We start from the raw sequence: 57671 nt of genomic DNA, 5'->3' as shown, positions 1-57671 counted from the left end.
AATTATGGGAGTTGATGAAGAGTGCTGACTCTCACGCAAACTCTGTATTCGTTTATTTTGTCCAGCATTTCCCTGTTATGGAATACGTTTATACCCGGCTCAGCGATGGGCAAAAAGAGCAATTCTGGAAGTTGACGAATACTGCGTTTATCACTGTATTAAAAATCGCATTAACGCATGGCAATCCGGACAATTTAAAATTTCTGCTTGAAAATGCCCCTCATGATAAACTGGTACAAGCAGTAACAGACAGTATTTTTGATTTTAATCATCAGAACATTACTGCCGTACAAATGGTTATACCCTATTTAAGCGGCGAAGAACTTTTTACCTTATTGTCAAAAGAGAATGATGAAAAACGCAGTGCTCTTCAGGCTTTACTTCACTGCTTTCAAGGGTTAGATACTACAAGTGAAATTGATCGAGTCATAGCGCTTTTATCAAAAAAATTAAAACAGGAAGATTTCATCAAGCTGCTTATTACTCGAAGAGCCCCCTCATCCGAAAGAACTGCCCTTCAAATGATCGTTTCACTCGGCAGCAACTCCCTGCTGAAATTAATTGATCAGCTATCGCCCGAAGCCTTAGGCAAGTTGTTTGTAGAACATGATGAAGGAGCCAGTGTTGTCAATAGTTTGCTTTTATCAAATGAACCTGGTAATGAACTTATCCAAGCTATTTTTAACAAACTGCTCCTGTCTCGAGAGAAAAAACTTTTGTTTTTGCTCAAGTGCATTAAAGACGATATGCTTCTGCTAACTACTTCCCCTTCCTTATGGAAACTCATAGTACAACTATTTACTGAATTATTTCCTGATGAAGAAGAGGAACAGTCCAGGATTTTTTTTACTGAGGTGAGCGGCGCCCCCTTTTTTCAGACTTTAGCCAGTAGTTGTCCCAATGAATTTTGCTCCATGTTTTCCAGAATTTCGCCTGAACTTCAACTCAAAGTTGTTCAGCACAAACAAATCAGTGGTTCTACTTTATTACAGCGCGTGCACGATCAGATTGTCGTTAAGGAAGTACTGGAATCATTTCAACCTGCGCAACGTTTAAGTATTTTAGTGCAGGAAAACGATGCGGGAGTTACAGTGATAGAGCATTTGGCTCACGACAACACCCTTTTTACTGCAGCACTGGATACACTCTCTCAAGATCAAACAGAAAACTTAATGTCCAGCCAGGATTTAGCTGCACGAATACTCGCTGCCGCCGCTATGGATAAAGCCAGTTTCGCAAAGGCACTGACCATCATTCCATCGCCCATTCCTCCCCATGTGCTTCAACAGGCATTGGATAAAAAGATGCTGCTTAAATCCACCATGCATGAGGGTGAACTGGATGAGGTATTAAAAATTATTCCTGAGGAGGAACAAGAAGACAGGATAAAATGGGCGGATAAAGATCATGAACTGATCCGCAGTTGTATTGGCAATCACAAAATACAGGCACTGGAAAAAATTTTAAATGGTTACAGTGAACCTGAAATTTACACTATTTACAAAAACAAATTATATGATGATGTTCCATTATATCTGCACATTGAGAGTAATATTGCACGCTTCAAAGAAGGACATGTAATAGAGATTTCTGAGGGAATAAGGGACTATGAAAAAATCCGCGAACTCTTTTTAAATCGCCTGACTGAAGAGCATCGTCATGAATTGAAATTTTTACCCATTGACAGGGAAGGCAATACCATTCTACACAAGACAGCACCCACTCCAAAGCAACTAAGGGAAGTCGTTAAAGAAATACCAGCAACAGAATTATTTAATATGATGCTGGTTAAAAACAAGGAGGGGAAAACTGCATTGTCGGAGGCTTATCAAAATCATCGTAGCCTGGGGGTTATCCTTGAAGCCTTACCCGATGAAGAAAAACTTAAATTTTTACAAACTCACGTATTTTCCGGAGAAATGACCCAGGCAGATGAAACATCAGGCTCTGTTGTCAGTTATATCACGTCGTTTCCTTACCAGTATAAGGACGAGACATCATTTGTCTCTGAATACCTCAACGTGTATAAAAGTATACACAAGTATTTAAACAGACAACCGTCTGGCACTCTGTTTGAAGATAAATTGCCCGGAGAAATGTTCCATATACTGTTCACTTCGACAACCTTTGATGAAGTGAAAACACAATTGTTCGATACAGCAGAGAAAAATCCCGAGCATATTATGATAAAAGCTCTCATGCGACACAGAGGAGATCTGGAACAGTTAAGAGTGCAATGGGGGAACTCGAACGGAACTAAGTTAACGTGAGTTAAATAGGTCAGCCCCTATCAGGGAACGGCCGTAGCATGGTTGTGGCACGGTCCGTAGCGCTGTCTCGAAGCCTTGGCATGGTGCTAAGGCTTCGTGACGAGGCTATCGCCTCTTTTTGGAGCACGTCTCTTGTATCATTAAAATACAGAGTATCAAACCACGAAGCTATCACCAACCAGCACATTTGATAACTATACCATTTGCAACACTGCCGATAAAATTATCTGAATAGTCTTTAGGCGTCCTTGAACATCCATTTTTCTTAAATTTTTTACAAACCTCTGGTCGAAAAGGGCTAGGATAGCAATTAACCTCTAAGGCCTTTTTCCAGCAATCTGTGAGAATTTTTCCGCACTCTTTAGTTTTTTCCGAGCTTTGCGCTGCCATAGCAGATCCACTGGCAAGAAATACGCTTAAGGCAAAAATACTTACATAGCGAAACATAATACCTCCTCAACTTAATACAAAGTTAGTCCTAATTAATAAGTCTTTCTGACCTATTAATTTAGTACTTGAAATATTACTACTGAAGTCACTCCTGCAATTACATCCTGGTGAAGGTACTAAGTAATCGCTCTATCTAGTTATAGGTTAAGATTAAATAAAAATCAAATAGATTAAATTATTGACTACCGGATTTAACAGTCGAATTAATTCACAAAGTACGCTCGAGAAGCTGGGTATATATAGGCACCATGCCGCTTTCAGGAGATCCTTCGCGCCAAAAGACGCGCTCAGGACGACATGGATAGATGTAGAAGAGTCAGTTGCTTGTATCCAGAGATCTAAGTTCGGATTGAGATTCCTGGATCCCGCAGACAAGTCGAGGGACGAACGTATTTCTTACGTTAGCGGTGATACTTCCATTTATTTTTCATACATATTGAAATTAATCAATATTAATTGTATAATATAATTCCACTTTTTTAAAGCAAAGGAAAGATACATTATGTTATTTAAAATTGATTTGTCTAGTAAAGGTTTGAATATTCTTGCTATAGCACACGATAGACATGGAAACAGAGGTGAAACATGGGATGAGGAATTATTACGAAAACTTGCAACAGTCCCCCATGAAGCTACAGGTATTGATTTAAGTGGCAATCAACTCACAGATATAGAAGATTGGCGTCCTTTTTTTCAATTATTTTCTTCGAATGTTAATTTTCTGGATGTCTCAAACAATTTACATTTAGCTCAACAGCCAATGTTTAGAAACAGATTTAACCAGCACATTACAAATTTATTTAATTACCTTCCCCCAAATGTTACTTCTGTATCATTAGCAGGAAATAGTCTTAATCTTTTCAGTGAAACGCAATTAAAAAATATGTTTTCAGCTATTCCCCCTCACCTTCGTACACTGGATTTAAGTAATAATGATTTACGCGCACTTCCTTTAAATACTCTTGTAGAAGTACTTGCAACGATACCCGCGACCGTAGAAAAAATTATCTTAAAAAGGAATAAACTTTTTTCATTTAATTTACAACAAAATGACCATCTACTGACCCAACTTCAATTACAGGTCCATGATAGCAGTAGAAGATTAGATCTTGGAAGTAATGGTGAGTCTGAGGCCCAAAGGGTAATTGGACCAATGCTGCTTCTCATGCAGCAAGGGTATCAAGATAGGACTGTTCCTTCTGAAATAATAGCTAAAATCCTGGAAAATTTATTAGCTTCCCCCAGCAGAGCGAACCAATTTGTTAAGGCACATATAGCACGGGTGGAACAACGCAGACCATGTTTTTTCCTTCCTTGCCAAGAAGACAATATGTCACCAATACCAGGCTCAGAGGATAGTGATAAGGCAAGTGAAGTGCAAGATAACGATCAGATCCAATCCCGGCAGCAAGCAGCCGCACCAAGACTCTGAGGTTTTATAAAACTGTAACCTTGATCACTGCATCAAGGTTACAAGTGTAACTATTTAAGTTTAGCAGTCGAATTAATCCGCAAAGTACGTTCAAGAAGCTGGGTATATATAGGCTTATTACGCGCTAATTGCACTACAGTAGTTGATGTAATACAGGTGATCATCAGCGGTAAAATCAATAAATAATTCTGGGTCATTTCCACCACCAGAACCACACCCGTGATTGGCGAACGCACCGTAGCCGCAAAAAACGCCCCCATGCCTGCCACCGCAAACATCCCCGGATGAATGGAAAAATCCATACTCAGCCATTGGAATAAATGGAACACTGCCAAGCCTAATAAAGTTCCCAAAGCCAGCATAGGAGCAAAAATCCCGCCTGGTACGCCAGTTGAATAAGACAACATGGTCGTTACAAAACGAATCACAATTAAAACGCATAAAACAGGCACTGCAGGCGACATGGTCAATGCCTGGTTAATAATCTCATATCCGCCTCCGACGGTAGGAGGATAATAATAAGTGAGAAATCCCACTAACAAGCCAACCAGCACTACATAACACATCTTTTGCCGCGAGGTTAATCTGTCCAACAAATCCAGGGTCTTGATAAGCACATGATTGAACAGCAGCCCTATCAGCCCCACAACAACGCCAAATACTAAAAACAACCATAATGAATGCAGGCTGGGCAGCTCAAATAATTCCATTTTAATGGCAGGGCCTGAGCCAACAATCAGGTTCAGGGTAATGGTCGCCATAACGCAGCAAATCATGACCATTTTAAAATTGGTAAAGGAATAATTAAACTGATTACGCATTTCTTCCATCACGAATAAAACACCCGCCAATGGCGCATTAAACGCAGCGGCAAGACCCGCTGCGGATCCGGCAGCAATTAAGGTATCACTTCTGCGACGTGACATGCGAAACATGTCCCCCAGCATTTCCCCTAAATTCCCGCCCATTTGAATGGTAGGACCTTCCCGTCCCAACACCATTTTGGCTGAAATGGCCAAAACACCAGCAAAAAATTTCACGGGCAACAAACGTTTCCAGAAGATAGGACGGACATGAAGCAAAGTTCCTTCTATTTCAGGCACCCCACTTCCAGAAGCTTCGGGAGCTATATGCCGTACTAAAAGCCAGGCAATCAACACCATAAGCATGGAAACCAGTGCCGAAATGAGTCCAACGGGTAAATCATGAGTTTGAACCCAGGTAAAAAAATTGGCCAGTGACGCATCTAGACCGGCAATGGCTAACTGAAATAAGGACGCGATAAGTCCCGTTAAAAATCCCAGTACAACCGAAACCAGATAAAGAATCAGCGTTTTTTTACCCATGTGCTTTCACCATGTCCATAAGGTTAGTAATGATTTTCATACCCGCCTGATTAGGGAGAGACAAAATCGTTTCAGGATGGAACTGCACTGCATGAATAGGCAATGTCTTATGCGATACCGCCATGACAATACCATCCTCACTCATTGCAGTGACTTCAAGTGCGTCAGGAACTGTTTTTAAACGGGCGTATAAAGAATGATAACGTCCAGCAGTGAAGGATTCATTCAACCCGTTGAATAAATGAGCTGAATTCAGGACCTTGATTTGAGAGGGTTTGCCATGCATGGGATAATGCAAAATATCAAGAATACCGCCAAAATGTTCCACTATTCCCTGCAAACCGAGGCAAACACCGAAAATAGGTATGTCATAAGCATTAATATGATCTATAGTCTCGGAAAGTTTAAAATCAGCGGGCCTTCCAGGTCCTGGCGATAAAACAACCAAATCAAAAGTCTTTTCTTTTAAATAAGCCAATACCTTGTCAAAACGAATGGTCGTTACCTCGGCTCCAGTCTGACGGATGTAATTTGCCAGCGTATGCACGAAGGAATCCTGATGATCAACGAGCAATACTTTTTTACCGGTTCCGGTTAAAGACAAGGCTTCGGTTTTCTCTTTGGCTTTTTGTTCAGAGTTTTGCAGTAAATCCAAAAAAGCAGAAGCCTTTAAACGGGTTTCCTGCTCTTCAGCCTCAGGAACTGAATCATAAAGCAGCGTTGCCCCTACCCTGACCTCAGCAATTCCCCGCTCAATACGTACCGTTCTTAAAACAAGGCCAGTATTTAAATTGCCATCAAAACCAAACCAGCCTACTGCACCACCATACCATTTACGCGGTGATTTTTCGTGTTGCTCTATAAAATTCATCGCCCAGAGTTTAGGGGCGCCAGTAACCGTCACCACCCACATATGGGTTAAAAAAGCATCTACCGCATCAAATTCCTGGCGCAAAATACCTTCTACATGATCTACTGTATGAATCAGGCGTGAATACATTTCTATTTGACGCCTGCCTATCACTCGAACACTTCCCGCCTCACAAACACGTGATTTGTCGTTCCTGTCCACATCAGTACACATGGTCAGTTCTGACTCTTCTTTGGGAGAATCCAGTAAAGCCTGAATATTTAAGGCATCTTCAATGGCATCAGCCCCCCGTTTGATGGTTCCTGATATAGGACAGGTTTCCACCCGTTTCCCCTGAACTCGCACGTACATTTCAGGAGAAGCGCCTACCAGATATTCTTCATTGCCCAAATTAATAAAAAAACCATAAGGAGAAGGATTAACCCGCCGCATTTTGCTGAATAATTCAGAGGGCTTACTGGTGAAATGGGTATAAAAAGTCTGACTGGGCACCACTTCAAACAAATCACCACAGGCAAATCGCTCTTTGGCCTTATTGACTACCGAGGTGTATTCACCCAGTTCATGATCGCAAACCTTTTCTGGCTTTTCAGGCGACTGATAAGGCGCATATTCACCTTCTCTTGCCAAGGACTGAGTTGATTTTCCCTGATATTGAAAATCATAGCGCCTGACAAAAGCTTCTTCTTTCCTGTGATTGACAATATAAATTTCATCGGGCAAATACAGCACCATCTCCCGTTGTGATTCATCGCGTTCTTTATGCTGCGGCAAATCCTCAAACTGATAAATCAGGTCAAAACCAAAAGCGCCGTAAAGGCCTGAATAGGAGTCTTCATCTGATTTAAAAAAGGCAAGCAGCAAACGGATGATGCTGAATACTGAGGGTTGTAAGCTCCGCTCCTCTTCACTAAAAACCTGTTGTGAGGGCTTAATCTTAAGCTCACAGACGGTTTTACTGTTGGACAGTAACTCCAGATTGCCTTGTTCTGCAATTAAAGGTTTTACAAAAGCCAGCAATACTTCACCACGCTGATTCAAGGCTTCAAGTTTAATGACATTCTGTTTACAGACAATGGCCAGAGGAGGATTATAAAAGCCTATATCCCAACAGGTATAACGTCCAGGATATTCAAAACTCGAAGCGAATAAAGCGCCTCGGTGTGAATCAATACGTTCCAGCAAAGATTCTATTCCCTGCTGATAATCAAGTGACTGCTGAGAAAACTCAACGTGAACACCGCCCTGGGTTTTATACTGTTGTAATGTGGATAACACATTCGCCTCTGTTATTGTGAACGAATACCCATTCTACATACTTGGAAATGAATCGGAAATAGTTATAATGATCTACTTTCTGTTTGAGTACTAATATGACTATCTCTTCAAAAGATCTTGAAAAAATAGCGGGCTTGGCTTATTTGACTATTGATGAAGAACACTCTGAGCAATTGACTCAGGAAATCAGTTCCATCATGGATTTTGTTGACCAATTACGTTCAGTGGATACCAAAGGCATAGCCCCACTGTTTCACCCTTTTGCCTTGCATCAGCGTTTAAGGGAAGATGCTGTGACAGAGGCAGATTGTGTGGCAGAACTGGAAGCTATAGCCCCTCTCTTCGAAGACAATTTGTATTTAGTCCCTAAAGTCATAGACTCAGGTAAATAATTATGGAATTCAATTCATTAAAGCATTTATCGCAGGTACTGCAGACAGGTGAACTGTCCAGTGTCGAACTCACCCAACAGTGCATTAACACCATTCACGCCAATAAGGATTTGAATGCCTTCATCAGCCTTGATGAACACCAGGCACTGACTGATGCAAAGCACGCTGATGAACAGTTAAAGCAAGGTAAAGCCAAAGCGCTGACTGGAATCCCCATGGCATTGAAGGATTTATTCTGTACTCAGAACATGCCAACAACCTGTGGTTCCAAAATGCTGGCTAATTTTCAGGCTCCTTATGAAGCGACCATAGTAAGCAAACTGAAAGAACAAGGCGCTATTCTGGTAGGAAAAACCAACATGGATGAATTTGCCATGGGTTCGGCCAATGAAAACAGTTATTTTGGTGCCGTAAAAAATCCCTGGGATAAAGAACGCGTACCCGGAGGTTCTTCAGGAGGCTCGGCAGCCGCAGTTGCTGCGGGATTAGCTCCCTTTGCCATTGGTTCAGACACCGGTGGCTCCATACGCCAGCCTGCGGCATTTTGCGGGATTAGCGGCATCAAACCTACTTATGGTCTGGTATCGCGTTTTGGTATGGTGGCTTATGCATCAAGTCTGGATCAGGCGGGGCCTTTCGCCAACAGTGCTGAAGATTTGGCAATCATCCTGCAAGCTATGGCAGGCTTTGACCCACGCGATTCTACTTCAGTAGATTCTGACTTGCCTGATTATACGGCGGAACTGAATCAACCCTCAGCTCAAACACGAATAGGACTCCCCTCTTGTTTCTTCCAGCCTCAGGTAGATCAGGGGATACAAAAAGCCATTTTAGAAGCAGTAAGCGTATTCAGGGACTTGGGGGCTGAAATTGTTGAAATGGATTTAAAACTCCAGCCTTTATGGGTGCCTTGTTATTATGTAATAGCCTGTGCGGAAGCGTCTTCCAACCTGTCTCGCTATGATGGCTTGCGTTTTGGTCACCGCAGTTCCAAGGCGTCCAGTTTAAACGAGCTGATCATCAATTCGCGCAGTGAGGGTTTTGGTGCAGAGGTACAAAGGCGAATCCTTACTGGAACTCATGTCCTTTCGGCAGGTTATTTTGATGCTTATTATGTACAGGCTCAAAAAATCAGACGCCTGATTCAGCAAGAATTATCCAACAGCCTTGGCAAGGTTGATTTTATTCTCGGCCCCACCACCCCGACAACTGCCTTTAAAATTGGGGAAAAAATCGCTGACCCAATTCAAAATTATCTTGCTGATGTCTTTACTGTAGCCGCGAATCTGGCAGGTCTTCCTGCCCTGTCCATTCCTGCAGGTTTTGACAAGCAACTCCCTGTAGGCATGCAATTGATGGGCAAGCATTTTAGTGAAGGTCGCCTGCTGCAACTGGCGCATCATTATCAACAACATACGAGCTGGCATAAGTCCAGACCTAACCAATAAGGGTGATTTATGGAATGGGATACTGTTATTGGTCTTGAAGTTCATGCTCAGTTAAAAACCAAATCGAAATTATTTTCTGGCGCATCTACTGCTTTTGGCGCCCTCCCCAATTCACAAACCTGTTTTATTGATGCGGGTTTTCCCGGAGTGCTTCCGGTTTTAAACAAAGAAGCAGTAGTTATGGCCATCCAGTTAGGCCTGGCGATTAATGCCGATATTAATAATGCCTCCATTTTTGAAAGGAAAAATTATTTTTATCCTGATTTGCCTAAAGGCTATCAAATCAGCCAATTTCAAAAACCTATAGTCAGTAATGGCCAATTGACCATTACACTTGATGATGGCAGGGAAAAAAACATAGAAATTGTTCGCGCTCATCTGGAAGAAGATGCAGGAAAATCTCTGCATGAGAATCATTCAGACTATACTGGAATTGATTTAAACCGTGCAGGGACTCCCCTGCTGGAAATAGTTACCACCCCCTGCATGTATTCGGCAGAAGAAGCGATTAAATATTTGAAAACCTTACATCAGTTGGTACGGTTTCTGGGAATTTGTGATGGTAATATGCAGGAAGGCTCCTTTCGCTGCGATGTGAACCTGTCCATCAAACCCAGAGGATCAGCAACTTTAGGCACGCGAACGGAGTTGAAGAATCTCAATTCGTTCCGTTATATTGAAAAGGCTATAGCTTTTGAACAATTGAGACATCAGGATTTGTTGGAAAGCGGTCAAAAGGTCATTCAGGAAACACGTCTTTATAACCCGGATACCAACAGCACTCATCCCATGCGCGACAAGGAAAATGAAAATGATTACCGCTATTTTCCTGATCCGGACTTGTTACCCATAGAAGTAACACGCTATCAGATAGCGGAAATAAAGCATAATTTACCGGATTTACCGCATAAAATTCACAGCGAATTAAAAAATACCCCTTCATTAAACGATGAAGACATTTCATTTATTTTGTCATCACCAGAAGCCTGGCATTTTTACAAAGACATCAAATCATTAAGTAAAGCCTCGGAGAAAATAATTATTAACTGGTTAAAGGGCCAATACGCAGCTTCACTTAATGAGCGCAATCTGGGTTTTGACACCTTACCTATATCGGCTGAAACCATGGCCAGACTCCTGGATAAACTGCAAGACAACAGTGTGTCGTCTAATAATGCAAAGAATATTTTTACCTTCCTGTGGAATGGGGAAACAGATATTGATGCAATCATCCAGCGCGAAGGCTACCAGCAAATGGATAACAGCGCCGAGCTTGAAGAAATGATCGCCAATATAGTAAAACAATATCCCGAACAGGCAGCTGATTATAAAGCAGGCAAAGAAAAGCTGCTGGCCTTTTTTGTCGGCCAGGTCATGAAACAAAGCAAAGGAAAGGCGAATCCAGAACAAGTGAACAGTTTGCTGAAAAAATATCTGGCATAACTCGGATCGTAGCCCGGTCTGCTTGCATCTGTCCCTCGATCACCTCTTTGCCATTACTCCAATGCACGTCGTCCTGAGCGCGTCTTTTTGCGCGAAGGATCTCCAAATACTGGCACTATGCCACTGTAATGGAGATCCTTCGCGCAAAAAAACGCGCTCAGGACGACGTGGATCGGGGAATAGCAAAAATGTTTAGTAGAGTCAGGGTTGGGTGGGATTTCGTGGCCGTACTACGAACCCTTCTTCTTCCTTTTATCCAATAAATGTGAATGGTAAATACTGAGGAGCACACTTGTAAACAGGATGATCGCTACACTGCCCAGCGTTAGGAAAATTGGGATTTTAAACCAATGCACTATAAGCATTTTAATGCCGATAAAAATCAAAATGATGGCAAGGCCGTATTTAAGCAGGTGAAAGCGATTGTGCATATTCACCAGAAGGAAGTACAAAGCACGTAAACCCAGTATGGCAAAGATATTGGAGGTAAAGACAATAAAAGGATCATTGGTTATGGCAAATATGGCTGGAATGCTGTCTACTGCGAAAATAAGATCACTTACCTCGACCAGTACTAATACAACAAATAAAGGGGTCGCATAGCGTATTTTGTCTTTCAGGACAAAAAAATGCTCACCATGCAAAGTCTTGGTGATATGTAAATGATTATTCATCATGCGATACACAGGATTCCTTTCCAAATCAGGGGCTTCATCCTCAACAAAGAACATTTTAACTCCCGTCACCAACAGGAGTAAACCGAAAAGATAAAGTACCCAGTGAAACTGGTTAATAACCCAAATGCCCAATAAAATCAGAACCAGGCGCATCACAATCGCACCGAGAACACCATAAATCAGGACGCGGCGCTGATATTCCACTGGTATAGAAAAATATTGAAAAATCATGAGGATAACAAAGATATTATCTATGGATAATGATTTTTCAATCAGATATCCGGTTGTGAACTCCAGAGCTTTTACATGAGCCTCTTCTGCTGTTGTTACATGAAGCAAGTACCACCAGAACAAAAGATTAAAAATAAGCGCCAGACAAACCCAGACCATAGTCCAGGAAAGAGCTTCTGTGGTTGAAACACGATGGACTTTACGGCCACTGAATAAAAACAGATCGATAAAAATCATGACAAGCACGAAAGCAAAAAAAGCAGGCCACATCCACCATTCACTGACTGTTGTCATTGATATCTATTGGAAAATTAAGAGAATCTTTAATCTAGCACTAAGAACTTTAAAAGACAATTTATTAAAAGGGAGTCGGTCGATAAGCCGGGTTCTGTCGCGGACAATCATTCATCTGGGACACACGTCACCGTATGCCTCAAGCAACCTACCCGAATCCCGTACGGGCCGCACGTCATGACTTATTCAGTCAAATGGATTCCTATTTGGTCTTGCTCCGGGTGGGGTTTTCCCTGCCACGACTGTTGCCAGTCGCGCGGTGCGCTCTTACCGCACCATTTCACCCTTACCCGCTTGTTGCATGGAACAAGCGGGCGGTATATTTTCTGTGGCACTTTCCGTAGGCTCACACCTCCCAGGCGTTACCTGGCACCCTGCCCTGTGGAGCCCGGACTTTCCTCCCTTTGTTACAAACAAAGAGCGATTGCCTGACCGACTCTGTTATCTATAGTAGCAGAGTGCCTAGCAAAAGACCACATATACCTATGAATTTATCTTGAAATACTACTGAAGGGATACTGAATTCAGAAAAATCCAAATTAGAAATCACGAGTACCAATAAATTCATCGTCAAAATAGCGCTTCAGTTTAGTACGTAAAGTACCACGGCTTACACCAAGAACTCGAGCTGCTTTTGATTGGTTGTAACGAGTTAATTCCATAACTGTACGGAATAAAGGAGCTTCAACTTCTTCAACAATTAGTTGATATAAGTTTAAATTAGCATCTTTATTGCCAACACTGGTCAAATAGGTTTTTACCGCACTAATTACCTGGTGCGTCAGTGCATCGTTACCTTGCACTACTTCTTGCATTACTGCACTCATTTAAATCTCCTAGCACAAATTAATGAATAAAAAATTATGTCCAACACATCCACGTACCGAACACCATGCTTCATATAATATCAAATATCCCAAAGAGTGTAAACATTGATTCAATGATATTCATTTATTAAGGGAATATTAAGAGCGAATATTGTATCATTTTGATAAGATTTGTAAAAATAAATATATGATTTTTATCGGTTTTTATTAAAAAAACTGAAATGCTTTTTCACAAGAAAAAATGATTTTTTTTTATAATTCAGAGTAAAATTTCTTGTGGATTTGTTCTTTATCGAGTGATTTTACTACCATTAAGTTAAAAATAAGTCATCTATGACGAAAAAAGACAATTTTTGTAGCCCGGTTGCTTGCAACCGGGAAACGAATTCCACACACCATCCCGGCTACGGTCTACGTCGTCCTGAGCGCGTCTTTTTGCGCGAAGGATCTCCAAATATCGGCACCATGCCACTTTCAGGAGATCCTTCGCGCAAAAAGACGCGCTCAGGACGACGTGGATCGAGTGTAGAAGAGATTGTTTCTCGCAACGGGACTACAAACCTACCCCACCGTAAAACTTTCACCACAACCGCATTGTCCGGTCTGATTGGGATTGTTAAAAATAAACTTATAATTCAATCCTTGTTTTACATAATCCACACGCATGTTTTTTAAAAAAGGAAGGCTGGATTTATCGATGCACACCAGGTATTCACCTGATAGAGGCATAGTAATATCGCCCTCTAAGGGTGATGCAACATAATCTACTACATAAGATAAACCGGAACACCCTGTTTTCTTTACCGACAGGCGCACACCCTTTTGCTCCGGGTTTTTAGCTAAATAAGTAAGCAGGTGCTTGACAGCTGATTCACTGAAGCTAATACCTGGCTCAACACTGCTGGTATGTTGCATAACGACACTCATGACTTAATTCCCTCAAGTTTCTTTTTCATCAAAACCACTGTTTCTTTATAAATTTCTTCAATTTGCAGCGCAATGGGATATTGATTTGTCGGAATTCCCAACTCTTTAATCAGCAATTGATACGTGATTAAAGGGAGACTGTTTATTAGCCTGCCTTCTGTCTGCCGACACAACCATTCCATTGCTGCAATCACATAAGGATTGCCTTTTGCTTTAAAATTGATTTTTTTAATTATTCCATCAGGAGAACAATTGATGTATAAATCAATGAGCACTGCCTGATTGGGTTGACTGCTTCTACAATGAACCACTAAAGGAGCAGAGACATCCAATACTCCGGCATGCCTCGGATAAAAAAAACACTCTTCGATGATCTTATTATACATCATAATGGCGACAAATCATACAGTCTTAGTACTTGTGAACAAATTATATCAATAGCGAACTCAATTTGCTCCTTTTTTGTGAAGCGTCCAATAGACATTCGTAAAGAACTTTGTGCCAAATGTTCTGACAGACCAATCTCTCTTAATACATAAGATGGCTGTATGCTTGCAGAAGTGCAGGCAGAACTCGTAGAAATGGCCAGATCTTTCAAAGCAAGCAATAATGAATCGCCATCTAACCCGGAAAAGCTGAAATTCAGATTGCCGGCAATTCGCTGATGTTCGTGGCCATTGAGACGTATTCCAGGTAAATGTTGGATTCCCTGCCATAATTGCTTGCGCAATGCCAAAATGCGCTCCTGCTCTTGTGTCTGTTCTTGTACACTTAGAGCAAAGGCCTCTCCCATTCCAACAATCTGATGAGTCGCCAAAGTGCCTGAGCGCAATCCATTTTCATGACCGCCACCAAAAATCAGTGGCTTTAGACGAATACGCGGCCTGTGACGAACATACAAAGCCCCTATTCCTTTAGGACCATAATTTTTATGCGCGGAAAAAGACATTAAATCTACGGATAACTGAGTGACATCTATTGGCAATTTTCCTGCACTTTGCGCTGCATCCACATGAAAAACGATGCCTTTATTGCGCAGTAATCCACCTATAGCAGCGATATCCTGAATAACGCCTATTTCATTATTGACCTGCATGACAGACACCAGAATGGTATCTGGTCTAAGCGCTTTTTCGAGTTTTGCCAGATCCAGCAATCCATCTGGCTCTGGAGCCAGATACGTCACCTCATAATCTTCTTTTTCCAATTGGTAGAAGCAATCAAGCACGGCTTTATGTTCCGTGCTCATGGTTATCAGGTGTTTTCCTTTATTTTTATAGAAGTGAGCAGCCCCAAGAATGGCCAGGTTATCTGACTCTGTAGCCCCCGAGGTAAAGACTATATCTTGTGCTGAGGCCTTAATAGAATCAGCAATTTGCAGACGTGCACGTTCAACAGCCAGAGCAGCAGCCTGACCGTAAGCATGGGTCGTGGATGCAGGATTGCCAAAAACTCCCTCTGGCCCCAGATATTTTATCATTTGTTCTGCAACACGAGGATCAACCGGTGTTGTAGCCATATAATCAAAATAAATCGGCATATCACTCATGTATGTTGCTCTTGTCCTTTTTAGCAGCCCATTCCAGAGATTTCTGCACCTGGCTTAACATACCGCGCAGAATACTTACTTCCATTTTTTCCAGATTGACGCGGTTAAATAATCGCCTTACCCTCTGCATAAGACGCCGGGGGTTAGACTCTTTTAAAAATTGAATTTCGATAAACACTTCTTTTAAATGATCATAAAACTGCTCAATTTCATCAGCGGTAGCATAGTCATCCTGACGTAGAGCCACTTCTGCCTGAGGCGCTAATAACTTCATCCGCATTTCATAAGCAATGATCTGTACTGCCTGTGCCAGATTAAGCGAACTGTATTCCGGATTGCTGGGAATATTAATGTGATAATGACATTTTAACAGTTCTTCATTAGTCAGGCCGGAATGTTCGCGACCAAAAACAATAGCTATTCGGGTATTATCGGGTTGCTGGCTCACCAGTTCCGCGCTGGCAACCGGAAGCAAACCGGGTAAAGACAAACCTCTGGGTCTTGCGCTGGTAGCCAGAATTAACTGGCATCCCGCCAAAGCCTCATCCAGGGATTGGGTTACTATAGCTCCCGCTAAAACATCATCGGCACCAGCGGCCATTTCATTAGCTTTATAATCAGGAAAAGATTTAGGCGTTACCAGATAAAGGGAACTCAGTCCCATAGTTTTCATTGCTCTTGCAGTGGAACCGATGTTTCCTGGATGCGAGGTCGCTACTAAAACAATACGAATAGAACTTAATTTCATAAAAAAACTTATATTTGCAACTTTCTCTAACTATATCACAGCATTTATTACTTAGACTTCTCTCAGAGCAAAAAAAATGTGCTAGAATTGCTGATTTTGTAAATTAAAGAGCGTAACCAATGGAACCACTTTTAAATATTGCAGTTAGTGCAGCACGTCAGGCTGGTGAAATTATTATCCGTCACATGGAACAAGTGGACCGTTTAAAAATTACTGCCAAAAGCAGTCAGGAATATTTCAGTGAAGTGGATATTAAGGCAGAACAAGTCATAATAAACGCCATTCGTAAAGCTTATCCTGAACATGGAATTCTTGCTGAGGAAAGCGGAATGCAGGAAGGACATGAAGAATTTGTCTGGATTATTGATCCCCTGGATGGAACATCGAATTATCTGCATGGTTTTCCTTTTTTCTCTGTCTCCATTGCCTTGAAAGTTAAAGGCCGAATTGAACATGGTGTGATTTATGATCCCTTACGCCATGAGTGTTTCGCAGCCAGCCGTGGCCGTGGTGCCCGTTTGAACGACAGAAGAATCAGAGTATCCAAACAGACCTTGCTTAGCGCCTCTCTGTTAGGCACTGGGGTTCCTTTCCGTGATATTCATTTGGCTCAACGCTATTTACCAACCTTTGAAGCCATGATGGGCAAATGTGCGGGCGTACGAAGAACCGGTTCAGCAGCACTTGATCTGGCCTATGTTGCCAGCGGGCGTTTGGATGGTTTCTGGGAATTTGGCCTGCGTCCCTGGGATATTGCAGCAGGTTCATTATTAATCAGAGAAGCCGGTGGGCTTATCAGTGACGTACATGGCGGTGACGATTTTCTGAGCCATGGTGATGTGGTGGCAGGAACGCCGAAGGTGTTCAAATCCTTGTTACAAACGCTTTCACCTGCATTGAAGTAGTCTCATCACTGGCACTTGGGGTCGTAGCCTGTATTAGCGGAGTGTAATACAGGATCGAAGTGGCAATTTCCCGTATTACGCTCCGCTAATACGGGTTACGACCCTGAACAATCCCGGTTGCGAGCAACCGGGCTACAATTTAATCGGCAAGTACCTCGTAGAATCTACCTCAGTCCCGGCTTAATCCCCAAACTCATCGGCAACTCATCAGCCAATGCGGTTCCCAGGTTTTTACTCACCCTGTCAAACAGATTCTGTTTGTGTGTGTAATCAACCAGACGATCTATTTTAATCACATCACGTGCCAATTGACCGCTGCTGGCGTAACCATCAATTAAGCCATTGGCAAAAGCCTGCTCGCCAGTCCAGAACAATCCGGAAAAGGTTTCATCATCAATGTGCAAGCGATCACCCCGACCCTCTTTAACACGTTTGATAAATTGCTGATGGATCAAATCCAGCATGGTTTGTAATTTTTGCTTTTGAAAATCATTGGTAGGTGAGAACGGATCCAGGAAGCCTTTGTTGGCTCCTGAAGTTTGCAACCTTCGACTTACTCCAATCTTCTCTATAGCATCGACAAAACCAAAACCACTGTAAATAACCCCAATGGAGCCAACCATACTGGCAGGGCTTGCATAAATCTGATCCGTTGCAACTGCTACATAGTAGGCAGCAGAAGCACATAAATCCACACAGACAGCGTATGTTTTGATATCAGGGTATTTGGCCTTATAGTATTTCAGAGTGTTATACATGTATTCAGCCTGTACTGGACTGCCTCCAGGACTATTGATACGAATAATTAAAGCCTTTAAATTTTTATTTTTATAAGCACTGTCAACTCCCTTGGCAAAGTCATCCGCATTTGCCCCTTTAGCATCAAAAATTTCACCGTTTAAATCAACCAGTCCAACATGGTCTTTTGAATCGCTACTGCTGGCATCACTATTATAAGTAGCCATTAAATAAACCATGTATAAAATGAATAACAGAAAAATAGTACGGAAGAACCACCGCCATCTGCGCTTCCATTTTTTTTCTTTCATGTAGTCAATAACAATTTGATTAAGCAAAGTTTGCGAATCTGCATTAGAATTAGAAGACACATCATTATTCATATTGAGCTCTTGAAATTATTAAAGTAATCCTCATTTTACGGTAGTAAGAGATGAATTAATACCCCTAAATATTTGACCATAATTGATTAAAGGTGCAGCAATGAGAATGGATAAATTAACATCAAAATTTCAAATGGCCTTAGCCGATGCACAATCATTAGCTCTGGGCCGCGATAATGGATTTATTGAACCTGAACACCTGATGAAAGCGTTGCTGGATCAGCAAGGAGGCAGTTGCAGACCTCTGTTGACCAAAGCCGGAGTGAATATTCCGCTGTTAAGAACCCTTCTGGATCAATATCTGGAAAAGCTGCCCACCGTGTCAGGCACAGGTGGCGACATCCATATTTCCAATGGCTTAAATCGCCTGCTTAATCTGACTGATAAATTATCGCAGCAAAGAAAGGATAATTTTATTTCCAGCGAACTTTTTGTCCTGGCTGCCGTCAGTGAAGAAGGCTCTTTAGGTAAAATTTTAAAACAAGCCGGTGGTGATATCAAAGCTATAGAAAAGGCTATAGAAGAATTACGTGGCGGTGAGTCAGTAAATGACGCTAACGCCGAAGAACAAAGGCAAGCTCTGGAAAAATATACCCTGGATTTAACCGAGCGCGCAGAACAAGGCAAACTGGATCCGGTTATTGGCCGCGATGATGAAATTCGCCGCACCATTCAGGTATTGCAAAGAAGAACCAAAAACAACCCGGTATTAATTGGTGAACCGGGTGTGGGTAAAACAGCAATAGTGGAAGGATTGGCCCAGCGCATTATCAATGGCGAAGTGCCCGAAGGCTTAAAGAACAAACGCTTGCTGTCCCTGGATATGGGCGCTCTCATTGCGGGCGCAAAATTTCGCGGTGAGTTTGAGGAGCGTTTGAAAGCCGTTTTGAATGATTTGGCCAAGCAGGAAGGTCAGATTATTTTATTTATTGATGAAATCCATACCATGGTTGGTGCAGGTAAAGCCGAGGGCGCTATGGATGCCGGCAACATGCTGAAACCAGCGCTGGCTCGTGGGGAACTGCATTGTATAGGCGCGACAACTCTGGATGAATACAGACAATATATTGAGAAAGACGCGGCTCTTGAGCGCCGCTTTCAAAAGGTACTGGTCGATGAACCTAATGTTGAAGACACCATAGCGATACTGCGTGGTTTAAAAGAACGTTACGAAGTGCATCACGGTGTGGAAATCACAGATCCGGCCATAGTCGCCGCCGCAACGCTGTCCCATCGTTACATTAGCGACCGCCAATTACCGGATAAGGCTATTGACCTTATTGATGAGGCAGGAAGCCTGATTCGTATGGAAATTGATTCCAAACCGGAAAGTATGGATAAGTTGGAACGTCGTTTGATTCAATTAAAAATTGAACGGGAAGCTTTAAATAAAGAAAACGATGAAGCCTCCAAGAAAAGGCTGGAAGATTTACAGCATTCCATTGATGAACTGGAGCAAAACTATTCCGAACTGGAAGAACTATGGAACACTGAAAAAGCAACCATGCAAGGCTCTACTCAAATTAAAGAAGCTTTGGAGCAAGCCAAACTGGAAATGGAAACGGCAAGACGTGCCGGCGATCTCAGCCGTATGTCTGAATTGCAATATGGCAGAATTCCCGAGCTTGAAAAACGGCTAAGCGAAGTTGCTGCTATTGATAGCGTCGAAACCAAATTAGTGCGTAACAAAGTCACTGAAGATGAAATAGCAGAAGTAGTTTCAAAATGGACTGGTATTCCTGTTGCCAAAATGATGGAAGGCGAAAAAGAAAAACTGCTTAAAATGGAGGAAGTACTGCACAATCGCCTCGTTGGGCAGAATGAAGCAGTCGATGCAGTCTCCAATGCCATCAGGCGCTCTCGTGCCGGTTTATCCGATCCTAACCGCCCTATTGGTTCCTTCCTGTTCTTAGGTCCAACCGGTGTGGGTAAAACGGAATTATGTAAAGCTTTGGCCTCCTTTTTGTTTGATACTGAAGAAGCCATGATACGTATTGATATGTCCGAATTTATGGAAAAACATTCAGTCGCCCGCTTGATAGGAGCGCCTCCTGGGTATGTAGGCTATGAAGAAGGCGGTTATTTGACTGAAGCGGTAAGACGCAGACCTTATTCTGTTATTTTGCTGGATGAGGTAGAAAAAGCACATTCAGACGTATTTAATATTCTCCTGCAGGTTATGGATGATGGGCGTTTAACAGACGGCCAGGGACGTACTGTTGATTTTCGTAATACCGTTATTGTTATGACCTCGAATCTTGGTTCTCAGTTAATCCAGGAAATGGGCAGCAAATTCACTTATGAGCAAATCAAGTCCGCAGTGATGGAGATGGTCGGCCAACATTTCAGACCAGAATTTATTAACCGTATTGATGAAACAGTAGTGTTCCATCCCCTGGCAAAAGAGCAAATAGCGAAAATTGCTGCAATTCAAATTGCTTATTTGCATAAACGTCTGAAACAGCAGGATATTCATCTGGATGTTACTCCTGAAGCATTAGCATATCTTGCTGAGGCAGGCTTTGATCCGGTTTATGGCGCAAGACCACTGAAACGAACTATCCAGCAAAAACTGGAAAATCCTCTGGCCCAGTCTTTGTTGACAGGAAAATTCAAATCAGGTGAAACCATTACCGTGAGTTATAAGGCTGGGGAGTTGGATTTTAAGGGGCATTAACACTGCATCGTCCGAGCGCCACGTCGTCCTGAGCGCGTCTTTTTGCGCGAAGGATCTCCTGAAAGCGGCATAGTGCCAGTATTGGGAGATCCTTCGCGCAAAAAGACGCGCTCAGGACGACGTGGATCTGTAGCGTCGTGGATCTGTAGCCTTGATACAGTATTTATATATCACACCAGAGCGATCGTTGCTGGTTTTGCACTTTGCTCCTGAGCCTTTTGTTCTTTCTCTGCCTGGATTTTGCTTGTCAAAGCCAATTCAGTTTGTGAAATAAAAGTCTCCATTTTTTCTTTATCGCCGAAAAATTCATAATCCAGATCAATCTGAGTATTGTTTTCGCGAAACATGTTAAAAAGTTTAATGCCATTGTCCATGTCTGCACTGGATAAAACAGAAGGATCTTTGACAATATCCAAGGCTTCATAGATTTTAAATCGTAAGTCTTTTTTGACATGCTCCGATTGCAGCAGCATGGAATAGCCGCCAACAAGAATAAAAGAACAGATTTTAGCATGACACAATTTCATTTGAGTGGGAAAGCTGGCATGGCTCATACTGTTTAGATTGTCTTTTATCAAAGGTGTATTGACCAGATCAAGAATATTCTCCTTAATGGGGTCTTCTTTAAAATATTTTTTAATATGTCCCTCTATGGTTTCAAGATCCAAACCATCAAAATCAGGATGGGCTCTAGCAAATTCTTTGCACCAACGATTCAAGGCATTTTCAACTTGCTGTTGATCCACATCAACCTGTTTTCTTAAAGATTGAATAAAACGCACTGCTTTAAACTGATTTACTGTAGTTCTGCCTCTTGCAGTATGCTGATCAATTATTTCTTTCAAATGTATTTCAAAATTACTGTCTGCTTTAAGGTGAGGATATTTCTTATAACGTTCAATACCTTCCTGATCTTTAAGGTACATATTGTCACGAAAGGCTTCCAATGCGGTGACAATAGTGGTGACATCAAGAATTTTTAAATCTCTCATCTGGTAATCATCAACAGTTACATCCCCAGGAAGTTGCAATGCACCTCTTATTGCTTTGAAGAGATCTGAATTCAGAGGATTGGGTGTTACGAACCAGCCAGTATAACTTCCCTTATATTCATTGATGATTCTGAAGTAACGGTGTAATAAAGCACCTAAGAGAAATAAAGTAGCACGCTGATTTTTGGTTTCATCGCCTTCTTTCAAAACATCGCGCAATTCGTTACCTAATTGTTTAAATACATCTCGTGCAGTAAGTCTGTCTGTGTCACATTCAATGACCTGATTGATTCTTGCCAGAAGAATTTCAAGACTGGTCTGAAGCGGCGCGGGATTGGTAGAGGAAGTTGTCGCTACAGCCGTCTGATTATCGACTATTTTATACCTTCCCAATAAAGTAGACAGTCTGGCATCAAGGTTAAGAGTATTAACCCTCAATACAGAATATGCTGGTGGAGTGAACGCCATAAAACCTCCTTTTAAGACCTGTTATTAATCCCTAAAGTACACATAAATCCATTATAAAGGTCATACCACGAAGAATTCGTAGTTACTCTGGAGTTACGTACCGTTTCAATATCTGCTTGAACCGCTTCACCTAAACGCTGATTTAACTCACTGTACACTCTCAAGTCGTCTTTATACATGTAAAGATAGGAGCAATATTGGCTCACTGCAGTTAAACTGGAATTAAACCAATCTACATCCATTTCTTCAGGGGAGTTTACTCCAAGATCCTTTTGAAACAACTGAACTAACGAGTGGTGCATATAATGAGAAACCGTCGAATTATAATGAGACCACATCAGAAGGTACATACCCGACAGAACATTTCGTTTAAATTCATTAAACTCGTCAGTGCTTACCACAGAATATCTGGAAAAACTCTTTACATAAGCCAGCAGTTTTTCATCATTCTCTTCACTCAGACTTCGAGCGGTTAATGCTATAGTGAACGAATCACTTAAAGCCGTATTGTTGGGAATTAAAACAGAGAAAAAACCCACACATCCGAAATTAGAACCGTAATTTCTGGATAATCTTTTAGATAAAGATTCTGCACTTTGCTGTAATTCGGTAAACTCTAGCATGGCTTCCCTCCCGCAAGTGTTCACCCGCAAGAAACTGCAGCGAGTAATCCCTCTGAATAATCATTACACCTGCTTTTTTTATATCAACCTCTAAATAATATTGCAACTATTAATTTATCTTCTTGCCAATAATTATCTCAAAGCGATGATTTTCATTCGAATTAGATGAAATAAGTGCTTGAATTTATAATTAAAAGACGGGCATGAGATGATTCGATTTTTGGGGTTGTAGCCCGGTCTGCTTGCAGCCGGGATCGAAGTGGCACCGAACTTATAAGTACCAACCGGAATAGTGCTCACCCCGAACTTAGATCTCTGGATACCGCGGACAAGCCGCGGTACGGTGGAGTAGCGCTTAACTTAATGGCAGTTGGGATCCAGGGGGGCATGGCAGAAACACGGTCCCTGCCAGCATAACTGTTCCGCTTCCTCACGGTCGCGGCTCGGTTTTCGTGCTTTCGAATTGACTTCATCGTACACCGGAAACCGAGCCGCGACCGTGAGGAAGCGGAAGTTTTGTTGCGGTACAGCGACTGATTTAGTATTGGTGTAGAGCGTAAACTAAGATGTGATCAAGAGACAGCTACTTGTCCGAGGGTTCCAGGGGTTCAGGGCAGAAATACTGTCCCTGCCAGCATAACTGTTCCGCTTCCTGACGGTCGCGGCTCGGTTTTCATGCGTCCGTATTGACTTCATCGTGCACCGGAAACCGAGCCGCGACCGTCAGGAAGCGGAAGTTTTGTTGCGGTACAGCGACTGATTTAGTATTGGTGTAGAGCGTAAACTAAGATGTGATCAAAAGACAGCTACTTGTCCGAGGGTTCCAGGGGTTCAGGGCAGAAACACGGTCCCTACCAGCATAACTGTTCCGCTTCCTCACGGTCGCGGCTCGGTTTTCGTGCTTTCGAATTGACTTCATCGTGCACCGGAAACCGAGCCGCGACCGTCAGGAAGCGGAAGTTTTGTTGCGGTACAGCGACTGATTTAGTATTGGTGTAGGCATAAACTAAGATGTGCTCAAGAGACAGCTGCTTGTCCGAGGGATCCAGGAGTTCAGGGCAGAAATACTGTCCCTGCCAGTATAACTGTTCCGCTTCCTAACGGTCGCGGCTCGGTTTTCGTGCATTCGTATTGACTTCATCGTGCACCGGAAACCGAGCCGCGACCGTCAGGAAGCGGAAGTTTTGTTGCGGTACAGCGACTGATTTAGTATTGGTGTAGAGCGTAAACTAAGATGTGATCAAGAGACAGCTGCTTGTCCGAGGGATCCAGGAGTTCAGGGCAGAAATACTGTTCCTGCCAGTATAACTGTTCCGCTTCCTCACGGTCGCGGCTCGGTTTTCGTGCATTCGTATTGACTTCATCGTGCACCGGAAACCGAGCCGCGACCGTCAGGAAGCGGAAGTTTTGTTGCGGCACAGAGCATGATTTAGTGCCACTTCGATCCCAGCTGCAAGCAGACCGGGCTACGGACCTTGCCAGGATTCAGGTTTAGGCGCTCTGCTGCTTTGGCACAATCTCTCGGAAACTCCTTGCCGGGCTTTTCTTTTAGAGCGTTGTGCGCAGGGACGCGCACATCGACCGCATGGATGCAGGTTTCTCTAAAAGAAAAGCCCGGCAAGGGGTTTCTTGCGCAGGACTTGAAACTCTGGGAGTTGTCTTGAAGTGCAGACCGGTCTACGGCACTGGCACCATGCCGCTATCAGGAGATCCTTCGCGCAAAAAGACGCGCGAAGAAACGACGTAGATCGGGGAATGGCCAGGCTACGGGCAACGAGCTACATCGTGTTAAAGCGTTTGTCTATTGACTGGATTAACTGCTGGTGGATGCCGTTAAAGCCTCGGTTACTCATTACCAGGACGGCGTCACCTTCTTTAACCTTGGCCACTACTTCCCTGACTATCTCTTCGTTGTTTTTACAGATTCTGTGCGGACAAGTCCAGTTGGCTACCGTATCGTTCAGATTAAAATCCTGCGGTTCCAATACATAAGCTCCATCGACTGGAGCCAGAGCATGAGCCATTTCACCGGCATGGACTCCTGTACGCATGGTATATGAAGCAAACTCCATAACCGCAAAGATACGCTGATGCCTGTTGCTTCGTTTCAAGGCATCAATCGTTTTAGTGATTGCTGTGGGATGATGTGCAAAATCATCATACACAGTAATACCATGACGATTGGATTTTACTTCAAGACGACGTTTCACCGGGGTAAAACATTCCAGAGCCTTTGCCGCTACTTCCGGTTTCACCCCGGCATTAGCACTTGCAGCGAGAGCCGCCAGGGCATTTTCCACATTAAAGCGCCCTATCAGCGACCAATGCACCTCAGCAACGACCTCTCCCTTATGCACCACTTTAAAAGCCGCGCCACTTTCCTCAATAAGCTCTGCTGACCAATCAGCATTACCCGATAAAGTCAGTTCTTCGACACGCGAATACTGGCCACGAGCCAAAACTTCGTTCAAGGCTTTATCATCACGAGGTTTGAGAACAACTCCCGACGCAGGAACAGTCCTTAACAAATAATGAAATTGCTGCTGAATCGCAGGCAAATCAGCATAAATATCCGCATGATCAAATTCAAGATTATTCAATACGGCGATCCTTGGACGATAATGCATAAACTTTGGACGCTTATCAAAAAAAGCACTGTCATACTCATCCGCTTCAATAACAAACCATTTTCCTTTCCCAAGACAGGCGCTGGTATTAAAATCGGACGCAACCCCGCCAATTAAAAATCCAGGTTCAAAACCTGCCTTTTCCAGTATCCAGGCAATCATCGAAGTCGTTGTCGTTTTACCATGTGTCCCAGCAACAGCAATGACCTGATATTTGGGTAAAATATTTTCAGCCAGCCATTGCGGACCGGAAGTATAATTTTTCCCGGCTTCAATAACTGCTTCCAAAACCGGCATACCACGCTTAATCGCATTGCCCACAACCACCAAATCAGCCTGGAGTGCAAGCGTGGCATCCCCATATCCTTCAGTCCATTCAATCCCCTTTGCAGCAAGCAAATCACTTACCGGAGGGTAACAATCAGCGTCACTGCCAGTTACCTTAAAACCCGCATCGCGTGCCAATAAAGCCAAAGCGCTCATAAAGGTACCGCTTAACCCCAAAATATGTAAATGCATCATGATTTTATCGCCAAAAAGAGACCGTTAGTATATTCATTGCAATCAGACCAAAAGCAGCTAAAACCGATTGTATGGCCGTTGTATTCAAAGCATATTTATAAATGTGTGCCGTGACCACAAATTGCCAGACGGATAAACCTATAGTAATGAATAAATATATCACACCAACAAGCAAAAGAAGTGGATTTTTCAAATTAGCCCCAGCTAACAGAGGATCGAGAATAAACAAGGGAAAAGCCATAAAGTGAACAATGATATGGGTAAAATACAAGCAAGTAGCAGTCTGCACCCAACGAGAAACTAATCCTCTGGCAAATAAAAGCCCATAAGTAAACACGATAAAAGACAGGGCTAAACTGCAGGCTACCAAAAAGGTAATGCTGATTTCATCAGAAAATTCCAGATCAGAAAGCTCCCATTGAACTGTCATAATCACGATAAACAAGAGAATGCCAAGTCCCAATAAAAAGCGGGAATAAGGAGTATTGTCAGGTGTCTCCTGAAATACCGCCACGTTCCAATAAGTATTAAGTAATTGTTTTATCATATTTAATAAAGCCTGATACCCTTATCTCTTCTTAATGACTTTCTTTACCATACTCAGCTGCTGCACTATAGGCTGATTCCAGGGACCAGAAATTTTATAACTGTAAGCAGTAATTTTCTGCATGCTTTGATTAATTATTTTATTTGCTACCCAGGCCGCGATACCGGCAAGGGGTCCTCCTGCAATTGTGGCTACCACAGGCAAACTTGCAGTGATATGAGGAGAAATCTTTAAATCAAGATCGTAGAGGTGGCGCACCAAATCAAGATTACCTTTCATGCTCGCATAGGCAACAGGACCATCAATATAACTGTCCTGAGTATTCATAATTCCCCTTTTCACCGAAAAATTCCCTTTGAAAATATCGAAACTATAACCATCATGCGATAAATCACTGAAGTCCAGTTTTAAACGTCTGGGTATGGTCTGCAAGCTCAAAATACTCAACAGTTTGCCCAGCCCCAGTTTTTCTTCAGTTTCAGGGCTCAGGTGAGTAATACGGCCACTCTTGAGTTGCAGATACATGTTGCCACTTACCGCTTTTAGAGAAAAATTAAATAAGCTGCCATTCCACCCGCCATTAAATTGCATATCCCCTTTGCCCGCATCCACTGCGGGGGTAATTTGCCATAATTCCAGAGTTTTTGCCAAATCTTTTAAATGCAGTTTTATCTGCATTTTGGTAGTGTCGGCTTTATCTTTATGAGCCCATTCGCCATTAATATTAAACTGATAGAACGGTGCATCAATACGGCAATAATCAATAAGCCAACGCTGAGCATTGGATTGGCTTTTAAGGGTCATGTTACCAATATGTCTTGTGCCAACAGATAAATTATCAATACGTAAATTCAGATTAGGTATTTGATCCGGTGTAACCGAAGACGATAAGTCTTCATCTGCCACAGTCCCCTTATCCAATGTCGCTAAATGCAATTTTTTGATAAAACCATTGAGTGCATTGGTAGCAGGGTAATAAGTCAAATCTCCGGAAATATTTTTCTGATTCAAATTTAATGCCCAACTGTTATCAGGAAGAATTTTTGCCTTCACCTTCATCTGATCAAAATTCTGTTTAAACAGGGATAATTTATTGAGCTTTAGATCAATTATTCTTAATTTGTTGAGCAAAATGAAATGGGAACTCTGACCGGAAAATTGCGTAAAGACTTTCTTCCATTGCTGTACATCAAACCCATCCAGAGCTCCAATGATTTCCAATCCTGGTATTTTTTGATTCACTGCATTGGTACTGCCCAGGCGAATTTGTCCCGAGTGAAAATCAAAAGCGCCCTTGCTCTCCTTGAACAAAAGATCGGAACTTACACGTTCGTTATAACGTGAACGAATGCGAATAGCCTTCTTGGGGTTAAAATCCAGACTCAGATCTAATGGGGCTTTCGTATTAAATGGTTTACCAAAGGGTGCAGGCAAATTAATAGCCAGGCCCTCCAGCGAGGATTTAATGCTTACGTTATCCAAATCGTTGGGATCATCGGTCAGTTTAAACAAGGCCTGGACGGAAAAGACACCTTTCATCACCTGAAATAAAGGCAGATTAAATCGGCTTTTCAATGAATCAACAGAACATTCGCCATTAATGGACAGGGTCGTCAAAGGTTGTGGCTCTTTAACAGACTGAATAGTGATATTTACCGGATACCCCAGAGCTGTGGCCGTTATAGCGCTTTGCGTCACGCCCTTTTCATCAAAGGACAAATGACCTGAGATGTCTTCCAGAGTGACCGATCCTACTTTGTGCGTTACCAAAACCGTGTTTTTATCAAAAGTCAGATCCCCTCTGGCAAGATCATCATCATTCTCTGGATATAAAGGTATTTCCAGACGCAAATCTAATGAGAGCAAGCCTTTCATTGCCAGCATTTTTAAAGCACTGAGCTTTTGCTGCAAGGGTGATGCCATAACAAAATTCATCATCTTTTGTGCTTGTCCCTGCACCATTCCATGAATAAGCAAGGTTTCTTTATCTTTGCCTATGTCATCAATGCGCATATTCATTTGTTTTACAGGAACCCCCTGAAAATCGCCATTGACCAAATCAATTTCCAGGTTACGGTTTTTCAGGCGGATGTAGCCTTCCAGATCCTTAACGAGTTGCCACTTAGGGGTAATTAAAATTTCTCCGCCACTGGCATGACTAATGATGGAAAATTCGCCATTATTAGAGTCAAAGGGGAAATCTTTTGCCATACCGTTAATAGTAATTTTGCCGCTGGCTTCAGCGATCCGTTTTACATCATTATTCAGCCAGGCGTAGAGCTTGGCTTTCATTTTGTCTTTGGGAAGATAAGCCATCCATTGTTGTATGTCTTTTGCGGAAAAATCGACATTAAGACGAACATGACCAATGGACTGGCTGCTCACCTGATCCACTGCACCCTGAGCACTAATCGTTAAATCAGGCTTGCTCAGGACAAAGCGCTCAATACTCACTCGTAAACCTTCTGCCAATTGTTTCCAGTCAGCGGCTCCATTGAGCAGGGCCAGGTTTTGTGTCGGATACCCCTTTACGGTGACAGAAGTATTCTCGGAATCCAGTTCCAGACGCCCTTCTTCCGGCTGCCAGTGCAATACTCCAGACAGATTTTCTACTTGAGGAAGCGTGTCTTTGCCATCCCAGCCTAAATGGTCAAAGCGGGTTAAGATGTACTGGACTGTATTATCCTGAATTAATACTTGGGCATCACTTAAGGTACCATGTGGTTTGATTTGTAATATGCTCTGGATTTCGTCAGGCCAGTTCACCGCATCAGAAAGTAAAGACGCGATTAAAACTGATTTAACAAAGAGCTGATAGCTGTTTTGTCGTTTGTTCCATTGAACCAGGAGCTGATTTTCAGGCCAGTTGACACCAGCGGCGCGTAATTTAATGTGATCTGCATTAAATTGCCATCCTTTATCATTGGGTTTCCAGGACATATTAGCTACAAATGACTGAATGAGCTCACTTTTTTTGGTATTTAACAGGCGCCATGCCAAACGTTTCAGATTGACCTGTGCCTGAACCAGCGAAACTGCACCCTTATCCAGATCAACCCATAAATCAATATTTCCCTTTCCACCTTCCAGACGCAGGTTAGTCGCTGGAAAGAAACTCTGCCATTGGGCTGGAGCTACGTGCCTGGCTGAAAAATAAATTTGTCCTTTAGTTTCTTCGAAATGATATGGGTCAAACTGCACTTGACCTAACAACTGGAAAAAAGTGCTGTTGGTCTGATCCAGTTTTGCTTCACCTTTGAGCTTGTAGTAACCGCCACTGTTGACAATGGATACATTAAGGCTGCTGACGGGGATTAAACCGCCATCACTGAAATGGAAATGAGCATCAACCTGTTTGATGATCAACCGTTCCTGCTGAGAAAGCCATACTAAAATCTGTTGCGCTTTTTCAGGATTCATTTCACTGTTATCCAGGGCGTCTGCGGAAATACCGTCAATATGCCAACGCCCTTCCTTTTGTCTGAACGTTAAATGAATGTTATCAATATAAAGCACACCGGGCTGGATGCTCCAATGCCAAAGTGACTTGAAGATATTGATGCCTGCTAATAATTTTTCCAGGTGCAGCGATGGATTTTTACCGTCATGAATAGTAATTTGTTTTAGTTTGAGTACTGGCTGGAACCAATACCACCCCGTTTCCATGCTTTGAATGGTAACAGGCTGCCCCAAAAGGGAAGTCAAATGCTGCTCTACCTCACCTTTGTATTGCGTCGCCCACGGGGTGAGAGAGCGGAATATGCTGGAAGTAACAGCCGCTAAAATAATAAGGATAGCCAGGGCAACCCATATTTTTTTTAATATTTTATCCACCAAAGGAATTCGATTGATCATTAATGTTTTTACTATACCATTGCTTTTGCGCATACTCATCACTTTCTTTCTGAGCATTGCGCTGTTCTTTTATTTGCTCCATACGTTTCACCCGCTCTATGAGCTTGCTGACGCCATCTTCTGAAGCCTTTGCCTGCTTGTAATTCAACTCCGCTTTGGTTCTCATTTTAGCCAACTGGGACAGATGAGTATTCAATTGTATCAAAGCTGTGTCCAAATGGTTAATAAAATCGATGCGATTACGCAAACGACCTACCGTACAGCCACCATTACCTATGTGCTCAAGCTGTTGCAAATAGTCATTTCGGTACACCACCAACTGTTCATGTCTGAGTTTGTTTTGATTAAATTGTTCTTTGGCTTTCATCAACTCCAGATAAAAGCGGTGTGTTGCATCTTGTTTTATCTGCAACAGTTGAATCAGGCGATCCAGTCTCTGGCTCATTAATTATCCTTGATAAAGGTGGATACCAACTGTACGAGGCTCTGCACGCTGTCTTCATGATTCACTGATTCATTCATGCCTTGAGCTATATACTCTTTCATCTTATCAATGGCGAGTATCGCCTTGTCTAATACGGGATCGCTGCCTTTGGCGTAGGCTCCGAGTAAAATTAAATCCTTATTTTTTTGATATACAGACAAATATTTTTTAAAGACTAACATACTGTTCATATGCGCTTCAGGGACAACAGATTGCATTACCCTGCTAATTGATGCTTCTACGTCAATCGCAGGATATTGGCCCTCTTCTGCCAGCGACCTGCTTAATACGATATGGCCGTCTAATATGGCTCGTGCGGAATCCGCTATGGGATCCTGCAAATCATCGCCTTCAGTCAGTACGGTATAAAATGCAGTTATGGAGCCGCCTCCGGGTTTTCCATTCCCGGCACGCTCGACCAATTTGGGCAATTTGGCAAAAACGGATGGTGGATATCCTTTGGTTGCGGGTGCCTCACCAATAGATAAGGCAATTTCCCTTTGTGCCTGGGCAAAACGGGTGAGTGAATCCATTAACAAAAGCACATGTTTTCCCTGATCACGAAAATATTCGGCAATACTGGTTGCGACTTTTGCACCATGTAATCGCATTAATGGGCTTTCATCTGCCGGTGCCGCCACAACTACAGCCCTTTTTAAACCTTCGGGACCCAAATTACATTCGATAAATTCTTTCACTTCGCGGCCACGTTCACCTATTAAACCAACCACAACGACATCTGCAGTGGTAAATCGGGTCATCATTCCCAGTAAAACCGATTTTCCTACGCCACTTCCTGCAAACAGGCCAATACGCTGGCCTCGGCCAACGGTAAGCAGGCCATTAATAGCCCTTACTCCAACGTCGAGAGGAGTATCAATGGCAACTCTTTTGAGGGGATTGATTGCAGGGGCGATTAAAGGATAGTTCTCAATCAGATCCAGAGTAGGCCCCTCATCGATGAGAGTACCTGAGCCATTGACTATACGTCCTAACAATTGGGGGCCAACACCAACCCGGGCAACTCGCCCTGTTGGTGTAATCACCATGCCAGGTGCAATGCCCTGAATTGAACCGATGGACATCAGGTAAACACTGTCATTACTAAATCCCACGACTTCAGCTTCAACAGAATGGTGTTCGTCAAGAGTCACCAGACAACGTGCCCCCACAGGCTGATTAAATCCTCTGGCTTCAAGAGTTAAACCGACCGCACGACTTACCCGGCCGCAATGCAGCAAACCCGAATGCTGCTTAAGGCGAACATCAGGTAATATCTTGTGCAGTTGTGATTGATTCATTCTTTAGCGTCCTGGGGCTTTATGGGAGTAATCAGTGTGTCTTTATTGATGTATTTGGCACATAAAGTAAGAAGGCGTGTGTTTAATCGGCCGTCCAGTTCGCTATGCTCCCCTTTCAGATAAAAGTCTCCTCTGTTTAACTCCGGATCAGCATACAATGACTGTTCAATACCAGGCATTTCTTTTTCGCTGATTTGTGCTTTTATCCATTGGGCATCGTCAGGGTTCATGCCTAAGATCTTGTTTCCTTTAAGGGAAGGCAATTCTCCTTTTATTTCATTGAGAAGATCGTATAATTTCTCCGGATTTACCGAGAGTTCGACCCCAATACAATATTGGGATAACCAGATAACGGTTTGCATCACTTCCTGCACTAATTGTTCATCGAGCAATTGGATGGGATGCTGGAAAAACTCTATCCATCGAGCCAGTTCAGCTTTTAAGTCAGTAATTTCTGCCTGAGCCTGTTGCAGACCTTCAGAATAGCCTTGCTCCCGCGCTTCTTGCCGGATCAGCTCGCATTCTCTGGCCAACTCTTCTTCAGGGCTGATTTCAGGCTCAGCAGGAGCCTGTGCTACCTGATATTGCCAAACGCTGAACTCGCTTTTTTTATCATCAGTAAGATAAGGCTCAAATTCATTGGACATAGATCACTCACTTTAATTGTAGGTCTGTGGCACAAAGCAGCCCCCTCGCCCCTGAGGTATCCCCTCATAATTTTAGTACAGCAAAAAGATGCGAATAAACATGAGGCTCTGTGCAAGTAGCCCTCCACCTCCGGGGGAGGGTGCCCGACAGGGCGGGTGGGGGGATCAAAAAAACACTCATGAAACACAAAAGCTCAAAACAACATGCCCTATTGATAAAAGACTCCTTTTGATCCCCCCATCCGCCCTGTCGGGCACCTTCCCCCGGAGAGGGAAGGCGATCCTGCATAGTTCAGTGCCGTAGCCCGGTTGCTTGCAACCGGGATTGTACAAATACCCGATGAATTCAGCTTAAATCATTTCATCGCCGCCTTTCGATCCTAACGAGATCTTGCCATCTTCGGCCAGATTACGAGCCACAGCCAAAATATCCCGTTGCGCTTTTTCAACATCGCTGACTTTAACGGGCCCTTGCACCTCAATATCATCCCGTAATAAATCAGCGGCGCGTTTCGACATATTGGTAAAGATTTTTTCTCGTGTGGTTTCGGTAGTACCCTTTAACGCCAGTTTCAATTGCTCTGACGTGACATCACGCAAAAGAGTTTGAACACTGCGATCATCCATATCCGTTATATTTTCAAAGACAAACATCTTATCCCTGATCTTGTCGCTTAACTCTTCATCCCAATCCTTGATCTTTTCCAGTACCTCTTCTTCCATTGCCCCATCAAGAAAGTTAATCACATCAGCTACTGTTTTTATTCCCCCGACAGAAGCGGATTTTCCTACTTTCTGGCCAGTCAGCTGTTTTTCAATAACCTGACCTAATTCGGAAATGGCTTCGGGTTTTACCGTATCGATATTACACATACGCAATAACACTTCCGCTCTCTTTTCAGCACTGAAATAGCTGACTACTTCCGCTGATTGCTCGCTGTCTAAATGGATTAAGATGGTTGCGATGATCTGTGGATGTTCATTACGTATCACATCAGCAATCAATCGTCCGTCCAACCACTTCAATCGGTTTAAGCCACTGTCTTTATCAGAAACCAAAATCCGGTCAATGAAAGGAGTTGCCTTTTCTACCCCCAAAGCCTCAATCAGGACGGTACGTAAATAATGTTCTGTATCGACTGTCAAACTGGTTTGGTCTTCAATTGCACTTATAAAATCAATCAAAACATTTTGCATTTTGACTTTGCTGACCGAACTTAAAGTGGACATAGCCATACCCACTTTTTGAACTTGTCGGGGTTCCAAATGCTTTAATACTTCCGAAGCATTCTTTTCACCCATGCTTAATAATAAAATGGCTGCCCGTTCTATTCCGTCCATTTTTATCCCCGATCAACCCAAGATTTAACTACTTGTGCCACTCGTTTAGGTTCTTTATCAACGACCTGGCGTAATAAACTTAATTGAGACTCGTAATCATTGACATCTTTGAGTGATATTTTGCCATCATAGCTCAATTCCCCGGCAGTCTCCGGATTTTCTGTTTGCTCCTCTTTATTGCTGGCTAAGGTCTTGAGCATGGGTCTCAATACCCCAAAGATGATGGCCAGAATAAACAAGGCACCCAAAAACTGTTTTATTATCGACCAGAAGCTGTCCTTCTGCCAAAAACGCTCTTCGGGGAAACTTTCTATAGGATCAGGCTTCACAAAGTTGCTGTTAATGACATTTAAACTGTCGCCTCTTTTGACATTTAAGCCTATAGCATCAGAAACAAGTAATTTGATTTCATCTATTTCTTTAGCTGACAACGCTTTTTTAACCATCTTCTTGGTTTTTTCATCCATAACAGCACGGTTATCCACCAACACGGCAACAGAAAGTCGCTTGATGGTTCCTGGCTGGTTTTTGGTATGGCTGACGGTCTTATCCAACTCATAATTTTTAGTGCTTTGTGTTTTTATGTCCTTAGCCTGACTCTGATCGTTCATTGTCTGTTGTGGGATATTCGCAGGCTGTCCCTGATTGGCAGGATTTTTCTGCGCTAATGTACCGGCAGCTTGCGGTGTATTAGACAATGCTCCTGGAACACCACTGGCGTCATTGCTGGCACTTCGCTGTTCCTGCATTGTTTGTTCACTGCGTACCGCAGCCAGTTCCGGATTAAATAACTCTTGTGTTTGTTCGTAACTGGTGAAATCAATATCCGCCGACACCTTGGCCCTGACACGGCCATAGCCCAGAATTGGAGTTAAAATATCCTGAATTTTCTGCGCGTATTGATGTTCCAGAGTTTGGCGATAATCAAGAAAACGTTCGGTATCTGAAAACATGGTTTGTCCACCGCCCTCATTGAGCAATTGACCGTCCTGATCGACAACCGTCACCCTGCTGGCACTTAAGCTTGGAATGCTTGAAGCGACCAGATTGATAATAGCGGCAATAGTATGCTTTTTAAGTTCCAGACCTGAATATACATCAATGAATACGGAAGCGCTGGGTTCATGAGTATCGCGAACAAAGGCTGACTCCCTGGGAATAGCCAGGTGTACGCGAGCGGATTTTATATCATTAAATTTACTGATGGTACGCGCCAGTTCAGCTTCCAGTGCTTTGATATAGCGGGCGTTTTCCATGAATTGGCTGCTGTTAAAGGTACCATTGCCAGCAAACATTTGCTCGCTGCCGCCGGATTCACGTGGCAAACCTTCAGCAGCTAACCGCATACGGGCTGATTGTAATTCATCAGCAGGAACCATCAACGTGCCATGGCTCTGATCCATTTTATATTCTATACCATTGCGCTCAAGCACAGCGACTATATCTGAGGCATCACGGGCGTTCATTTGGCTGTATAAAGGGACGTAACTGGGATCGCGGGACCATAAAACTACAGATAAGCCAATAGCAACGCTGATGGCAAGCCCAAACAGTAAACCAATTTGGCGAGGTATAGATAAACTAGCAAATTTTGCTGCTGCTGTTGAAGCATTATCAGCCAATGCCATGATTAACTCCTGTAATTAATTCCTGTTTTTTACTATTATGCCTCACAAACACAGAGAGGATCATACAGGCATATTCATGATATCCTGATAAGCCTGTAGCACTTTATTTCGTACCCTTAAAGTAGCCTCGAATCCCAAACTGGATTTTTGGGCAGCTATCATCACTTCACCAAGGCTTACATTAGGATCGCCCATTTCAAAACGGGTTTTTAAAGCATCTGATGTCTGGCTTAAATCATTAACCTGATTTAATGCCTGTTGAAAGACCGTGCTGAATGGTGCCTGATTGGCTCCGACTTCTACTGTTGAGCCACTGGCCTGTGTCGCCATGGCACGCATTTGATTAATCAGATTTACTGTATTAATGTCACTCATTTCCCTGTCCCTCTTCATGCCCGCATTCATTACATACAGATTTGTAGCCCGCATTAGCGTCAGCGTAATGCGGGAACATGGGTACATTACCACTTCATCCCGTATTACGCTTCGCTAATACGGGCTACTCTTGTTCAGACCACATATCCCTCTTCACGCATCTTGGCTAATTTATAGCGCAGTGTACGTTCACTAACCCCTAATAAAGCAGCAACCTGCTGTCTGTTGCCTTCGTGTTCTTGCAAGGTTTTTTCTATCAGTTCAAATTCATGGAGCTGTAAGTTTTTGCTGCCTGCAGTACCTGTTGTTGCTGATGTTTCAGCAGCCACTATTGTCGTTGATGAAAGCTGTAAATGGTCTGCTTCGATGATGCCTTGTACTTGTAATACTAAAGCCCTTTGGATCACATTATCAAGTTCCCTGGCATTTCCTGGCCATGGATAAGCCAACATCAGTTTTTGTGCGGCAGGACTAATCACGGGCACGACTGGCTGTTTGTTTTGGCAATGCTTACGAATTAAATAATTTGCTAATGGAATAATATCATTCTTTCTTTCACGCAAGGGGTGCCACTGCAGTGGGAAAATATTGAGCCGGTAAAAAAGATCTTCTCTGAAACGGCCGGCCTGCACTTCATCTTTCAGTTGTCTGTTTGTTGTGGCAAGTATGCGAACATCAAGGCTAATCATCTTGTTAGAGCCAATACGTTCTACTTCTTTTTCTTGCAGTACACGTAATAATTTGGCTTGTAAGCTGAGTGACATTTCACTCACTTCATCTAACAGTAACGTGCCACCCTGAGCCTGTTCAAATTTACCTGCAGTAGATTTGTAGGCACCTGTGAAGGATCCTTTTTCATAACCGAACAGAGTCGCTTCCAGCATTTGCTCTGGAATAGCCGCACAATTAATTGCAATAAAGGGTTGCTTTCTGCGTGGAGAATGATCATGAATAAAATGAGCCAGGACTTCTTTACCTGTACCGCTTTCCCCACTTATCATGACCCCAACATCAGATTGTGCCACTTTGAGTGCCATGGTTAATAAAGCCTGGCTTTTGGGATCCTGAGCGATGGGATCACCATTATCGTCATCCTCACTGGTTTTAATGTATTTGCCTACTTTTTCCGTTAACACCTGAGCACTGAAGGGTTTTTGTAAATAATCCACAGCACCATGACGAATAGCGGTTACTGCGTCTTCTACAGAACCAAAAGCAGTCATTAAAATAACGGGTAAACCAGGTCTTGATTTTTGAATCGCGTTTAATAACTCATTACCATCGAGCTTATCCATCCTGATATCTGTAAGAACAACTGCAGGATTATGCAAATCCAGAAGAGTCAAAGCTTCTTTACCATCTTTGGCAGTAATATAAGTATGGCCAGCAATAGTCATCGTTTCAGCCAGCGCTTCTCTCAATACTGGATCATCTTCAACAATCAGAACATGGCTCATAAAAATCCTTCATCAAAATTTATTGTTCGGCTCTGTTTATACCAGGTATATACAGATTTACCTGCGTCCCTTCCCCTTCAACAGATTCCAGTGTTACCCGACCGCCATGTGCTTTCACAACAGCAAAAACGACAGCCAAACCTAATCCTGTTCCTTGAGCCTTGGTGGTATAAAATGGTGAAAACGCCTGGGCTTTCACTTCATCAGACATTCCCTTTCCATTATCCTCTACTGATATTTGTATACCTGAATCGTCCATTGATGCAAGTGTTAAATGTATTTCTGTTGCATCCGATTGTAACGCATTTATCACCATGTTCAAAACTGCTCCAATTAAAGACTCGCCATGTATTGATGATTCGCTGACAATCAGGTGATTATTTACTTCAAATGTCGCTGAAAAAGCCTCAACATAGGGTTGTGCGCGTTCAATGAGCTGGTTACACCAGTAGGTCATGTCAATCCATTTAGGCTCTATTGATGTTCCCCGCGCAAAGAGGAGCAAGTCTTGAATTTGCTGTTCAATACTGCCGTGACATTCCTGTAATCGTTTAATCCAGCTTTTTATTCTCGGATCAAAATCAGGAAGGTTATTTAAATGTTCGGTGTAGAGCATGGCCGAAGCCAGTGGCGTTCTAATCTGATGCGCCAATTGCGCCGTCATGGTTCCAATGGAAACCAGACGCTTTTCATTTTCGCGCGCCTTTTCATAATCTCTTGTTGCGGTGATATCAGACAGAGTAATCAAAACACCGGGTAGACTGTCCAGAGCAGAAATAGCTACATGCACCCTGCGTCCATCAGCCAGTGATACTTCATGCCCATCATCAGCACGCGGCACAAAGGCTTTTTGAATGATGTCCAGCCACAAGGTGCCAATCAGGCCATAACCTAACATGGCTTCAGCAGACGGATTGAGCCAAACTACACGTCCCTGGGCATTCAGAATAACCAGAGAGACAGGCAGGCTGGATAAAATATCCCACTCAGATAATTCTATCTGCGGCCTGACAGCACATGTATAGTTGGATGAGTGCATAAATAAGGTTTATTTATAGTGGTTATAGTTAAGACTCTAGCAAATTTTGAGCCAAAATGAAAACACTATTAAAATCAACGAATTAAATCTTCATTACTGTTTACATAATGGTGTAGCCTGTATTAGCGAAGCGTAATACAGGATCGAAGCAGCACTTTCCCCAATTCCCGTCGTCCTGAGCGCGTCTTTTTGCGCGAAGGATCTCCTGAAATCGGCATGGTGCCAATATCTGGAGATCCTTCGCGCAAAAAGACGCGCTCAGGACGACGTGGATCGTTTTAAGTTTGGACAAGTACCACTGTAAAGTCATCACTGAATCCTGGCAAGGTTTGTAGCCCGGTCTGCTTGCAGCCGGGATGGTGCATACTTCGATCCCGGCTGCAAGCAGACCGGGCTACGGCATTGTGCCAGTATTTTGACGTATTCTACGAACCCGCGTCTTTATCTAACTTCCGCAAAAAAGCCAGCTTTTCTGCTATTTTCATTTCCAAACCCCGTTCAACAGGCTTATACCATTCTGGTTCCGACATTCCCTCTGGTAAATACTTCTCCCCAGCAGCATAAGCATAAGGTTCGTCATGGGCATAACGGTATTCACGGCCATGGCCCAGTTTTTTCATTAATCGCGTTGGGGCATTGCGCAGGTGAACAGGAACTTCGCGGGATTTATCCTTTTTCACAAAATCCATAGCCTGATTGAAAGCAACATAACCGGCATTACTCTTCGCAGCAACGGCCAGATAGATAACGGCTTGCCCTAAGGCAAGATCCCCTTCTGGTGAGCCCAGCCGCTCATAAGTAGTCGCTGCATCATTAGCAATCTGCATGGCTTTGGGATCAGCCAGCCCTATATCTTCCCATGCCATTCTGACGATGCGTCTTGCCAGATAATGCGGATCGACGCCCCCATCCAGCATACGGCATAACCAGTAAAGGGCTGCATCGGGATTGGAGCCTCGCACTGATTTATGCAGGGCAGAAATCTGATCGTAAAAATTATCCCCGCCTTTATCAAAGCGTCTGCTGTTGGGTGATAATGAATTGAAAACAAACTCTTTACTCACTAAAGAAGTATTGGTTGCTCTACAGGCCGTTTGAATCTGCTCCAATAAATTAAGCAACCTTCGCGCATCACCATCAGCGCAGGCGACAATGAATTCTACAGCGTCCTCATCAAAGGTCAGATGAGATAAAACCTCTTGATGAGCACGATGAATCAATTGTTTTAATTCTTCTTCGGTCAAAGATTTTAAAACATAGACCTGAGCACGTGACAACAGTGCTGAATTGACTTCAAAAGAAGGGTTTTCTGTAGTGGCGCCAATAAAAGTAACCAGCCCCGATTCAGTATAAGGCAATAAGGCATCTTGCTGCGACTTATTAAAACGATGGATTTCATCGATAAATAATATAGTCTGCTTGCCCAGCATCAAATGCTCCTGAGCCTTTTCCATGGCAGCGCGGATTTCTTTAACTCCGGAGAATACTGCAGACAAGGCAATCCATTCGCAATCAAAGGCTTCAGCTGTAAGCCTTGCTATGGTTGTTTTGCCTACTCCCGGCGGCCCCCAAAGGATCATGGAATGGAGCTTTTTACCGGCAAAACTGAGCCTTAAAGGTTTCCCTTCCCCTAAAAGATGGCTTTGGCCAATCACTTCATCTAAATGTTTCGGCCTTAAAAATTCAGCTAAGGGCGGGATGGGATCTGTCTGAAACAAACTCATGTGCAAGTACTCCGGACATTTTTATTTTGATGGTGGATCAGATTTGTAGCTTTATTAGCGAAACGTAATACGGAAGGTTCACTCACTCCCCAATCCGATCTACGTCGTCCTGAGCGCGTCTTTTTGCGCGAAGGATCTCCCAACATTGGCACCATGCCACTTTCAGGAGATCCTTCGCGCAAAAAGACGCGCTCAGGACGACGTAGATCGGGGAGACGTGGATCTGGGAAACGGGCGAATCCTTATTCTCTCTCCTGATGCTCTGGACACTAATACTCCTACATTCTTTAACAGATTACTGCCTGACCACATCAACCCCTTTCGGAGGCTTGAATTGAAATAGCTTGGCTGCAAGAGTAGGGTTTGCTTTAATTTTTGCTAATTTTACTGTGGTGATTTGCCCCAGCTGATCATGCAACTCCAAACCGGTTAAATTATTCGCGGTAAAGATGATTTTGATTCGTTGAAAATTCTCTTTTGGTAATTTGGATTTCAAATCAAAAGTAGTCACATTTCCAGAAACCTTCTGTGTCACTTCAAAATCATGGGTCACGGTATCATCATAGCCGCTTAAAAATAAAGCTGCAGTTCCGCCTAAGCCTTTATCCTGTTTTTTAACAGTAACTTGCTCCAGGTCTACATCGTACACCCACATTTTCGAGCCATCAGCTATAACCAATTGTTCCATTGGGTCTATAGTCTGCCAACGAAAACGTCCGGGTCTTTGCAGTGCCATGGTTCCTGATGAGCGTGAAACTTCACGTTTTTTCGCTTTGACTACCTGACTGAAATTAGCAGTCATTGTCTTTATTGCATTGAGTTTCGCTTGTAAAAGCTCCGCAGGAGTTTCACTAAATACTGCACTGGAAAAGCAAAACAAGGCTATTAAAAAAAGCTTTTTCATTTTTAATCCTCAGTTATGGATGTCACCAGGACATCTCTGTATCCGCCATCCAGAGGCCCAACAATTCCAGTACGCTCCATTTCTTCAATGATGCGTGCTGCTCTGTTATAGCCAATCTTTAACCTTCTTTGTACTGCTGAAATACTCGCCTTACGAGTTTGCACTACAAACTCTACTGCCTGATCGTAAAGAGGATCATCATCTTCAGTAGCCTGCCCTTCTTCATCGGTACCGCCTTCACCGTCACCAGTCATCTTGATGATGTCATCAATGTAATCCGGTTCCCCTCTGGCACGCCAGTCATCAGCAATACGATGCACTTCCTTATCATCAACAAAGGCACCATGCACCCGTAAAGGAGCGCCACTGCCCGGAGCCAGGTACAGCATATCCCCATGACCTAGCAACTGTTCTGCCCCCTGCTGGTCAAGTATAGTACGTGAATCGATTTTCGAGGAAACCTGGAATGACATACGTGTTGGAATATTGGATTTAATCAATCCGGTCAACACATCTACAGATGGCCTTTGGGTCGCCAGTATCATATGAATTCCTGCCGCCCTTGCCTTTTGGGCAATACGGGCAATCAGTTGTTCTACTTTCTTGCCTACTACCATCATCATGTCAGCAAGCTCATCGATGACAACGACTACATAAGGTAATGCTTCCAGTTGAGGTGCTGCTTCATCCATAGAATCAACAGGCTTCCATAAAGGATTAACCAGCGGCTCGCCACTGGCAATGCCTTCGGCTATTTTAGTGTTATAACCGGCCAGATTCCTTACGCCTAAAGAAGCCATTAATTTATAACGGCGCTCCATCTCTTCCACACACCAGCGTAAAGCACTGGCGGCTTCTTTCATATCCGTCACAACCGGAGTTAATAAATGCGGAATACCGTCATATACAGACAATTCCAGCATTTTAGGATCAACCATGATTAAACGAACCTGTTCGGGAGTAGCTTTAAACAGGATACTCAAGATCATGGCGTTAATACCTACTGATTTGCCTGAACCTGTTGTTCCGGCTACGAGTAAATGCGGCATTTTTGCCAGATCAACTACCATAGGATGTCCGGCAATATCAACACCTAAAGCCAGGGTTAATGGCGAGTGGGCCTGTTGATAGACATCAGCAGATAAAACATCAGATAAACGGACAATTTCTCTGGAATGATTCGGCAACTCAAGGCCCACTACTGTTTTACCCGGGATCACTTCAACCACGCGAACCGAAATAACAGACAGGGAACGAGCCAAATCCTTGGACAAAGCACTGAGTTTGCTTACCTTGACACCTGCGGCCAATTGCAATTCAAAGCGCGTCACTACAGGGCCTGGGTGAACCGCAACAACATCTGCCTGAATACCAAAATCCAGTAAATGCTGTTCTACGTCGCGAGATACATTCTCCAGCTCTTGATGGGTATATCCGCCCATGGGTTTACCAGGTTGCCCTTTATCAAGAAGATCCAAACCAGGCAGGCTGCCCGATGCATTCATTTTGGGTGCACGGATTTCACGTGTTTGCGGATTATCACGAGGCTCACGAACTTCTTTAACTTTTTCTACTGGTTTTACACTTTCCGGTTTTGTTTCAGCAGAAGCAATTAAAACAGGCAGCTTTCTTTCCTGCTCTGGTTCCCTTTCTTTGGCTTTTTTTGATCCAAATAATTTTGAAATGACCTTTTCCTGGATTTGCCGTTTTTCTTGCTTCTCCTGTTTTTCAACAGGATTGGAAGCCGGTTCTCTGGCTTTATAACGTTCAATTCCTGCATTACTCAAATGCAGCATTTTTCTTACTGAACTATAGGCTGCATTAAAGGCGAATAAAGTATAAAACCCTATCAATTCAGTAGCTTTGACCCAGGACAAACCCGTCAGCCAGGTTATTCCGACCAATAACATGGCAAATAAAATAATAGTAGCGCCATGCAGATTAAGCATTTGATACCAGCCACTGCTGACCGTCTGGCCAATGATTCCGCCAGCACTATGGATGGCATCAATAGGCTGAATCTGTGGTTCCAGGCTCAATAAGCCACAACCGCCACATATCATCAAAATAAAGCCGACTGAGCGCAGTATCAAAACTGGTTTGTCTATAGCCTTCAGGGAATGGAAATCTTTTAATATGGCCCAGGCTACGTAAACAACAGCGAGAGGCAGCAGATAAGCAAAATATCCAAATGCAAAATAAAGTGCATCCGCGAGATAAGCTCCGACCGTCCCCCCTGAGTTAGCTATATCAACCCCGGAACGTGACGCGTGAGACCAGCCGGGATCACTCATTTTATAAGTGAACAGCGACAGGAGCATGAACAAAGCTCCAGATAAAATCAGAATAAAACTTCCTTCACTCAGACGTTTTACTATAAAGTTTGGCAGATTTTTTTTAGGGGTTGCTGCCTGTTTTCCCGCATCTTGTTTTGCCATAGGTATTTTATTATTTTCTTTTTTGTCATAACATTTGCCATCTTAACACAAAATATAAGGAAGGCAGAGACAATGAGCATAAGCAATCATCACCGCTTAATCATACTTGGTTCAGGTCCAGCAGGTTACACCGCCGCAGTCTATGCCGCAAGAGCCAATTTAAATCCGGTATTAATTACCGGAATGCAACCTGGGGGTCAGTTAACGACCACTACAGAAGTAGACAACTGGCCTGGCGATATTGAAGGCTTACAAGGTCCTGCCCTGATGGAACGTATGCAAAAGCATGCAGAGCGCTTTGATACTCAAATCATTTTCGATCATATTGTCAAAGCGGATTTAGCGCAAGCTCCATTTACGTTACAAGGCGACAGTACCACTTACACCTGTGATGCATTAATCATTGCGACAGGAGCATCTGCCCGTTATCTTGGGTTGGAATCAGAATCAGCTTATCAGGGACGCGGTGTATCTGCCTGTGCTACTTGTGATGGGTTTTTCTATCGTAACAAAGCAGTCTGTGTTATTGGTGGTGGCAATACTGCAGTAGAGGAAGCCCTTTATTTATCCAATCTTGCTTCTTCAGTCACTCTCATTCACAGACGCGACAGTCTGAGAGCGGAAAAAATGCTTCAGGATAAATTGTTTGAGAAAGCGCGAACTGGTAATGTAAAAATTATCTGGAACTCGACTCTTGATGAAGTTTTGGGTGATGGGAAGAAAGTAACCGGTGCAGCCATCCGTAATCTGCAGGATGATAGTAAAGAAACCTTGAATGTTGATGGGGTTTTTATAGCTATTGGCCATACTCCTAACACTGAATTGTTTAAAGATCAGTTAAAAATGAAAGATGGGTATCTGACCATTAAATCAGGCCTGGAAGGCATGGCAACCGCTACGTCCATACCGGGTGTATTTGCCTGCGGTGACGTGGCGGATCATGTGTATCGCCAGGCAATTACTTCTGCCGGTTTTGGTTGTATGGCAGCACTTGATGCAGAGAAATATCTGGATTTAAAGTAAGGGTCGCCGAACTTATTTCCGTAGCCCGTATTAGCGGAGCGTAATACGGGATCGAAGTGGCAATTTCCCGTATTACGCTCCGCTAATACGGGCTACGGAAAAAGTTCCGCTTCCTCACGGTCGCGGCTCGGTTTCGTTAACTAATCCAGGAACTTTTTGTCAGGAACGACAGTGAAGCAAGAAGAGTATCGTTTCCCTCATCCGGAAACCAGCGACAAACAAGGTCTTTTGGCCATGGGTGGCGATCTGGCGCCTGGGCGCATACTGCAAGCCTACTCACAGGGAATATTTCCCTGGTATGAACCTGGCTGCCCTATTCTTTGGTGGTCTCCTAACCCTCGTTTAATATTGATTCCTGATGAATTTAAAGTCTCGCGTAGTTTAAAAAAATCATTGAAGAAGCCTTTCCGATTCACTATAGATACTGCCTTTCGTCAAGTCATTACTGGCTGTGCTACTTATTCTGATCGTGTCGATAAAACATGGATTACCAAAGACATGATTGAAGCATATACCACCCTGCATGATATGGGTTATGCCCATTCTTTTGAATTGTGGGAAGAAGACAAACTGATCGCAGGCTTGTATGGCATCAATCTGGGACGTGCTTTCTTTGGCGAATCCATGTTTCATACAGTGACTGATGCTTCTAAAATTACCCTGTATTATTTATGCAAAACAATGGCTTTGTGGGATTTTGATTTCATTGACTGTCAGATGCCTACCCCCCATTTGCTGAGTCTGGGGGCAAAAGTCATCGGTAGAAAGGAATTTCTGCATATGCTGGACTTGACTCTGGAGCACCCCAACAAACCAGGAAAATGGCAACCGCCATCATCATTAAGTTAACGTGAGTTTCGGATAAGGAAGTAACATTTCCCCTTCGCACAATCCGTTCGTGCTGAGGAGGCGCGGCTTTTTGCGCCGTCTCGAAGCATGGGCACAGACTTTTGTGTTGTGCCTGCTTCGAGACGGGGTTACCACCCCTCCTCAGCACGAACGGGCCGGTGGGTGGGATGGGCTAAAAAAACCCTTATTTTCGAGTTCACATCAGTCCTGAATAACACCATACCTTTTTGGGCACTCGCACCATCCGTTCGTGCTGAGGAGGCGCGGCTTTTTGTGCCGTCTCGAAGCACTGGCACAGACTTTTGCCTTGGTGCACACTTCAAGACAGGACTACTTATTGCCTATACAGGACTTACTCTTTTCTCAAGATTATCGGAACTCTTTTGGGCATGAAAAGCTGGATAAGCTGTGACCTTTATATTAGCTATTTTAATTACTTCCTCAGCTAAAGAGAGAAACTCTTTATGGCTATTGCATCCAGGTTGGTAATTCCCTAACCATTTTCCATGGAACGGACTTTCCAATACAGCTGCCCTGTTTGAAATTGAAGTAGCAAATGCCTGACCTGATTTTATTAATTCAGAGAGCAGTTTTTCAGATAGTTTTTGTCTTTTTTGAATCTTGCATCCCAATATTTTAAATGGTTTTTGCGCCATTCTCGGGATAGAAATTGCATCAACCAAATTACTCTGGTCAAGAAAGCTTGGCGAGCACGGCAGGATAACAAAATCAGCCATCATAATTGCCTTGAATGCTGCAGGCATGTAATTAGGTGGAGTATCCAGAATGATATAATCGTATTTTTTTTGTAAATGCTCCACGGTATCCAAAGGCTTTTCTTCAAACAGTTCCATCACAAAATCGATATGGTTTCCTTGTTTTGCCCAATTGAGTGCATCGGGTTTATCTCTATCCATATCGGCGACTACGGCTTTAAATCCTTTCTCTATTAATGCGCCACATAAATTAATCGCAGTCGTTGTTTTAGCACTGCCCCCCTTTGATTGGCAGACTGCTATTACATAGCCCATAATACCTCCATGTGTAAAATGGTTGTTTTTTAACAGTATAGTACATAATTAAACCTTCCATTCAAGCATCAAAAAAGTGCCAGGGCGGGCTGGGCAGCTCCTGATTCCAGTACAGTTACCCATGTTTGCAGTAACAAAATCAGGGTGATGAGCAGAGATCCAAAAGAAAACCAGAAAAAACTCGCCATTCCGGTAGAAGGGAGTTCTTCTCTGAACACATTTAATAAAACAGATCCTGCCAGAAAAGCCAGCATAAAGGCTGCAAACAATACATTCACTGGATCAAAGGCCACCGAAAAAACCCATCCAACAAACAAGGCAGTGATTAGTATAAAACGCCCCCAGTGATCAAACTGTTTTTTGTAAAAACGGGAAAATTTTCGGTCTGTCAGAACAAAATGTAAAGCCATAGCGAAAGTAAACAATACCGTAGCAGTGATACTGGACATGGCACGCAGTGACATAGTGTACGTAATAAGAAAGTTGTAGAGACAAAACATGAATAAATGCAAACCATAAACCCAACCATCATCATGGCCTGATTCGCGATAACGTTCTGCAAGCAAATCGAATCCGTAATAGATGAGAAAACCAAATAAAGCCACGATGTAGATCAATAATTCGGTAAAGGGGGTCAGCCATTCATTATTCATTAAAAAGCGACCTATTGGTTTATTGTATTCCACCAAATCGGGTAACATGTGTAAAAACACATAAGCGACTGCCACACCACCCGCGAAAGAAATAAATCCCCTGCCATTGCCTGGCAAATGATCAGCGAACCAGGGACTTAAATAATGAAACAAAATTAAAAACAAAGTGGCTGCAAAGGCAACCCATAAATGTGGTGCGGTTATCCATAACACGAGTATTTTCTCCTTATGCAGCCCGGTCTGCTTGCAGCCGGGATAAAATGTGAACGAGCCTGAGAGCAAACGGCTGTCTCTTAAACCACTAAACGTCTACACCTCTTTGCCATTCCCCGATCCACGTCGTCACCAGCTCTACGTCGTCCTGAGCGCGTCTTTTTGCGCGAAGGATCTCCAAATACTGGCACCATGCCGCTTTTCGGGAGATCCTTCGCGCAAAAAGACGCGCTCAGGACGACGTATGTGGCACACGTACATTTTATCTTTATTCAGTTGATTTATATAGTTAACTTGCTATCTAATAGTCTTTTTAATCAAAGGTTCATTCAATGAAACAACATTCATCCCGATTTTTAGAATTAGTCGCACAATCTAAAAAACGTATTAAAGAAATAACAGCCCAGGAACTGAAAACGAAACTCGACAATCATGAGACTCTGGTTTTAATTGACGTGCGTGAAGAAAGTGAATGGCCAACCGGGCATATAGCCACTGCAATTCATATAGGCAAGGGCATTATTGAACGCGATATTGAAAAACATATTCCTGATATCCACACCCCTATAGTTACCTATTGCAGCGGCGGGTTTCGTTGTGCGTTAGTTGCAGATACTCTGCAACAAATGGGATACACGCAAGTCTGCTCGCTGGAAAAAGGATTACAAGGCTGGATGGATGCGGGTTTTAATCTTACATCCACATAGTCATATTCGTAGCCCGGTCTGCTTGCAGCCGGGGAACTGACCAAGTCTTCATTCCCCGGCTGCAAGCAGACCGGGCTACGAAACAGCTTAAGTAAGTTCTATCAAGACAATTATCCTAAAGGATAAGATGCAATTTCTTCAGTCACCTGGCCAAAGGAATTGACATAGCCTATACCAATTGCAGAAGATTCAGTGAGTACATCGGGAAAGTCATACTCTGCAACAAGTTGCGTCATTTCCTTTTGGAATCGGGCCTGCTCTTTTGGATCATCGAAATTTTTAGCCATCAAACTGAAATGAGGATTAAATTCAAAAAAGACATTAGGACTTCCATAGTTCATAAAAGCCTTCTTTTTTTCTGGTATTGACTCAGCCCAGACTGGAATTTTAGCATTGAAATCCCTCAGGTTAGTCAGCCTCATCACCATCTCGTCACTTAAACGTTGCACGGGATGATTTTCACCGCTTTCCTGTTTGCCCATATCCAAATCAAGCATGACATAATTTCCTGCCGTGACCGAAAGATGCCTGGCGATAACTTGAACAGGTCTCTTCTTTTTAGCAAAAGAGGCAACCTGCATCTTGATCTCTTCCTTGTGTTCTTCTGGGTACGTTGCTAAATACAAGGTAATGTGAGATGGGTGGTGATCTTGAAAGGGTTCAATTTGATAACGCGAAAAAACCCCCTTACTGTCCAGAAAATTATTGAATTTCTTTATTTCCTGATACAATTTGGAATCATCAAAACGCAAATAAACATTGATGTCTTTGGCAAAAAGACTGAACGGCAGGAAAAACAACATCACAACTTTAGCTAAAGTATTCATATTCCCTCAAGCGATAGTTAATCCGGAGCATCATTCTAAAGTCACAGGATGACGCTTTACAATATGGTGAAGAAAATAAATGTAACCGTTCAAGGGGCATGGGCTTATGTGTACTCGAATAAGGCTGAACACTTACAAATAAATAAAAATGCACTGCTTTTCTCTTCTATAGTAAAGACAGATTTACATTTTTCTCATTTTAGTGCACTATTTCACCTTTATGAATTTGATACATCACTGAGAGACCTATGGCAAAAGAAGATCATATAGAAATGGCTGGTACCGTTATTGACACCCTGCCCAATACAATGTTTCGTGTTGAATTGGAAAATGGGCACGTCGTTACTGCCCATATTTCTGGTCGCATGCGTAAAAATTACATCAGAATTCTGACTGGAGATAAAGTCAAGGTGGAATTAACACCCTACGATTTATCCAAAGGCCGCATCATATTTCGTGATAAAAACTAATTTATTTTGAAACGTTTCCCATCATTCTGATCACGGTTCAGGATGATGAGAAATGGACCTCACTTTAAAATACCTCAATACCCGACTTAATTATGCTCCGGCTATCGTCATTTTCTCTAAAAGGATGGAACCACAACGCGTTGCAATATTTGGGTTAATATCATTTCCGATGGCAAGAATCATCTGGAACATCTCTTTCAAATTCCCGGCAATGGTAATTTCATCGACAGGATACTGAATGACTCCGTCTTCAACCCAATAACCACTGGCACCACGCGAGTAATCACCGGTAATGCCGTTAATCCCTTGCCCCATCAGTTCTGTGACCAGCAAGCCCGTGTTCATTTTCTTTAACAAATCATCTAAATCACCAGCAGTAGGATCAATAGTAAGGTTATGGACTCCATCACTGTTCGCAGTGGTTTGTAAACCCAGTTTGCGGGCGGAATAACTGCCCAATACGTATTGGAGTAATATTCCTTTATCTACCAGCACATTAGGTCTGGTTGACACTCCTTCACCATCTATGGGCGAACTTCCCAAACCGCCTGGTAAATGGGGTTGTTCGTAAATACGCACAAAATCAGGGAAAAGTTGTTGTCCAACGGAATCGAGCAAAAAGGAGTTTTTTCTATATAAATTGGAGCCGCTGATGGCATTTACAAAACTGGCAAGCAAACTACTGGATACTCTTGATGAAAAAACAACCGGAGCTGTTTGCGTTTTCACCTGCTTTGCTCCGAGACGACTTACAGCACGTTCTACCGCATTTCTGGCGATTGAATCTGTATCAACCAGATCACGCGCATTTCGCACCGTTGTATAATCGTAATCACGCTGCATTTCATCACCCTCTTTAGCAATGACGGAACAACTGATGCTATGTCGGGTTGCATAGATGTATCCTTCAGCGCCATGGGTATTCGCATAGGCATGGTGTGATTCATAAGAAGAGACACTGACGCCGTCGGAATTGGTAATTCGTTCGTCCAGAGACAAAGCATGGGATTCACATTTCAAGGCGATTTCAATCGCTTGCTGAGGGGTAACATCCCAGGGATGAAACAAATCCAAATCAGGATGGTTTTTACTCATTAATTCCTTATCTGCCAATCCAAAGCAAGGATCAGCCGCGCTGACTCTGGCTATATCGCAAGCAGCTTTTACCATAGATTCCAAAGCAGCAGGTGAAGTATCCGTACTGCTGGCTGCACCTTTTCTCTGGCCAAAATAAACGGTTAAACCAACCCCTTTATCTTCACTGAATGCAACAGTTTCCACTTCCCCCATACGCACGTCTACTGAAAAGCCGCGATCATTATTTACCGCCACAGCAGCGTCAGTCGCCCCTTCTTTTCTGGCAATTTCCAATACTTCGTTCAGCAACCGGGTTAATTCTGTTGTTGACTTATGCACTTCACTATTGTTATGTTGCTTTTTAATTTGCATATGAGATTCCGTGGTGTTGAATGATGTACATAAGGATACAATAACATGTCTTCGCAAACCAATGTTTATCCCGCAAACATTGTTTATTTAATTCTTTTTATTATCAGTTTACTGATTCCGGTCAATTCCCATGCTGCGGAGCAATGGCAAGAATTAGCTGCAGGTATAGAGTATCAGGATTTGCGAGGCGGTATTTTATCGCCTTGGTCCAACATCCATGTGTTCCGTATCGATTTGAGTAAAAATCGACTTGCTTTGGTCAGTGCCAAAAAACTGGGCTTGAAAAATGCCTCTGCCGATCAGTTTGCTGAACACAGTAAGGCCTTGTTAAGCATTAATGGAGGCTTTTTTGATCATGATTTCAAACCGCTGGGCTTGAGAATCACTAATAGTAAACTGCAAAATCCTATAAAAAACATCAGTTGGTGGGGAATTTTTTATGTAAAAAATAATCGCCCCTATGTGACCAATGTGCGAAATTTTAATTACGATCAGGATATTAATTTTGCGGTACAAAGCGGTCCCCGTTTATTAATCAATGGCCGAATGCCCTCTCTTAAACCGGGTATTGCTGACAGGTCAGCCCTGGGGATCACCAAAGATGGACAAGTGATTATTCTGGTTTCTACCAATGCGGGAATGTCTACCCGTGACCTGGCGCAATTGATGAAAGCGCCACCATTATCCTGTACCGATGCCATCAATCTTGACGGCGGCAGCTCCAGTCAGTTGTACGCACATATTGATTCGTTCAAACTGAATGTACATGGTTTTTCTAATGTGAGTGATGCGATTATAGTTAAGCGGTTATAGAAGCCCGGTTGCTTGTAACTGTCTTAACCCGAACCACGTCGTCCTGAGCGCGTCTTTTGGCGCGAAGGATCTCCTGAAAGTGGCATGGTGCCAATATTTGGAGATCCTTCGCGCCAAAAGACGCGCTCAGGACGACGTGGTTCGGGGATGGGAACGATTCTTTCATGCAAAAAAAATTGCATTCAGGATGATATCGCGCGAATATAAATGAAAGACTATGATAATAAACGCATATATAAGTAAAGCAGTAAGTTAATACATATTAACCCACAAGTTATCCACAATTTACTCCCAAATTATTCTCTTGACCACCGAACAAAAACACATTATCTTGTTATTTGCACTACGCAAAATATCTATATGTTGGGTTTTGTACTATAATTAGAATAACGCGGGAGCCTGTTGATAACAGACTCCGAAACCTTCTGTCAACAGCTTATAAAACATATTTCGTGGGGGAAACATGTCCGAAATTCTTGATCCGGTAAATGGTGTACCGCTAGTAAGCCAAATGGAATTGGCTGCCAACGCACCTGGTTTGCTGAAAACCATTAAACGTAATGGTAAAGTAGTCGATTATGATGACTCAAAAATTAAAGTTGCTATTACTCATGCGTTTATCGCAGATGAAGGAGGCAGCGCCCCCACATCGGACAGGATTCATCAACAAATCGAAGAATTAACACGTCAGATATCTCAAGTGTTCAAACGTCGTTTGCCCAGTGGCGGCGCGATTCACATTGAAGAAATTCAAGACCAGGTCGAACTGGCTCTGATGCGTACTGGACATTACAAAGTAGCACGTTCTTATGTACTTTATCGTGAAGAGCATCGTAAAGCGCGTCAAAGCAAAGTACAAAAGCAACCCAGCGACAGTAAAGAACTGTTAATTACTATGCCTGATGGTGAATTGAAGCCATTAGATATGGATCGTGTCAACACTATTGTCAATGAATCCATTCGTAATCTGGAACATGTTACTGCAGAACCTGTTGTTAAAGATGCCCTGCGTAATCTTTATAATCAAGCCAAGTTTGAAGATGTTCACAAAGCACTGATTATGTCTGCCCGTACGCTGGTAGAAAAAGAACCCAACTATACTTACGTCAGCGCGCGTTTGTTATTAGACAGTTTGCGTATGGAAGCTCTGAGCAAATTAAAAATAAAATCTGATGCGACCTTTGATGAAATGAGTGCTCTTTATCCTGCCTACTTCAAAGCCTATGTGGCACATGGTATTGCACAAGGCATGCTTGATGCCAAAATGGCAGATTACGATTTGGATAAATTATCTAAGGCATTATTGCCTGAACGTGATATGCAATTTACTTATTTAAGTCTGCAAACTTTATATGATCGTTATTTTATTCATGATCGTGGTGTTCGCTATGAATTACCCCAGGCATTCTTCATGCGTGTTGCCATGGGACTTGCCATGCGCGAAAAGAATAAAGAAGACAAGGCGATTGAGTTCTATCAATTAATTTCCTCTTTTGATTACATGTCGTCTACACCGACCCTGTTTAACTCAGGTACCGTCAGACCACAATTATCAAGCTGTTATTTAACCACTGTTCCTGATCATCTGGATGGTATTTACAGTGCGATTAAAGACAATGCCCTCCTCTCCAAATTTGCTGGTGGCCTGGGTAATGACTGGACTCCTGTTCGTGCTATGGGCTCACACATTAAGGGCACCAATGGCAAATCCCAAGGGGTAGTCCCCTTCCTGAATGTTGCAGACGCCACAGCCGTTGCGGTGAATCAGGGTGGTAAACGTAAAGGCGCCGTCTGTGCTTATCTGGAATGCTGGCACAGGGATGTAGAAGAGTTCCTGGAGTTGAGAAAAAATACCGGTGACGACAGACGCCGTACTCACGACATGAATACTGCCTTATGGATACCTGATTTATTCATGCAACGAGTAAAAGAAGAAGGTGATTGGACTTTATTCTCCCCAGATGAAGTACCTGAGTTACATGACCAATACGGAAAAGCCTTTGAAGCCATGTATCTTGCTTCTGAAGAGAAAGCACGCCAGGGCATTATCAAAAATGCCAAAACCCTTTCTGCGGTTAAACTATGGCGAAAAATGCTGTCCATGCTGTTTGAAACAGGCCACCCCTGGATGACCTTTAAAGATCCATGTAACCTGCGTTCACCACAGCAACATGCTGGTGTGATTCACAGTTCAAACTTATGTACAGAAATTACTTTAAATACATCAGAAGAAGAAATTGCTGTATGTAATTTAGGTAGTGTGAATCTTCCTGCCCATATTAAAAATGGCAAGCTGGATAAAGAAAAATTAAAGCGTACTATCACTACAGCTATTCGTATGTTGGATAACGTTATTGATATTAACTATTATTCAGTACCTCAGGCACGCAATTCCAACCTGAAACACCGCCCCATCGGTTTAGGTTTAATGGGATTCCAGGATGCACTGTATGAGTTAAAAATTGATTACACTTCCAAAGAAGCTATTGAATTTGCTGATTCATCCATGGAACTTATCAGTTATTATGCAATAGAAGCATCGTGCGAACTGGCCAAAGAGCGTGGCAGTTATTCCAGTTATGAAGGCTCTTTGTGGAGCAAGGGAATATTACCAATTGACTCCATCAATTTGCTGCAACAGGCACGTAGCAAATATCTGGAACAAGACCGTTCACAAAGACTGGACTGGGAAACATTGAGAGTTAAAGTGCGTACTCAAGGTATGCGTAACTCTAACGTCATGGCTATTGCGCCAACAGCGACTATTTCCAACATTTGTGGTGTGTCACAATCCATTGAGCCAACCTACCAGAACCTGTATGTTAAATCCAACCTGTCAGGTGAGTTTACGGTGGTTAACCCTTATTTAGTGGCTGATTTGAAAGCACTGAATCTCTGGGATGACGTGATGGTCAATGATCTGAAATATTTCAATGGTAGCGTACAGCCAATAAGCCGTATTCCAGAGGAATTAAAAAGACGTTATGCTACTTCTTTTGAAATCGATCCCATATGGCTGGTTGAAGCAGCATCACGCCGTCAAAAATGGATAGATCAGGCTCAATCCCTTAACATCTATATGGCTCAGCCATCAGGTAAAAAGCTGGATCAACTCTACATGCATGCCTGGGTACGTGGCTTAAAAACCACTTATTACCTGCGTAGCCTTGGTGCCAGTAATGCAGAGAAATCAACAGTTACCGATGGAGCGCTTAACGCAGTAAAACTGGTCAATGAAGAGCCTAAAGTATGCTCGATCCTTGATCCAGACTGCGAAGCCTGCCAATAATTCAGGAGAAAATTGAATGCAATACAATGATACACTTCACAGTGAAGCCCCCCATATGGGGGCAACAGGCCTGGAGAGCCTGGAAATGGGCGCTGCGCGTATCCATGTGGATGATAAGCAAATTATTAACTGCCGCGCGGATCTAAACCAGTTGGTTCCATTTAAATACCGTTGGGCCTGGGATAAATATTTAACTGCCTGCGCGAACCACTGGATGCCTAATGAAATCAGTATGAGTGCTGACGTAGCCCTGTGGAAAGATCCTAATGGGCTTACTGAAGATGAGCGTTTAATTATTAAACGTAATCTGGGCTTTTTCTCAACTGCTGATTCCTTAGTTGCTAACAATCTTGTTCTGGCTGTTTACAGGCATATTACCAATCCTGAATGCCGTCAATACCTGTTGCGTCAGGCATTTGAAGAAGCATTACATACCCATGCGTACCAATACGTTATTGAAAGTCTGGGGCTGGATGAAGCTGAAGTATTTAATATGTACCGTGAAATACCTTCTGTTTCAAGAAAAGCAGCCTGGGCCCTGCCCTTTACCCAAAGTCTGGGTGATGAAACCTTCCATACGGGTACACCAGAAAATGATCAGCGTTTATTACGTGATTTGATTGCATTCTATGTCATATTTGAAGGTATCTTTTTCTATGTAGGATTTACCCAGATATTGTCTATGGGACGCCGTAATAAAATGGTAGGAACATCAGAGCAGTTCCAATACATTTTACGTGATGAGTCCATGCACATGAACTTTGGTATTGATGTCATTAACCAGATTAAAATTGAAAATCCTGATTTATGGACACCGGCGTTTAAAGAAGAAATTATTCAAATGGTTAAAGACGGCGTAGCAATGGAATACCAATACGCAAAAGATACTATGCCTCACGGTATTTTAGGAATGAATGCGGAAATGTTTGAAGAATATCTGCACTTTATTGCCAACCGCCGTTTAAATCAGATTGGCTTACCTGATCAGTATCCTGGTGCTGAAAACCCATTCCCATGGATGAGTGAAATGATGGACTTAAAGAAAGAGAAAAACTTCTTTGAAACCCGCGTCATTGAATATCAGGCAGGTGGTACATTAAGCTGGGAAGATGAATAAGCCTCACAGGCTTTTGTAGCCCGTATTAGGCGCGAGCCGTAATACGGGATCGAAATATGCATGACCCCCAATATTTCCCGTATTACGCTTCGCTAATACGGGCTACAAAAAATCATTATGTTAAGAAAACCGAGCCGCGACCGTAAGGAAGCGGAACAGTTCGAGGTACTCCATTGTTAATTATTCAGCAGGTGCAAATCCAAAATTTCCGCTTCCTTACGGTCGCGGCTCGGTATTAAAACCTATAACGGTGCTGTACGCGGTTTAGTACTCAATGGATTTGGTGCTGTTGATTGTTGAGGTTCATCAGCATCCTTCGTTTCTTTTAAAGCAGCACGGAAGTCCTGAGCCGGATTTAACGCACGTGCTATAATAGCAAGCCCTTCTTTGATATTAGGATCATCAGGTTTTGCTTTTTGTGCCTCTTTCAACTGGTCTTGTATTTCATTTAATGAACCTTGATACAACTTCCCATCGCCACAAGAAAAAACATTAAATCCGGTTGGCTTACCGCTAGCATCTATTTCTGTACCTAAAAATTTACGCGGTGGGTTTGCGCTAGCTTGCTGTTGGAAGAAGTTAATTGCATCTTCTCGGGTAGGAAATACCAGAACATTATCTTTAACAGGCTCGTCAGGATATTTCTTCTTGTAGTCTTCAATGATTTTTTCCCAGTCACTTTTATTGGTATTAGGTGAAGGAGTAAAATAAGTCTCTTGGCCAATTTGTTGTTCTTCTTCAGCAGCCAAGGCTGCGTCTTTCCGTTCTTTGTCCTTTCTCTCTTCTTGTTCTCGTGCCAATGCAAATGCTTCATCCCTGCGTTTCTCTTCTTCCTGTAGTTTCTTTAGCTGTTCTTCTTTTGTTGACATATCATCACCTTCAATTCATTAAAATCACTTTCTTTATCATTTCGTCGCTTTATTGCTCAAAAACAAGATAACATATGAGATGAGTATAGCAGATCAAAAAAAGAGAATTTTACAATTTCCTGACAATCTGGAGAGGTTTGGGTAGCCCTATCCCGATCCACGTCGTCCTGAGCGCGTCTTTTTGCGCGAAGGATCTCCAAATATTGGCACCATGCCGGTTTCAGGAGATCCTTCGCGCAAAAAGACGCGCTCAGGACGACGTGGATCGGAGAATGGCGAAGATATGTATAAGAGACAGATTCGTATTAGCGGACTGTTCCGCTTCCTTACGAGAATGTGGTAATAATCACCTACGTCCTGCGGCTTGTCCGCAGGATCCAGAAAATTCAGCGTAAATATGAAAGATATCAAATCTTTGTGCTCATTAGTAGATCGAACTGGATGCCGCGGACAAGCCGCGGCACGTAGAAAATATGGGCAAATTGTATTATACAACTTTCTCT

Annotated in this window: 45 protein-coding genes and 1 other RNA gene (1 of these 46 running past the window's edge); 14 read left to right on the top strand and 32 right to left on the bottom strand. The window is 43.0% G+C overall.

The genetic code is table 11. The features are described 5' to 3' along the window. Positions 1-2270, top strand: the 3' portion of a protein-coding gene (locus B094_RS0104760; protein WP_018576660.1) for an ankyrin repeat domain-containing protein. It extends 2812 nt beyond the left edge of the window; 2270 of the gene's 5082 nt are visible here — the last part of the coding sequence; its start codon lies off the left edge, out of view; the stop codon is at positions 2268-2270. 171 nt (positions 2271-2441) lie between these two features. Here the strand turns inward: B094_RS0104760 and B094_RS0104755 are convergent, their stop codons facing one another. Further along, the gene (locus tag B094_RS0104755; protein WP_018576659.1) at positions 2442-2717 is read right to left on the bottom strand and encodes a hypothetical protein; all 276 of its coding nucleotides are present in this window, start codon (positions 2715-2717) and stop codon (positions 2442-2444) included. A 505-nt stretch (positions 2718-3222) separates the two neighbouring features. On the opposite strand from B094_RS0104755, the gene B094_RS0104750 reads away from it, so the two are divergent. Next, positions 3223-4152 (top strand): leucine-rich repeat domain-containing protein, encoded by a 930-nt coding sequence (locus B094_RS0104750; protein ID WP_018576658.1) that lies wholly within the window; start codon positions 3223-3225, stop codon positions 4150-4152. Between the two features lie 50 nt (positions 4153-4202). Here B094_RS0104750 and clcA read toward each other — a convergent pair whose 3' ends face one another. Next, positions 4203-5498, bottom strand: coding sequence for a H(+)/Cl(-) exchange transporter ClcA (clcA, locus tag B094_RS0104745; protein ID WP_018576657.1), 1296 nt, complete (start codon positions 5496-5498; stop codon positions 4203-4205). Beyond that, a complete protein-coding gene (locus B094_RS0104740) occupies positions 5491-7647 on the bottom strand; it encodes an anthranilate synthase component I (protein ID WP_018576656.1) in 2157 nt (718 codons plus the stop codon). Before B094_RS0104740 ends, clcA begins: the two co-directional genes overlap by 8 nt. A gap of 95 nt (positions 7648-7742) precedes the next feature. Here B094_RS0104740 and gatC point away from each other — a divergent pair, with 95 nt between their 5' ends. Genes gatC through gatB form a run of 3 tightly spaced genes read left to right on the top strand, consistent with a single transcriptional unit; the run spans position 7743 to position 10930 of the window. Next, positions 7743-8039, top strand: a complete 297-nt coding sequence (gene gatC / locus B094_RS0104735; RefSeq protein WP_018576655.1) for an Asp-tRNA(Asn)/Glu-tRNA(Gln) amidotransferase subunit GatC — start codon at positions 7743-7745, stop codon at positions 8037-8039. Positions 8040-8041: 2 nt separating this feature from the next. Then, entirely contained in the window at positions 8042-9487 is a 1446-nt protein-coding gene (gatA, locus tag B094_RS0104730) for an Asp-tRNA(Asn)/Glu-tRNA(Gln) amidotransferase subunit GatA (protein WP_018576654.1), read from the top strand. Between the two features lie 9 nt (positions 9488-9496). Continuing rightward, positions 9497-10930: an Asp-tRNA(Asn)/Glu-tRNA(Gln) amidotransferase subunit GatB gene (gatB, locus tag B094_RS0104725; protein ID WP_018576653.1), complete on the top strand. Its 1434-nt coding sequence runs from the start codon at positions 9497-9499 to the stop codon at positions 10928-10930. A gap of 230 nt (positions 10931-11160) precedes the next feature. On the opposite strand, the gene B094_RS0104720 is transcribed toward gatB, so the two are convergent. The 7 genes from B094_RS0104720 to trmJ form a co-directional block, all read right to left on the bottom strand. Then, positions 11161-12132: a TerC family protein gene (locus B094_RS0104720; protein ID WP_026253881.1), complete on the bottom strand. Its 972-nt coding sequence runs from the start codon at positions 12130-12132 to the stop codon at positions 11161-11163. Between the two features lie 67 nt (positions 12133-12199). Then, positions 12200-12572: RNase P RNA component class A (gene rnpB / locus B094_RS16425), an RNA gene on the bottom strand. 99 nt (positions 12573-12671) lie between these two features. Continuing rightward, complete coding sequence (locus B094_RS0104715; protein WP_018576651.1) at positions 12672-12959, bottom strand: helix-turn-helix domain-containing protein; 288 nt, start codon at positions 12957-12959, stop codon at positions 12672-12674. A 561-nt stretch (positions 12960-13520) separates the two neighbouring features. Continuing rightward, a complete protein-coding gene (locus B094_RS0104710; RefSeq protein ID WP_018576650.1) occupies positions 13521-13886 on the bottom strand; it encodes a HesB/IscA family protein in 366 nt (121 codons plus the stop codon). Then, the gene (locus tag B094_RS0104705) at positions 13883-14275 is read right to left on the bottom strand and encodes an iron-sulfur cluster assembly scaffold protein (RefSeq protein ID WP_018576649.1); all 393 of its coding nucleotides are present in this window, start codon (positions 14273-14275) and stop codon (positions 13883-13885) included. The genes B094_RS0104710 and B094_RS0104705 overlap by 4 nt, the downstream gene beginning before the upstream one ends. Next, positions 14272-15435: an IscS subfamily cysteine desulfurase gene (locus tag B094_RS0104700; protein WP_018576648.1), complete on the bottom strand. Its 1164-nt coding sequence runs from the start codon at positions 15433-15435 to the stop codon at positions 14272-14274. The genes B094_RS0104705 and B094_RS0104700 overlap by 4 nt, the downstream gene beginning before the upstream one ends. Continuing rightward, entirely contained in the window at positions 15428-16183 is a 756-nt protein-coding gene (trmJ, locus tag B094_RS0104695; RefSeq protein WP_018576647.1) for a tRNA (cytosine(32)/uridine(32)-2'-O)-methyltransferase TrmJ, read from the bottom strand. Before trmJ ends, B094_RS0104700 begins: the two co-directional genes overlap by 8 nt. Before the next feature lie 119 nt (positions 16184-16302). Here trmJ and B094_RS0104690 point away from each other — a divergent pair, with 119 nt between their 5' ends. Beyond that, positions 16303-17088: an inositol monophosphatase family protein gene (locus B094_RS0104690; protein WP_018576646.1), complete on the top strand. Its 786-nt coding sequence runs from the start codon at positions 16303-16305 to the stop codon at positions 17086-17088. 164 nt (positions 17089-17252) lie between these two features. Here the strand turns inward: B094_RS0104690 and B094_RS0104685 are convergent, their stop codons facing one another. Next, positions 17253-18209, bottom strand: coding sequence for a S49 family peptidase (locus tag B094_RS0104685; RefSeq protein WP_018576645.1), 957 nt, complete (start codon positions 18207-18209; stop codon positions 17253-17255). Positions 18210-18309: 100 nt separating this feature from the next. Between B094_RS0104685 and clpB the strand changes: the two genes are divergently transcribed. Further along, positions 18310-20886, top strand: coding sequence for an ATP-dependent chaperone ClpB (gene clpB / locus B094_RS0104680; RefSeq protein WP_018576644.1), 2577 nt, complete (start codon positions 18310-18312; stop codon positions 20884-20886). 170 nt (positions 20887-21056) lie between these two features. Here the strand turns inward: clpB and B094_RS0104675 are convergent, their stop codons facing one another. The 16 genes from B094_RS0104675 to B094_RS17625 form a co-directional block, all read right to left on the bottom strand. Further along, on the bottom strand, positions 21057-22346 hold the full coding sequence (locus B094_RS0104675; RefSeq protein WP_018576643.1) for a hypothetical protein: 1290 nt from the start codon (positions 22344-22346) through the stop codon (positions 21057-21059). Between the two features lie 11 nt (positions 22347-22357). Next, entirely contained in the window at positions 22358-22969 is a 612-nt protein-coding gene (locus B094_RS0104670) for a hypothetical protein (RefSeq protein ID WP_018576642.1), read from the bottom strand. Between the two features lie 1778 nt (positions 22970-24747). Further along, positions 24748-26121, bottom strand: coding sequence for a UDP-N-acetylmuramate:L-alanyl-gamma-D-glutamyl-meso-diaminopimelate ligase (gene mpl / locus B094_RS0104665; RefSeq protein ID WP_026253880.1), 1374 nt, complete (start codon positions 26119-26121; stop codon positions 24748-24750). A 1-nt stretch (position 26122) separates the two neighbouring features. Then, positions 26123-26665 carry a hypothetical protein gene (locus B094_RS0104660; protein WP_018576640.1) on the bottom strand — a complete coding sequence of 181 codons (543 nt, stop codon included), beginning with the start codon at positions 26663-26665 and terminating at the stop codon, positions 26123-26125. A 21-nt stretch (positions 26666-26686) separates the two neighbouring features. Continuing rightward, on the bottom strand, positions 26687-30520 hold the full coding sequence (locus tag B094_RS0104655) for a YhdP family protein (protein ID WP_018576639.1): 3834 nt from the start codon (positions 30518-30520) through the stop codon (positions 26687-26689). Beyond that, positions 30492-30965, bottom strand: a complete 474-nt coding sequence (gene fliJ, locus B094_RS0104650; RefSeq protein WP_018576638.1) for a flagellar export protein FliJ — start codon at positions 30963-30965, stop codon at positions 30492-30494. The genes B094_RS0104655 and fliJ overlap by 29 nt, the downstream gene beginning before the upstream one ends. Continuing rightward, the gene (gene fliI, locus B094_RS0104645; RefSeq protein ID WP_018576637.1) at positions 30965-32305 is read right to left on the bottom strand and encodes a flagellar protein export ATPase FliI; all 1341 of its coding nucleotides are present in this window, start codon (positions 32303-32305) and stop codon (positions 30965-30967) included. Before fliI ends, fliJ begins: the two co-directional genes overlap by 1 nt. Continuing rightward, positions 32302-32952: a flagellar assembly protein FliH gene (locus B094_RS0104640; protein ID WP_018576636.1), complete on the bottom strand. Its 651-nt coding sequence runs from the start codon at positions 32950-32952 to the stop codon at positions 32302-32304. The genes fliI and B094_RS0104640 overlap by 4 nt, the downstream gene beginning before the upstream one ends. 351 nt (positions 32953-33303) lie before the next feature. Next, positions 33304-34293 (bottom strand): flagellar motor switch protein FliG, encoded by a 990-nt coding sequence (gene fliG, locus B094_RS0104635; RefSeq protein WP_018576635.1) that lies wholly within the window; start codon positions 34291-34293, stop codon positions 33304-33306. Between the two features lie 2 nt (positions 34294-34295). Continuing rightward, positions 34296-35921, bottom strand: a complete 1626-nt coding sequence (gene fliF, locus B094_RS0104630) for a flagellar basal-body MS-ring/collar protein FliF (RefSeq protein ID WP_018576634.1) — start codon at positions 35919-35921, stop codon at positions 34296-34298. A gap of 60 nt (positions 35922-35981) precedes the next feature. Continuing rightward, entirely contained in the window at positions 35982-36296 is a 315-nt protein-coding gene (fliE, locus tag B094_RS0104625; RefSeq protein ID WP_018576633.1) for a flagellar hook-basal body complex protein FliE, read from the bottom strand. 134 nt (positions 36297-36430) lie between these two features. Then, positions 36431-37753, bottom strand: a complete 1323-nt coding sequence (locus B094_RS0104620) for a sigma-54-dependent transcriptional regulator (protein WP_018576632.1) — start codon at positions 37751-37753, stop codon at positions 36431-36433. A 19-nt stretch (positions 37754-37772) separates the two neighbouring features. Further along, complete coding sequence (locus B094_RS0104615) at positions 37773-38792, bottom strand: sensor histidine kinase (protein ID WP_018576631.1); 1020 nt, start codon at positions 38790-38792, stop codon at positions 37773-37775. Positions 38793-39217: 425 nt separating this feature from the next. After that, positions 39218-40516, bottom strand: coding sequence for a replication-associated recombination protein A (locus tag B094_RS0104605; protein WP_018576629.1), 1299 nt, complete (start codon positions 40514-40516; stop codon positions 39218-39220). 295 nt (positions 40517-40811) lie between these two features. Next, entirely contained in the window at positions 40812-41420 is a 609-nt protein-coding gene (lolA, locus tag B094_RS0104600) for an outer membrane lipoprotein periplasmic chaperone LolA (protein WP_018576628.1), read from the bottom strand. 2 nt (positions 41421-41422) lie between these two features. Further along, on the bottom strand, positions 41423-43858 hold the full coding sequence (locus B094_RS17625) for a DNA translocase FtsK (RefSeq protein ID WP_018576627.1): 2436 nt from the start codon (positions 43856-43858) through the stop codon (positions 41423-41425). Positions 43859-43930: 72 nt separating this feature from the next. Between B094_RS17625 and trxB the strand changes: the two genes are divergently transcribed. After that, positions 43931-44881, top strand: a complete 951-nt coding sequence (trxB, locus tag B094_RS0104590; RefSeq protein WP_018576626.1) for a thioredoxin-disulfide reductase — start codon at positions 43931-43933, stop codon at positions 44879-44881. A gap of 234 nt (positions 44882-45115) precedes the next feature. Next, a complete protein-coding gene (gene aat / locus B094_RS0104585; RefSeq protein ID WP_211216639.1) occupies positions 45116-45730 on the top strand; it encodes a leucyl/phenylalanyl-tRNA--protein transferase in 615 nt (204 codons plus the stop codon). A 341-nt stretch (positions 45731-46071) separates the two neighbouring features. Here the strand turns inward: aat and B094_RS16420 are convergent, their stop codons facing one another. Further along, the gene (locus B094_RS16420; RefSeq protein WP_018576624.1) at positions 46072-46761 is read right to left on the bottom strand and encodes a ParA family protein; all 690 of its coding nucleotides are present in this window, start codon (positions 46759-46761) and stop codon (positions 46072-46074) included. Between the two features lie 68 nt (positions 46762-46829). Further along, the gene (locus tag B094_RS0104575; protein ID WP_018576623.1) at positions 46830-47627 is read right to left on the bottom strand and encodes a hypothetical protein; all 798 of its coding nucleotides are present in this window, start codon (positions 47625-47627) and stop codon (positions 46830-46832) included. A gap of 332 nt (positions 47628-47959) precedes the next feature. On the opposite strand from B094_RS0104575, the gene B094_RS0104570 reads away from it, so the two are divergent. Then, positions 47960-48334, top strand: coding sequence for a rhodanese-like domain-containing protein (locus B094_RS0104570; RefSeq protein WP_018576622.1), 375 nt, complete (start codon positions 47960-47962; stop codon positions 48332-48334). 110 nt (positions 48335-48444) lie between these two features. Here the strand turns inward: B094_RS0104570 and B094_RS16415 are convergent, their stop codons facing one another. Beyond that, positions 48445-49161, bottom strand: a complete 717-nt coding sequence (locus B094_RS16415) for a 2'-5' RNA ligase family protein (protein WP_018576621.1) — start codon at positions 49159-49161, stop codon at positions 48445-48447. Positions 49162-49409: 248 nt separating this feature from the next. Here B094_RS16415 and infA point away from each other — a divergent pair, with 248 nt between their 5' ends. Beyond that, a complete protein-coding gene (gene infA, locus B094_RS0104555; RefSeq protein WP_006872751.1) occupies positions 49410-49631 on the top strand; it encodes a translation initiation factor IF-1 in 222 nt (73 codons plus the stop codon). A 90-nt stretch (positions 49632-49721) separates the two neighbouring features. Here infA and pmbA read toward each other — a convergent pair whose 3' ends face one another. Further along, positions 49722-51080 (bottom strand): metalloprotease PmbA, encoded by a 1359-nt coding sequence (gene pmbA, locus B094_RS0104550; RefSeq protein ID WP_018576619.1) that lies wholly within the window; start codon positions 51078-51080, stop codon positions 49722-49724. A 45-nt stretch (positions 51081-51125) separates the two neighbouring features. On the opposite strand from pmbA, the gene B094_RS0104545 reads away from it, so the two are divergent. From B094_RS0104545 to B094_RS0104535, 3 genes are all read left to right on the top strand, one after another. Further along, complete coding sequence (locus B094_RS0104545) at positions 51126-51893, top strand: phosphodiester glycosidase family protein (protein ID WP_018576618.1); 768 nt, start codon at positions 51126-51128, stop codon at positions 51891-51893. A gap of 463 nt (positions 51894-52356) precedes the next feature. Beyond that, complete coding sequence (locus tag B094_RS0104540; RefSeq protein ID WP_018576617.1) at positions 52357-55182, top strand: ribonucleoside-diphosphate reductase subunit alpha; 2826 nt, start codon at positions 52357-52359, stop codon at positions 55180-55182. A 16-nt stretch (positions 55183-55198) separates the two neighbouring features. Beyond that, positions 55199-56299 (top strand): ribonucleotide-diphosphate reductase subunit beta, encoded by a 1101-nt coding sequence (locus tag B094_RS0104535; protein WP_018576616.1) that lies wholly within the window; start codon positions 55199-55201, stop codon positions 56297-56299. Positions 56300-56541: 242 nt separating this feature from the next. Here B094_RS0104535 and B094_RS0104530 read toward each other — a convergent pair whose 3' ends face one another. Then, positions 56542-57168 (bottom strand): hypothetical protein, encoded by a 627-nt coding sequence (locus tag B094_RS0104530; protein WP_018576615.1) that lies wholly within the window; start codon positions 57166-57168, stop codon positions 56542-56544. Positions 57169-57671 lie beyond the last annotated feature (503 nt).

Source organism: Legionella shakespearei DSM 23087, assembly GCF_000373765.1.
Lineage (GTDB): Bacteria > Pseudomonadota > Gammaproteobacteria > Legionellales > Legionellaceae > Legionella > Legionella shakespearei.
Note: the sequence above shows the minus strand (reverse complement) of the source record. Positions and strands in the feature narration are given on the sequence as shown.

Coding starts and splice junctions, on each gene's coding strand:
- B094_RS0104570 (WP_018576622.1), top strand. CDS start 47,960: ATGAAACAACATTCATCCCGATTTTTAGAATTAGTCGCACAATCTAAA.
- B094_RS0104705 (WP_018576649.1), bottom strand. CDS start 14,275: ATGATGTATAATAAGATCATCGAAGAGTGTTTTTTTTATCCGAGGCAT.
- trxB (WP_018576626.1), top strand. CDS start 43,931: ATGAGCATAAGCAATCATCACCGCTTAATCATACTTGGTTCAGGTCCA.
- B094_RS0104670 (WP_018576642.1), bottom strand. CDS start 22,969: ATGCTAGAGTTTACCGAATTACAGCAAAGTGCAGAATCTTTATCTAAA.
- B094_RS0104535 (WP_018576616.1), top strand. CDS start 55,199: ATGCAATACAATGATACACTTCACAGTGAAGCCCCCCATATGGGGGCA.
- fliE (WP_018576633.1), bottom strand. CDS start 36,296: ATGAGTGACATTAATACAGTAAATCTGATTAATCAAATGCGTGCCATG.
- gatC (WP_018576655.1), top strand. CDS start 7,743: ATGACTATCTCTTCAAAAGATCTTGAAAAAATAGCGGGCTTGGCTTAT.
- B094_RS0104605 (WP_018576629.1), bottom strand. CDS start 40,516: ATGAGTTTGTTTCAGACAGATCCCATCCCGCCCTTAGCTGAATTTTTA.
- B094_RS0104710 (WP_018576650.1), bottom strand. CDS start 13,886: ATGAGTGTCGTTATGCAACATACCAGCAGTGTTGAGCCAGGTATTAGC.
- infA (WP_006872751.1), top strand. CDS start 49,410: ATGGCAAAAGAAGATCATATAGAAATGGCTGGTACCGTTATTGACACC.
- clcA (WP_018576657.1), bottom strand. CDS start 5,498: ATGGGTAAAAAAACGCTGATTCTTTATCTGGTTTCGGTTGTACTGGGA.
- pmbA (WP_018576619.1), bottom strand. CDS start 51,080: ATGCAAATTAAAAAGCAACATAACAATAGTGAAGTGCATAAGTCAACA.
- B094_RS0104700 (WP_018576648.1), bottom strand. CDS start 15,435: ATGAGTGATATGCCGATTTATTTTGATTATATGGCTACAACACCGGTT.
- B094_RS0104755 (WP_018576659.1), bottom strand. CDS start 2,717: ATGTTTCGCTATGTAAGTATTTTTGCCTTAAGCGTATTTCTTGCCAGT.
- B094_RS0104685 (WP_018576645.1), bottom strand. CDS start 18,209: ATGAATAATGATGTGTCTTCTAATTCTAATGCAGATTCGCAAACTTTG.
- B094_RS0104530 (WP_018576615.1), bottom strand. CDS start 57,168: ATGTCAACAAAAGAAGAACAGCTAAAGAAACTACAGGAAGAAGAGAAA.
- trmJ (WP_018576647.1), bottom strand. CDS start 16,183: ATGAAATTAAGTTCTATTCGTATTGTTTTAGTAGCGACCTCGCATCCA.
- B094_RS0104655 (WP_018576639.1), bottom strand. CDS start 30,520: ATGATCAATCGAATTCCTTTGGTGGATAAAATATTAAAAAAAATATGG.
- B094_RS17625 (WP_018576627.1), bottom strand. CDS start 43,858: ATGGCAAAACAAGATGCGGGAAAACAGGCAGCAACCCCTAAAAAAAAT.
- gatB (WP_018576653.1), top strand. CDS start 9,497: ATGGAATGGGATACTGTTATTGGTCTTGAAGTTCATGCTCAGTTAAAA.
- aat (WP_211216639.1), top strand. CDS start 45,116: ATGGGTGGCGATCTGGCGCCTGGGCGCATACTGCAAGCCTACTCACAG.
- fliJ (WP_018576638.1), bottom strand. CDS start 30,965: ATGAGCCAGAGACTGGATCGCCTGATTCAACTGTTGCAGATAAAACAA.
- gatA (WP_018576654.1), top strand. CDS start 8,042: ATGGAATTCAATTCATTAAAGCATTTATCGCAGGTACTGCAGACAGGT.
- fliI (WP_018576637.1), bottom strand. CDS start 32,305: ATGAATCAATCACAACTGCACAAGATATTACCTGATGTTCGCCTTAAG.
- B094_RS0104715 (WP_018576651.1), bottom strand. CDS start 12,959: ATGAGTGCAGTAATGCAAGAAGTAGTGCAAGGTAACGATGCACTGACG.
- B094_RS0104675 (WP_018576643.1), bottom strand. CDS start 22,346: ATGGCGTTCACTCCACCAGCATATTCTGTATTGAGGGTTAATACTCTT.
- clpB (WP_018576644.1), top strand. CDS start 18,310: ATGAGAATGGATAAATTAACATCAAAATTTCAAATGGCCTTAGCCGAT.
- B094_RS16415 (WP_018576621.1), bottom strand. CDS start 49,161: ATGAATACTTTAGCTAAAGTTGTGATGTTGTTTTTCCTGCCGTTCAGT.
- B094_RS0104540 (WP_018576617.1), top strand. CDS start 52,357: ATGTCCGAAATTCTTGATCCGGTAAATGGTGTACCGCTAGTAAGCCAA.
- B094_RS0104620 (WP_018576632.1), bottom strand. CDS start 37,753: ATGAGCCATGTTCTGATTGTTGAAGATGATCCAGTATTGAGAGAAGCG.
- fliF (WP_018576634.1), bottom strand. CDS start 35,921: ATGGCATTGGCTGATAATGCTTCAACAGCAGCAGCAAAATTTGCTAGT.
- B094_RS16420 (WP_018576624.1), bottom strand. CDS start 46,761: ATGGGCTATGTAATAGCAGTCTGCCAATCAAAGGGGGGCAGTGCTAAA.
- B094_RS0104750 (WP_018576658.1), top strand. CDS start 3,223: ATGTTATTTAAAATTGATTTGTCTAGTAAAGGTTTGAATATTCTTGCT.
- B094_RS0104720 (WP_026253881.1), bottom strand. CDS start 12,132: ATGACAACAGTCAGTGAATGGTGGATGTGGCCTGCTTTTTTTGCTTTC.
- B094_RS0104545 (WP_018576618.1), top strand. CDS start 51,126: ATGTCTTCGCAAACCAATGTTTATCCCGCAAACATTGTTTATTTAATT.
- lolA (WP_018576628.1), bottom strand. CDS start 41,420: ATGAAAAAGCTTTTTTTAATAGCCTTGTTTTGCTTTTCCAGTGCAGTA.
- fliG (WP_018576635.1), bottom strand. CDS start 34,293: ATGGACGGAATAGAACGGGCAGCCATTTTATTATTAAGCATGGGTGAA.
- B094_RS0104690 (WP_018576646.1), top strand. CDS start 16,303: ATGGAACCACTTTTAAATATTGCAGTTAGTGCAGCACGTCAGGCTGGT.
- B094_RS0104640 (WP_018576636.1), bottom strand. CDS start 32,952: ATGTCCAATGAATTTGAGCCTTATCTTACTGATGATAAAAAAAGCGAG.
- B094_RS0104660 (WP_018576640.1), bottom strand. CDS start 26,665: ATGATAAAACAATTACTTAATACTTATTGGAACGTGGCGGTATTTCAG.
- B094_RS0104615 (WP_018576631.1), bottom strand. CDS start 38,792: ATGCACTCATCCAACTATACATGTGCTGTCAGGCCGCAGATAGAATTA.